Source organism: Shewanella sp. 10N.286.51.B8 (assembly GCF_041469325.1).
Lineage (GTDB): Bacteria > Pseudomonadota > Gammaproteobacteria > Enterobacterales > Shewanellaceae > Shewanella.
Window position 1 is genome coordinate 1 of record NZ_JBFRKG010000002.1, and the last position, 52,431, is coordinate 52,431.

At 41.4% G+C, this 52,431-nt stretch carries 39 protein-coding genes and 1 pseudogene; 22 read left to right on the forward strand and 18 right to left on the reverse strand.

Annotation, left to right across the window (positions count from 1 at the left end; all coding sequences use genetic code 11):
• Positions 1 to 751 precede the first annotated feature (751 nt).
• Positions 752 to 3,814 (forward strand): cellulose-binding domain-containing protein, encoded by a 3,063-nt coding sequence (locus AB4160_RS00495; protein ID WP_372003183.1) that lies wholly within the window; start codon positions 752 to 754, stop codon positions 3,812 to 3,814.
• 612 nt (positions 3,815 to 4,426) lie between these two features.
• On the opposite strand, the pseudogene AB4160_RS00500 reads toward AB4160_RS00495, so the two are convergent.
• Positions 4,427 to 4,660: pseudogene (locus AB4160_RS00500) on the reverse strand (transposase); the annotation flags it as partial.
• Between the two features lie 186 nt (positions 4,661 to 4,846).
• Positions 4,847 to 5,389: a DUF924 family protein gene (locus tag AB4160_RS00505; RefSeq protein WP_076537417.1), complete on the reverse strand. Its 543-nt coding sequence runs from the start codon at positions 5,387 to 5,389 to the stop codon at positions 4,847 to 4,849.
• A gap of 168 nt (positions 5,390 to 5,557) precedes the next feature.
• Between AB4160_RS00505 and AB4160_RS00510 the strand changes: the two genes are divergently transcribed.
• Positions 5,558 to 6,049 carry a hypothetical protein gene (locus tag AB4160_RS00510; RefSeq protein WP_241900997.1) on the forward strand — a complete coding sequence of 164 codons (492 nt, stop codon included), beginning with the start codon at positions 5,558 to 5,560 and terminating at the stop codon, positions 6,047 to 6,049.
• A 207-nt stretch (positions 6,050 to 6,256) separates the two neighbouring features.
• On the opposite strand, the gene lolE is transcribed toward AB4160_RS00510, so the two are convergent.
• Genes lolE through AB4160_RS00525 form a run of 3 tightly spaced genes read right to left on the reverse strand, consistent with a single transcriptional unit; the run spans position 6,257 to position 9,434 of the window.
• Positions 6,257 to 7,504, reverse strand: coding sequence for a lipoprotein-releasing ABC transporter permease subunit LolE (gene lolE / locus AB4160_RS00515; protein ID WP_303414224.1), 1,248 nt, complete (start codon positions 7,502 to 7,504; stop codon positions 6,257 to 6,259).
• Positions 7,504 to 8,202, reverse strand: coding sequence for a lipoprotein-releasing ABC transporter ATP-binding protein LolD (gene lolD / locus AB4160_RS00520; protein WP_102436866.1), 699 nt, complete (start codon positions 8,200 to 8,202; stop codon positions 7,504 to 7,506). Before lolD ends, lolE begins: the two co-directional genes overlap by 1 nt.
• The gene (locus AB4160_RS00525; RefSeq protein WP_102519639.1) at positions 8,202 to 9,434 is read right to left on the reverse strand and encodes a lipoprotein-releasing ABC transporter permease subunit; all 1,233 of its coding nucleotides are present in this window, start codon (positions 9,432 to 9,434) and stop codon (positions 8,202 to 8,204) included. The genes lolD and AB4160_RS00525 overlap by 1 nt, the downstream gene beginning before the upstream one ends.
• 134 nt (positions 9,435 to 9,568) lie before the next feature.
• Here AB4160_RS00525 and AB4160_RS00530 point away from each other — a divergent pair, with 134 nt between their 5' ends.
• The 3 genes from AB4160_RS00530 to AB4160_RS00540 all read left to right on the forward strand — a co-directional run bounded on the left by AB4160_RS00530 (position 9,569) and on the right by AB4160_RS00540 (position 14,958).
• On the forward strand, positions 9,569 to 10,186 hold the full coding sequence (locus AB4160_RS00530; protein ID WP_372003189.1) for a hypothetical protein: 618 nt from the start codon (positions 9,569 to 9,571) through the stop codon (positions 10,184 to 10,186).
• A gap of 165 nt (positions 10,187 to 10,351) precedes the next feature.
• Positions 10,352 to 13,867 (forward strand): transcription-repair coupling factor, encoded by a 3,516-nt coding sequence (gene mfd, locus AB4160_RS00535; RefSeq protein WP_102436860.1) that lies wholly within the window; start codon positions 10,352 to 10,354, stop codon positions 13,865 to 13,867.
• Positions 13,867 to 14,958 carry a peptidoglycan binding protein CsiV gene (locus tag AB4160_RS00540; protein ID WP_372003192.1) on the forward strand — a complete coding sequence of 364 codons (1,092 nt, stop codon included), beginning with the start codon at positions 13,867 to 13,869 and terminating at the stop codon, positions 14,956 to 14,958. The genes mfd and AB4160_RS00540 overlap by 1 nt, the downstream gene beginning before the upstream one ends.
• A gap of 308 nt (positions 14,959 to 15,266) precedes the next feature.
• Here AB4160_RS00540 and nagZ read toward each other — a convergent pair whose 3' ends face one another.
• Positions 15,267 to 16,289, reverse strand: a complete 1,023-nt coding sequence (nagZ, locus tag AB4160_RS00545; protein WP_372003195.1) for a beta-N-acetylhexosaminidase — start codon at positions 16,287 to 16,289, stop codon at positions 15,267 to 15,269.
• A gap of 434 nt (positions 16,290 to 16,723) precedes the next feature.
• On the opposite strand from nagZ, the gene AB4160_RS00550 reads away from it, so the two are divergent.
• From AB4160_RS00550 to AB4160_RS00560, 3 genes are all read left to right on the forward strand, one after another.
• Positions 16,724 to 18,100, forward strand: a complete 1,377-nt coding sequence (locus AB4160_RS00550) for an L-serine ammonia-lyase (protein ID WP_102477137.1) — start codon at positions 16,724 to 16,726, stop codon at positions 18,098 to 18,100.
• A gap of 644 nt (positions 18,101 to 18,744) precedes the next feature.
• Positions 18,745 to 19,638, forward strand: a complete 894-nt coding sequence (locus tag AB4160_RS00555) for a LysR family transcriptional regulator (protein ID WP_102436851.1) — start codon at positions 18,745 to 18,747, stop codon at positions 19,636 to 19,638.
• Between the two features lie 117 nt (positions 19,639 to 19,755).
• On the forward strand, positions 19,756 to 20,265 hold the full coding sequence (locus tag AB4160_RS00560) for a hypothetical protein (protein ID WP_102436849.1): 510 nt from the start codon (positions 19,756 to 19,758) through the stop codon (positions 20,263 to 20,265).
• Positions 20,266 to 20,573: 308 nt separating this feature from the next.
• Here the strand turns inward: AB4160_RS00560 and AB4160_RS00565 are convergent, their stop codons facing one another.
• Positions 20,574 to 22,178: a hypothetical protein gene (locus tag AB4160_RS00565; protein ID WP_372003197.1), complete on the reverse strand. Its 1,605-nt coding sequence runs from the start codon at positions 22,176 to 22,178 to the stop codon at positions 20,574 to 20,576.
• A gap of 696 nt (positions 22,179 to 22,874) precedes the next feature.
• Here AB4160_RS00565 and AB4160_RS00570 point away from each other — a divergent pair.
• The 6 genes from AB4160_RS00570 (at position 22,875) to AB4160_RS00595 (ending at position 32,973) form a co-directional block, all read left to right on the forward strand.
• On the forward strand, positions 22,875 to 24,527 hold the full coding sequence (locus AB4160_RS00570; RefSeq protein WP_372003199.1) for an L-lactate permease: 1,653 nt from the start codon (positions 22,875 to 22,877) through the stop codon (positions 24,525 to 24,527).
• Positions 24,528 to 24,598: 71 nt separating this feature from the next.
• Positions 24,599 to 27,409 carry an FAD-binding and (Fe-S)-binding domain-containing protein gene (locus tag AB4160_RS00575; protein WP_372003202.1) on the forward strand — a complete coding sequence of 937 codons (2,811 nt, stop codon included), beginning with the start codon at positions 24,599 to 24,601 and terminating at the stop codon, positions 27,407 to 27,409.
• A gap of 184 nt (positions 27,410 to 27,593) precedes the next feature.
• The gene (locus AB4160_RS00580; protein WP_102436842.1) at positions 27,594 to 28,340 is read left to right on the forward strand and encodes an HAD-IIA family hydrolase; all 747 of its coding nucleotides are present in this window, start codon (positions 27,594 to 27,596) and stop codon (positions 28,338 to 28,340) included.
• Between the two features lie 202 nt (positions 28,341 to 28,542).
• The gene (locus AB4160_RS00585; RefSeq protein WP_102436840.1) at positions 28,543 to 30,225 is read left to right on the forward strand and encodes a M28 family metallopeptidase; all 1,683 of its coding nucleotides are present in this window, start codon (positions 28,543 to 28,545) and stop codon (positions 30,223 to 30,225) included.
• A 438-nt stretch (positions 30,226 to 30,663) separates the two neighbouring features.
• On the forward strand, positions 30,664 to 32,328 hold the full coding sequence (gene asnB / locus AB4160_RS00590; RefSeq protein ID WP_102476607.1) for an asparagine synthase B: 1,665 nt from the start codon (positions 30,664 to 30,666) through the stop codon (positions 32,326 to 32,328).
• Positions 32,329 to 32,481: 153 nt separating this feature from the next.
• On the forward strand, positions 32,482 to 32,973 hold the full coding sequence (locus AB4160_RS00595; protein ID WP_303414242.1) for a GNAT family N-acetyltransferase: 492 nt from the start codon (positions 32,482 to 32,484) through the stop codon (positions 32,971 to 32,973).
• Positions 32,974 to 33,076: 103 nt separating this feature from the next.
• On the opposite strand, the gene AB4160_RS00600 is transcribed toward AB4160_RS00595, so the two are convergent.
• The 4 genes from AB4160_RS00600 to AB4160_RS00615 all read right to left on the reverse strand — a co-directional run bounded on the left by AB4160_RS00600 (position 33,077) and on the right by AB4160_RS00615 (position 34,932).
• Complete coding sequence (locus tag AB4160_RS00600) at positions 33,077 to 33,271, reverse strand: DUF1289 domain-containing protein (RefSeq protein ID WP_102436834.1); 195 nt, start codon at positions 33,269 to 33,271, stop codon at positions 33,077 to 33,079.
• Complete coding sequence (locus tag AB4160_RS00605) at positions 33,271 to 33,621, reverse strand: VOC family protein (protein ID WP_372003205.1); 351 nt, start codon at positions 33,619 to 33,621, stop codon at positions 33,271 to 33,273. Before AB4160_RS00605 ends, AB4160_RS00600 begins: the two co-directional genes overlap by 1 nt.
• Before the next feature lie 88 nt (positions 33,622 to 33,709).
• Entirely contained in the window at positions 33,710 to 34,411 is a 702-nt protein-coding gene (locus tag AB4160_RS00610) for a DUF445 family protein (RefSeq protein ID WP_102436830.1), read from the reverse strand.
• Positions 34,412 to 34,500: 89 nt separating this feature from the next.
• Positions 34,501 to 34,932 (reverse strand): N-acetyltransferase family protein, encoded by a 432-nt coding sequence (locus AB4160_RS00615; protein WP_372003208.1) that lies wholly within the window; start codon positions 34,930 to 34,932, stop codon positions 34,501 to 34,503.
• A 331-nt stretch (positions 34,933 to 35,263) separates the two neighbouring features.
• On the opposite strand from AB4160_RS00615, the gene AB4160_RS00620 reads away from it, so the two are divergent.
• The 4 genes from AB4160_RS00620 to AB4160_RS00635 all read left to right on the forward strand — a co-directional run bounded on the left by AB4160_RS00620 (position 35,264) and on the right by AB4160_RS00635 (position 40,013).
• The gene (locus AB4160_RS00620) at positions 35,264 to 38,425 is read left to right on the forward strand and encodes a DUF748 domain-containing protein (RefSeq protein WP_372003211.1); all 3,162 of its coding nucleotides are present in this window, start codon (positions 35,264 to 35,266) and stop codon (positions 38,423 to 38,425) included.
• A 199-nt stretch (positions 38,426 to 38,624) separates the two neighbouring features.
• Complete coding sequence (locus AB4160_RS00625) at positions 38,625 to 38,981, forward strand: glutathione S-transferase N-terminal domain-containing protein (RefSeq protein ID WP_372003214.1); 357 nt, start codon at positions 38,625 to 38,627, stop codon at positions 38,979 to 38,981.
• Between the two features lie 152 nt (positions 38,982 to 39,133).
• The gene (locus tag AB4160_RS00630; RefSeq protein ID WP_102436822.1) at positions 39,134 to 39,589 is read left to right on the forward strand and encodes a hypothetical protein; all 456 of its coding nucleotides are present in this window, start codon (positions 39,134 to 39,136) and stop codon (positions 39,587 to 39,589) included.
• A 223-nt stretch (positions 39,590 to 39,812) separates the two neighbouring features.
• Positions 39,813 to 40,013, forward strand: coding sequence for a DUF2986 domain-containing protein (locus AB4160_RS00635; RefSeq protein WP_372000778.1), 201 nt, complete (start codon positions 39,813 to 39,815; stop codon positions 40,011 to 40,013).
• 149 nt (positions 40,014 to 40,162) lie between these two features.
• On the opposite strand, the gene AB4160_RS00640 is transcribed toward AB4160_RS00635, so the two are convergent.
• A complete protein-coding gene (locus AB4160_RS00640; RefSeq protein ID WP_102436818.1) occupies positions 40,163 to 41,671 on the reverse strand; it encodes an MATE family efflux transporter in 1,509 nt (502 codons plus the stop codon).
• Entirely contained in the window at positions 41,668 to 42,528 is an 861-nt protein-coding gene (locus AB4160_RS00645) for an ion transporter (RefSeq protein WP_102436816.1), read from the reverse strand. Before AB4160_RS00645 ends, AB4160_RS00640 begins: the two co-directional genes overlap by 4 nt.
• Positions 42,529 to 42,700: 172 nt before the next feature.
• On the opposite strand from AB4160_RS00645, the gene AB4160_RS00650 reads away from it, so the two are divergent.
• Together AB4160_RS00650 and AB4160_RS00655 are read left to right on the forward strand one after the other, a co-directional pair.
• Complete coding sequence (locus tag AB4160_RS00650; protein ID WP_102436814.1) at positions 42,701 to 43,207, forward strand: murein L,D-transpeptidase family protein; 507 nt, start codon at positions 42,701 to 42,703, stop codon at positions 43,205 to 43,207.
• Positions 43,208 to 43,291: 84 nt separating this feature from the next.
• A complete protein-coding gene (locus tag AB4160_RS00655) occupies positions 43,292 to 43,852 on the forward strand; it encodes a VOC family protein (RefSeq protein WP_102476610.1) in 561 nt (186 codons plus the stop codon).
• A gap of 82 nt (positions 43,853 to 43,934) precedes the next feature.
• On the opposite strand, the gene AB4160_RS00660 is transcribed toward AB4160_RS00655, so the two are convergent.
• From AB4160_RS00660 to AB4160_RS00675, 4 genes are all read right to left on the reverse strand, one after another.
• Positions 43,935 to 44,798 carry a M23 family metallopeptidase gene (locus AB4160_RS00660; RefSeq protein ID WP_102436811.1) on the reverse strand — a complete coding sequence of 288 codons (864 nt, stop codon included), beginning with the start codon at positions 44,796 to 44,798 and terminating at the stop codon, positions 43,935 to 43,937.
• A 50-nt stretch (positions 44,799 to 44,848) separates the two neighbouring features.
• A complete protein-coding gene (locus tag AB4160_RS00665) occupies positions 44,849 to 45,718 on the reverse strand; it encodes a 6-carboxytetrahydropterin synthase (RefSeq protein WP_102436809.1) in 870 nt (289 codons plus the stop codon).
• Between the two features lie 174 nt (positions 45,719 to 45,892).
• Positions 45,893 to 46,588, reverse strand: a complete 696-nt coding sequence (locus AB4160_RS00670) for a response regulator (RefSeq protein ID WP_102436807.1) — start codon at positions 46,586 to 46,588, stop codon at positions 45,893 to 45,895.
• A 41-nt stretch (positions 46,589 to 46,629) separates the two neighbouring features.
• Positions 46,630 to 48,147 (reverse strand): ATP-binding protein, encoded by a 1,518-nt coding sequence (locus AB4160_RS00675; RefSeq protein ID WP_303503422.1) that lies wholly within the window; start codon positions 48,145 to 48,147, stop codon positions 46,630 to 46,632.
• Positions 48,148 to 48,314: 167 nt separating this feature from the next.
• Between AB4160_RS00675 and AB4160_RS00680 the strand changes: the two genes are divergently transcribed.
• The gene (locus AB4160_RS00680) at positions 48,315 to 48,584 is read left to right on the forward strand and encodes a hypothetical protein (RefSeq protein WP_102436803.1); all 270 of its coding nucleotides are present in this window, start codon (positions 48,315 to 48,317) and stop codon (positions 48,582 to 48,584) included.
• A 13-nt stretch (positions 48,585 to 48,597) separates the two neighbouring features.
• Entirely contained in the window at positions 48,598 to 48,951 is a 354-nt protein-coding gene (locus AB4160_RS00685) for a hypothetical protein (protein WP_372003219.1), read from the forward strand.
• Positions 48,952 to 49,025: 74 nt separating this feature from the next.
• On the opposite strand, the gene AB4160_RS00690 is transcribed toward AB4160_RS00685, so the two are convergent.
• Positions 49,026 to 51,485 carry an EAL domain-containing protein gene (locus AB4160_RS00690; protein WP_372003222.1) on the reverse strand — a complete coding sequence of 820 codons (2,460 nt, stop codon included), beginning with the start codon at positions 51,483 to 51,485 and terminating at the stop codon, positions 49,026 to 49,028.
• Positions 51,486 to 52,431: the final 946 nt, after the last annotated feature.

Below are 52,431 nucleotides of genomic sequence, written 5' to 3' on the forward strand. Positions count from 1 at the left end.
CTCACGAGTGTTTTTCTAGGTCTGGCCATCTTCAATCACCAAGTAATGAGCAATAACTAAAGCCTAGTAGGGTGTTTAACATTTAGCCAACTAGAATGGGTGGCCATGTTAATTCTTAATTATGTTAATTCTTTATTCCGAGAGCTTGGCGAGGATGCCAAGCTCGCTGTCGTTCAGCCTGATTTACTCTTGGTCTCCCCTATCAAATCACAACAACCATGTAAACCAAATGTGGTCACATTTTGATCGCAACATATTGAATTGTTAGTTAAAAGTTTTGGGTTTGGTGTTGGTTGCTTTGTGTGTTTCCACAAGAAATGTACAGAAAGGGTTAAACCATTGCCTCGAAATAGCGGCATGTCCCATTAAGTCATTGAACCGGTATTTGACTTTTGTTATACCAACAAAATAAATCCTTTATATTTATAAGCTTACATTAATTAAAGCCATCGAAAGTACACTCGCGCAGCGAAGGTGGTATGCATGGGAGGTAACAAACGCCCCCGCATTATTGCCGATATACGGCAGAAGGGGTTTACAACCATAAAGAGTCAGCTAGGAGGTACACAAATCATCAGGTAAGCAATACTGAGTGACTTGAGGGCTAATCAAGAGCAAATGTAATAATTCGTGGTGATGAATTATCACAACTAAATAATTGCAAATTGAGGTGCTGTTTGAACGTCGAATCTTCATATTCGCCAACGTTATTCAACAAGATAAATCCATAATAATTAATAGGTATAAGTATATGTTTAAAAGAAGTAAATTAGCCGGGGTATTAGCCAGTGTGCTATTTAGCAGTTACCTCTACGCCGCAGAGCCTTATGACAGCAGTAAGTCATATTCTGGTGGTTCTCAGGTCACTGTAAACGATAAATTGTATGAAGCTAAGTGGTGGGCCAATCCTGGTCAGAGTCCAGCAGCTGACTACCCCAATGAATGGGATTCACCATGGAAACTCATTGGTGATACAGATCCAACGCCAGGACCAGGGCCTAGCCCAGAGCCAAGCGACGTGACGCCATTTATTCCGGGACAAACCAAAGTAAATAATGGTGATATGGTCTCATATAAAGGTGAGTGTTTTATCGCTAAAAATAATCCTGGCGTTTGGGAAACACCGTCTGCAAATAGTACATGGTTCTGGGATTTAACCGATTGTCCAGATGATGGTAATCCACCTATCGTATTACCACCTAGCGAAGGCAATCCTATTCTTCCGCCAGATGAGTCAGTAGGTACCCCTGCCAAACCACAAGATCCTGATTCGCCATTGGAGCCAGGAATACCAGGTGGACCAATTGTATTACCGCCGAGCGAGGGGACCCCAATCCTTGCACCAAGCGAGCCTGAAGATCCTACTACGCAGCCACAAGATCCTGATTCCCCACTGGAGCCAGGTATACCAGGTGGACCTATTGTATTACCGCCGAGCGAGGGGACCCCAATCCTTGAACCAAGCGAGCCTGAAGATCCTACTACGCAGCCACAAGAACCTGATTCGCCATTGGAGCCAGGAATACCAGGAGAGCCGATAACGCCACCTGTTGGTGAGTTATGTGATGATTTTAATGTTTACCCAGACTGGACCCGTGGCGATCATGCTGGTGGTGGTGACATCATGGTAAACAATAACATCGCGTATGAAGCGATTTATTGGACTCAATCAACACCAGGTAGCGATAGTTCATGGGGCCATCATTTAAACTGTGATGGCACTGCACCAGGAACAGCTCCGCTGCTTTCATTACCGAATCCATTAGATCCGATTAACTTGGAAGTGGCTGGTTGGCCAAATCATTTAGTTGTAGCAAGTCCATCAACATCAGCACCTAGCTCAATAGTTATTGAAACGGTAACGAGTGATGAGATTGCCGATCTTACTCAATTAACTAGCAGCTTTATCGCTTTGATTGAAGCAAGTGAAAATGCTGAAACATCATCGATTATTATCAAAGGTGATGTGCTTGATAAAGCCACAATGGACAAAGGAAAAGGCCTAGGTTCTATTGCAGTAAAACAAGCCTTAATTCAAGCGATTGATTTCACTGGTGCTGATCTTGACATCGATGACGTTAATGCACTGACAAATGATGCAAAAGGCTGGGCTCAAGCATATAACTTAGTGATCTCAACCCTTGCGCCACAAGCGACATTCGGTTGGACAGTAAGTATTGGTGACTTCGCTTATAACAAACATTCTGGTCGTCAGTCTGTTTGGGATTCTGCATCGCAATACTCTGCAGATATGCTAAAAGATTTCGAACTTTACGAGCCAGAATCAAGCAATAAGGCGGATTTCATTGTTTACACTAAATCGAGTGCAACCCCAGCGCTAGATAGTGACCAATGGCATAACGCTCTTGAGTACGTTAAGCAAGTCAGTGACTACGTTAAAGCGCCAGTAATGTTAGCTGATATCCCAACAGCCCAAGCTGCGCAGTACTTTATGGGCCAAACAACAGCAGAACGTCAACTGCGTAAAGCTGCCTTTAGTAACGTTTTTGCTATCAAGTTTGACCAAGATAGTTCTGAGCTAACCAGCAAAATCGAAGACTACCAACATGCGCAAGTTCCGCTTTATTATGCTGGTGATGACTCTCATGAAGGGCCATTAACCGCAATCGAAGAGTTGAATCGCCAACTCTTGGCGGCTAAAGATGCGATGAACAATGAAGCCTTCTTATTTCAAACTCCACAATCACAGTGGATCCCATCGACAGTATATAAATGGGAAGACTTCCTTGATGGGTTAAGTGCAATGCATAACATCGGTGTTGCTGGCAATAAGTTCTGGCTGATTGATGAGAATGCTGATGACGAGACGAATATCAAATATGCGAAAATCGCCATCGCCGCATTCTTAGCACAAAGTATGCAAGAAACGATTCGCTACAATGCTTGTGATGAAAACAACTGGTCTGAAACAAAGTGGGGGGCTCCTGCGGACTACCCGATGTCAGCAAGTTGTGGTCAGCTAGGTCAGCAATATGCCGATTACGGTGTGAACCCGATCTCTGGTTTAGATCATGCTTATTCTTGTCCACGTGACAACAAGATGGAAGTGAGCGCTTTCACTCATGCTCAGTGGTATGGCGCTCCAGCTCCAGTATTTGCAACACCTGATGCTGTACTGGAAGAGCGTGGCCTACTAGTCAATGGCGCTGTTGGTCGTTGGAGTAACAATGGCCATTGTAATGAAGTGCCAGAAACTATCGATGGTTCGAAGCAAGTATGGGAACGTGAAGAGTGTAAAGTTTACGAAGGCCAAAAAGCCGGTAAATTTATCTGGGACGGCAGTAGCCAAGAAAGTGTTCAAGGCTGTGGCTGGTGGGGCCGTGGTGTGATTCAAACTACGGGTCGTCAAAACTTCGGTACGCTGAACCACTACATGGGCCGTTCGCATGTAGACCCCGATACCATTGGTACAACGATTGATGGCGTAGTTGTAGAAGCTCCACCAGAAAACCCGTTGTATGCCGAATTAGATCTCTGTTCAAATCCAGGGCTGATCTGTAGCTCTGAAGAAAACCGAGAAATAAAATGGATAGCAGGTCTATTTTATTGGGTAACCTCAGTACAAGCTTATCCTGATGAAAGCGGTTTGTATCAAAACTGGAATTACCACAATGAACTTAAAAAGTATGTTGATGGTGGTATGCAGGGTACTCAATTTATTGATGACGTATCAGGCATCGTTAACCGAGGTTGTCCTGGTTTAACCTGTGATACTGGTGATGTACACAACGTTGAAGAGCGTCGTGATAACTTCATTAAGGTATTGAAAATTTTAGGTTTGAATCCACAGTAAAAACCGCTAAGAGCAACTAAGATGCAACCAACCAGTGTTATGATTGGTTGCATCTTTTTTTTGTTTTTTCATCCATATTACTGACTTTTTGTATGTGCTTAATTGTCAACATCTGCCGAGCCAGTTTGGGGCATTTTACTTTGGTCGAAAAGATAATTTATTCAGGTGGTTATGCCCTAAAGTGATCCAAAATGCCAATGTATTGATGGATGCCATTAACAATACAAATACAGTAAAAAATTACAAAAGTTTACAAGTAAAAACTCAGATTACTTATAGGTAATTTGAGAGCAATTAATCTAAAAGGATATACCATGAAAAAGACATTGGGAGCAGCAATGCTTATTGCTGCTTGCTTTAGTTTTAGCCCAATTGCAGCCGCTGTTGCAGAGAATTAAAAAGCCACCCATCATTTAGAAGTTATAACATCACGCCTTTCGTTTTAAGTTGCTAACACCTACATTCATTAACTGATGGGATTATTCCAGCCAAAGGACTGAATATTTCATCATTAATCACCAAAATTAACTCATAAACTAAATTCAATCCAGCAGAAAAGCTTGATATCTATCAAGTGGGAAATGCTGTTATTTGAGATTAAGAAATGATTTATTAAGCGCACAACCAGCGCTGACAGTTAGCTGCACCTTGTCGTCGTTTACGGTCTAAATGCTCACAATAGTCAGTTAATGCAGGTAACGCCCCTACTGCACCTTTGAATAAAGCGCCAAACTCAGTGGTGATTTTAAGCCAATTCTCTGCGGGAATGTTCAGCCTATTGAGGATATCCTGACTACTCGCGCTAATGACGCCGCGTTTATCTTCTCGAATAATTAGCCCTGTATCTTAAACCAGCACACTTGTTCAACTAATTAGGGGCAAATATGATTCCCAAAAACTTAAAATTTAGATTAGGTAGTACAAATAATGAAAAGAAAATCCTCTAAAGAATTATTAAAAAATTTTTATGGTTTGTGCTGCGTGACTAAAGTCTTTTAAACAAACCTTCGCACTCGTCGATACACCATAAAACTAAAAAGACGAACCAGGCTGTGCTAAAAAAGCTAATTCTTCTATGGTTGATGTTCGACCAAGCAACTCATTTCGATGGGGGTAACGGCCAAAACGTTCAATAATTTTTAAGTGTTTTAATTCAAATTGATAATTAGATTCAAGCCCATTACTTTTAAATAGCGCTAACCCTTGTTGATGCACTTTTAACGACTCACTGTGCATATAGGGCATATACAAAAAAGTTCGCTCGATTGCGGTTAATTGTTGATCAAGCCCCTGTAAAATGGCCTCTTGGGCTAAGGCTAATGCCATGGGATCAGCGCTAAATGCTCGAGCATCATCACGGTAAATATTGCGGGAGAACTGATCCAATATGATAATTTCAGCTAAGCGCCCTTGCAGATGCTGACGCCATAACCATAATTCCCCCGCTATGGCTTGAGTATGTAACTTACCAAAGCGTGTGCGAATTAATTCATCAAAGCTAACATCTTTTTTAAACCATTGGGCAGGCTCAATTTCAGTAAACCAAAAGTTAATAACCTGCTTTACCTCATCCATTCAAACTCCTCGTGGTAAAAATAAATTTTTGGGGCGTATTCTAGGGTTTATTCTATGCTAGATTAAAATCAGGTTTAGCTTAGTCATAATAAAGCCGACCTTACGCTCATAACTGGCTGATACCAAAATACAATGACTGCTATTTTGTTTGATAATTATGGAAAATATATGCCACAAAGCAATACGGATGTAGCTAAAAAAACCGCTAAAACTGACATTAACAATGAAGTTCAACCTAAAGTGACAGCGGCTTCGCCTAAGTCTATTAGGCAAGATCCTCTCATTGCAAAAATGCTTAAGCGTTCGCCGTCAGATATTGCTGATAGTTTTACTGATGCGCAGCTCAATGCGATTAAGCAAGCCTTGGGTCCATCGACTTGGGGTGGTCACTTTCTTGATAGCCGTGGCACCTTTAAGTTTCCTTTTATTAAATGGCGTTTTTATTACGTCTTATTATTAGGTAAAAACAAACGCGCCTATACTCGCCGCGAAAAACGAATATCGCTAGTGATGATGATTACCACTGTCACCGGTTTTATACTTTTCAGCATGTTATTTGGTTTGTTAGCTCTGTATTTATTAAAGTCTGCCTTAGGTATCGACTTGTTTCCTGATACCTCGTTAGGGATTTGGCATTACTTTAAAAGCTTGTTTAACTGATGTGTTTAGACTGAGTTTGGAACGCTGTTTTAATTGATGTTATCAATAGCGATTGTCATAGCCTATTCTCATAGCCAATTGTCAGTGCTTGTTGTAAGCGCCTAGTTACGCAATTGAAAATAAATTTTAACCAATAAAAAACGCGCTAGAGCGCGTTTTTATCTCTGCTTTTCAAGGCAGTGATTCAACACCTAACACCTAGTCAATTCATCGCCCTGCTAATGCCGTTGCTGGCGCTATTTTGGTTGCTTTATAGGCCGGATAAATAGTCGCCAGTAAACTCATCACAAAGCCCATACCAACAACCACTAACACATCTTGTTGCTGTAGCTGTGACGGCAAGAAGTCGATAAAGTAAATATCAGATTCTAGTAATTTAATCCCAAAAAATTGCTCAACAGCATTGGCAAACGCACTCAGATTAAGTGCCAATGTCACGCCTATAGCAGCGCCAATAGTGCAACCTAAAGCACCATTGAGTGCACCTTGCATAATAAATATCGCCATCACTTGGGCACGCTTTAATCCCATTGTCATCAAAATAGCGATTTCGGCGCTTTTATCTCGCACTGCCATCACCAAAGTAGAAACAATATTAAAACAAGCCACGGCAATCACCAGTGCAAGTACCAAATACATCACCATTCTAACCAGCTGAATATCTTGATATAAATGCCCTTGTGAACGAGTCCAGTTATTTAAATGCAAATACTGATTTTGTGCATAACCCAAATCGCGAGTAATGCGCGGCGCACTGAAAACTTTATTAACCGTAATGCGCAGGCCTGTCACTGAGCCCACAGGCAGTTTCAGTACTTCAGCAAGATACGGCAAAGACACATAGGCTTGAGTTGATTCTATTTCTCCACCCAAGTCATACACACCAGCAACCACAAAGCGATGACTTTTCGCCGCAGTTAACTTATTGGTTTGCCCCATATCTGGGGTGTACATTGATAAGGTGTCACCGACCTTTAAACCAAGTTTGTCTAATAAGCTGCGACCAACGACAATGTTGTTGGAGTGAGTACTTAAAGAGGCCCACGCCTGTGCTGGCATAAATTCATCAATGGTTGAAACCTCTTTTTCAAGTTCTGGCTCAATACCATTAAGCTCTAGCCCTTGAAAGCCGCCCGGCTTTTGTACCAAGCCCTGCATTTTAATAAACGGCGCGGTAGCAACAATTTCTGGCATGCTTTTAGCCGTTTCTGCAATGCCTTGCCAGTCATGTAATGGCTCGTTAACGCTCAGCAGTTCACCATGTGCAACAACGCCTAATAACCTCTGCTCTAATTCACGTTCAAAGCCATTCATGGCTGATAACACTAAAATTAACACTGCCACACCCAGCGCAATACCTGCGGTGGAGGCAAATGAAATAAAGCCAATAAAGCCGTTAGATTGTCTTGCGCGATAAAAACGCCAACCGATAACCAGTGGCAGTAATGACTTCATTATTTCTCTTCCGCTACTTGCTGTAAAACGCCGTCTTTCATGGTTAATTGACGATCCATTTTCGCTGCTAATTTATAATCATGGGTTACCACTACAAAGGCTGTGCCCAGTTGCTGAGCAAGCTCACGAATCAGTTCGTACACACTATCGCCGCTGCTGGCATCTAAGTTACCGGTTGGCTCATCGGCCAATACTAACTTGGGTTTATTAATCAGCGCCCGTGCAATGGCGACACGTTGGCGCTCGCCGCCTGAAAGCTGCGCAGGAATATGCTCTAAACGATGCCCTAGTCCAACTCTCTCTAATAAGGCTGTAGCTTCAGCTAACGATTGCTTTTTATCTCGACCTTGAATAAACGCTGGCATGGCGACATTTTCAAGCGCAGAAAACTCAGGTAATAGGTGATGGAATTGATAAATAAAGCCTAAGTCTTTATTTCTGACTTCAGCTTGTCTAGCTGCGCTTAGCTGATAAAGGTCTTCACCATCTAGCTTCACGGTGCCAGATGTTGGGATATCTAAGGTGCCCATAATATGCAGTAAGGTACTTTTACCTGAGCCAGAGGTGCCGACAATGGCCAATTGCTCACCTTGATAAACCGTTAAATCAACGCTCGAAAGCACCTTGGTGGTGGTTTCACCGTCATGAAATTGCTTAGTGACCTTGTTAACTTCTAATACTACTGGTTGTTTATTCATTATTCATATCTCAAGGCTGTTGCAGGTTGCACTCGCGCAGCCGTTAATGCGGGATAAATGGTGGCAAGTAATGTCATGATAAGAGTGCCAACAACAATGACCATAATTTGTTGACTTGCTATGATCACCGGTAAATTTTGCCCTACTCCAAGTACTGATATACCCAAGACATTAAGCATACTATTTAAATTTAAAGTAATTGTGACCCCAGCTAAGGTGCCTAATGCCAAACCAATAATGGCATTCAGTGAGCCCTGAACAATAAAGATGTTCATCACCGATTGCGTCGTTAAGCCTTGGGTTTTTAGCACTGCTACATCGGTGGTTTTATCTATTACCATCATCACTAATGCCGACACAATATTAAACGCCGCCACGGCAACGATTAAACTGAGCATCAATGACATCATGTTTTTTTCCATTTTTACCGCAGCAAATAAATGGCCAAAATCATCGCGCCAATCGCGGGTTTCAATAGCTATGCCTTGCTGAGCTAATTTATCTGTCAATGTAACGCCCATTTCAGGGGCGATGAAGGGATCGGTTAAGTAAACCCGTAATTCATTAATTTCACTGGGGCTTACACGCATTAACCGTCTTGCATCTTGATAATGCACATAGGCTAATACTCCATCCACTTGCGAGCCCATTTCAAATAAACCTGCCACGGTAAATTTACGCTGGCTTGGCACGGGGCCTAATGGTGAGTACACCACCCCATCGCCACTTAAAATGCGGATTTTGTCACCAACATTGATGGATAATTTTCTGGCAAGGTCGCTGCCTAGCACCACGTTGTAACTACCTGGAGTGAGCTGCTCAAAAGCGCTGGAATAGGTATTGGCAACGATGGCTGAAAGGTTTTGCTCATACTCAGGAAACACACCATACACTTGTACAGCGCTGATATTTTTACTTGATTGCACCATAGCTTGAGTGGTCACCGTGGGTGCGAGCCCTTGTACTTGCGGCAATGTTGTTAACGACTTAGCTTGGGTTTGCCAATCACTAAAGCCTGCATCATTAATGAGGGTTAGTTGTGGCACTGCGCCTAAAATTCGCTGTTTGAGCTGACCTTCTAGCCCGTTCATCACTGAGCTGACAATAATCAGCGCGGCTACCCCTAAAAAAATGCCCGATACCGCAAAAAAAGTAATGAAAGATGCAAAAGCATTGGCTTTACGCGTCCGCCAATAGCGGTAGCCCATGAATAATGAAAACCGAAAGTTCATAAAGAAAAGTGCATCCTTGGTGTTTATTGGAATAAAAAACAGCAGTTTAATTTAACACAAAGGCTAAAACTTGCTAAATCATTAAGATGGGCATGATAATAGGGGTATTAGTTTGATAAATAAAGAGACAAACCTTGTTAACTGAATCCAATGCATATTTTACCGTGCCCCATGACTTTGCTGTTTATCTTGAAAACTGGTCAGATTCTCAAGGCATTCCGTCTGAACAAGACTTACGATCGATGCAATCGGTAGGGCTTAAATTACTATCAGAAGTCAAAGAGTTAGAAGCAAGCTGTTTACTGCAATTAAGAAGTATTGATAACGATGCTAAAGCTGTGGTCGACTTTCTTAAGCTGCAATCACGTAAAGTGGATTTAGTATTGCACCATGTGCTAGAAAAAGAAGTCCAAAGCGGTGAAAAATTCCAAGGCAGCCATTTTGGTGGTAGCGGCATCAGTTTAATCACCCCTAAGCCACTGACCATTGGTGAATATTTTAAAACCTCGATTTATATCAGCAGCGAGTTAGTGGCCATATTGTGTCTTTGTCAGGTGAGCCAATGCCAAGCCATCAGCCTTGATAATAATGCACAACAAAATCATGAAAATAATCAGCCACAATATGCCGTTAGCTTAGATTTTAGTCAGATTTTAGATGCCGATGTGGAGCAACTGGTTAAAGCCAGCTTAGCTGTGCAGCAAAAAATGCTTCAGCAGCGCAAACAAATTCGCCAACAAGCAGCCAAATAACACATATTGCCTGCATATTGTTTTAAGCTTGCTTATAATAGCTATCATAATCTGGTGTTAATCAACTATCACCAATACAAATTTAGCCAAGCCGTGATTGGTTTCATGATAACAATCAGCAGGTTAAATTTATCACTTTTATAAAAGAAGTTAGTTAGATACTCAATGAAGAATTTTAGCGTTCTAACACCGCCAAGTGTAAAAAAAGGCCAACAGTTTCAAACCTTAACAACACTGGGGGGCGTCTCACAAGCTATTACGCTTTCAAGCCTAATTTCCCAGCATTCGGGTACCAGTCTGGTTGTTACCAATGACACCCCAAGCGCATTACAGCTCGAGGTTGAACTGGGTTACCTTCTGGCAGAATCTGACATCAATGTGTGTTTATTCCCAGATAGAGAAACCCTGCCTTACGACAGCTTCTCGCCCCATCAAGACTTGATTTCACAGCGCTTAGAAACCTTGGCAAAAATGAGCCAGTCACATCACAATGTGATAATCGTGCCGGTTAACACCTTGATGGTGAAGTTACCGCCAAAATCGTTTTTAACCTCCAATGTCATGCTACTTAAAAAAGGTGACATTTACGGCTTACAACAGGTTAGGCAGCACCTAACCGACACCGGCTACTACTTGGTTGATCAAGTTTATGAGCATGGTGAGTTTGCGATCCGTGGCTCGATTTTAGATATTTTCCCTACGGGCTCTTCCCAGCCATTGCGCATTGAATTATTTGACGATGAAGTAGAAACCATTCGCTATTTTGATGTGGACTCTCAGCGCTCAAAAGAAGAAATTGATTCAATACGCATGTTGCCCGCAAAAGAGTTCCCTACCGATACAGCGGGTATTGAAGGCTTTAGACAACGTTACCGTCGCCGCTTTGAAGTGATTTCAAAAGAAGCGGAATCGGTTTATCAGCAAGTGAGCCGTAATTTAATGCCCGCGGGTATTGAAAACTATTTACCGCTATTTTTTGAAGAGTGCGCCACTTTATTTGACTATATTCCTCAGGATACTCAACTGATCACCCTTGGGGATATTGAACAAGCCAGTGAGCATCATTTAACTGAAATTAAAACTCGCTATGAAGATCGCCGCGTTGACCCGTTAAGACCGTTACTGGCGCCCCAAGAGCTATACATACTCACCGATGAGTTATTTGCAGCCTTTAAAAAATACACCCGCTCGCAAATTAGCACGCCTAACAAAAATGCCGAGGGCGAGCTTGAGCTTATTGTAAAAGCCAAGCAGGCAAATGTAGCCAGGCTGCCTGATGTTAATGCCAACCATAAGCTCAAACAGCCGTTAATTAACCTGCAAGCGTACACCAAGGCCCAAGGTCAGACTAAAGGACAATTATTATTCAGCGCTGAATCTGAAGGGCGACGTGAAGCCTTAATTGAATTGCTTGGCAAAATTGACATCAAACCTAAGTTATTTAGCCATTTAAATGCCTTTATAACCGCTAAAGACAACATAGGTTTAATCGTCTCGCCGTTATCACAAGGTTGCATGTTACTTGATACCCCTAAAGGTGATATCAGCGTAATTTGTGAAACAGAGTTATTTGGCCAACGAATTTCTCAGCGTCGTCGCCGTGAAAAGCAAAAACAAGTTAGCTCAGATGTACTGGTAAAAAACTTAGCAGAGCTTAAAGTCGGCGAGCCTATTGTGCATTTAGAGCATGGTGTTGCGCTTTATCAGGGGCTTGTCACCTTAGATACGGGCGGCTTAGTGGCCGAGTACCTGCAACTTGAATATACCGCAGGCGATAAGCTGTATGTCCCAGTGTCATCGCTGCACCTTATTAGCCGTTACAGCATTGGCGCCGATGAAAAGCCGACATTAAATAAACTGGGTAATGAAACCTGGTCAAAAGCCAAGAAAAAAGCCATTGAAAAAATCCGCGATGTGGCGGCTGAATTACTGGATGTTTACGCTAGACGCCAAGCTCGCCCGGGTGATGCGCTAAAAATTGATGCAGAAGAATATGCCCAATTTTCACAAGGTTTCCCCTTTGAAGAAACCGTCGATCAAGAAACTGCAATTGAAGCCGTACTAAGCGATATGCAAACCCCAATGGCCATGGACCGCCTTGTGTGTGGTGACGTTGGTTTTGGTAAAACCGAAGTTGCGATGCGCGCAGCATTTGTGGCGGTCAATGCCGGTAAACAGGTGGTGGTGTTAGTGCCAACTACCCTACTTGCACAGCAACACTATGAAAACTTTAAAGATCGTTTTGCCGATTGGCCAATGGTAATTGAAGTGATGTCGCGGTTTCGCTCAGCTAAAGAGCAAACTCAAGTGCTGCAGTCATTATCAGATGGCAAAGTCGACATTGTCATTGGTACCCATAAGTTACTGCAGGCTGAAGCAAACTTTGAAAACTTAGGCTTATTGGTTATTGATGAAGAACACCGCTTTGGGGTGCGCCAAAAAGAAAAGATAAAAGCCCTGCGGGCTAATGTCGATATCTTAACCCTTACTGCCACGCCGATTCCACGTACCCTAAATATGGCCATGTCGGGTATGCGTGATTTATCCATTATTGCCACCCCACCGGCTAAGCGCTTAGCAGTAAAAACCTTTGTACGTGAGTACGATATAGCCACGGTAAGAGAAGCTATTTTGCGTGAAATTTTGCGTGGTGGGCAAGTTTATTTCTTACACAATAATGTCGAAACCATTGAAAAATGCGCTGAAAACATTCGCCAATTACTGCCTGAAGCTCGAGTGGTTACCGCCCACGGCCAAATGCGCGAACGTGAACTTGAAAAAGTCATGTCAGAATTTTATCACCAACGTTTTAATGTGCTGGTGTGTACCACCATTATTGAAACCGGAATTGATGTTCCCAGTGCTAACACCATTATTATCGACAGAGCGGATAAGTTTGGTTTAGCACAATTGCATCAATTACGTGGTCGTGTGGGCCGTTCACATCACCAAGCATATGCTTATTTGATGACGCCGCACCCTAAATTAATGAGCGCAGATGCCCGTAAGCGATTAACCGCCATTGATGCCTTAGAAGACTTAGGTGCAGGCTTTATGCTCGCCACTCAAGATTTAGAAATTCGCGGCGCCGGTGAATTACTGGGCGATGAACAAAGCGGCCATATTTCTAAAATTGGTTTTAGCTTGTACATGGAAATGCTTGAATCAGCAGTAAAAGCATTAAAAGAAGGTAAAGAGCCTTCACTAGATTATATGCTTAAATCCCAGTGTGAAGTTGAATTACGCATTCCAGCGCTACTGCCTGATGATTATGTTTCTGATGTTAATATGCGCTTATCGCTTTATAAACGCATTGCTAACTGCGAAACTGAACGCATGCTTGATGAGTTAAAAGTTGAGTTTATTGACCGTTTTGGCATGTTGCCAGAACCGACTAAAAACTTAATGGAATTAACCTTATATAAGCATCAGGCAACAGCTTTAGGTGCAACAAAGATTGAAATGCATGCCAAAGGTGGCAGCATTGAATTTAGTGACGACCATAAAATTGACCCAATGTTTATCATTGGCTTATTACAAAGTCAGCCACAAATTTATCGAATGGAAGGCCCAAATAAGTTAAAGTTCACCTTGCCTGCTGAAACCAGCAAGCAACGACTAGACTTAATTAAGACCTTGCTCGAGCAACTTGATAAACATCGTACTGGAGAAACTAAATAGTGCTGCGTAACATTGCTTTTTCTATTGCCGCTATATCGGCACTATCGACAACAATGCAAGCCCAAGCTAAAACATGGTTTGAGGTTGAAGTATATGTGTTTGAAAGACAAACCAACAGTGTCGAAAAGTGGCAAGACGATAATGCAGCGGCGCCAAACCGAAAGAATATCGATTTGATCACCCCAATGATCAGTAACGATATTACCGGGGTTGCACTAGGTTTAAACGGCTGCACCTCAACTGACTGGAGTAGCAGCGAAATCGACTGCCAAGATCCGTTAGTGAGCGCCAACAAAACCGCCTTTCCAAGCCAAGTGCCATTTTCTATTGCTGCTGCGAGTGAGCAGCAAGCCTATTTAGGTGATGGTCCTGTATTACTGGCTGAGTCTCAAAGTGAATTTGGTGAAATCATCCAAGCGGTGCGCCGCGAGTCAAACGTGCGCAGTTTACTTCACCTGACTTGGCAACAAGATATGCAATCTCGTAATCGTGCCAAACCGATACGTATTTTTGCAGGTAAAGATTACTCTGAAGACTTTGAATATTCTGGCAATGCTATTTCTGAGCAAGTAGAGGATGAATTTTCAGGCTTTGATTTTAATTCAAGTTTTGCCAGTTTAGCGCCAGAGCCTCAAACCACTCCAGTGTGGGAATTAGACGGTAATATTAATATTTACCTAAGTCATTATTTGTTTATTGAAACCAACTTAGCACTGCGCCAGCCAATCCAAAAGCAAACAGCGTCCAGTGAATACTTTCAATACACTGAGCAAGCTGATATAGACAAGGTAATGAGTCCATTTTTACAATCGATTCCTATGGTGCAAAACCGCCGCGTGAGAAGTGGTGAAATCCATTATTTTGATCATCCAAGGCTCGGCATTGTGATGCAAATCCGTAAAATGGAACAACCGACGGAAACTCGTCCTGTGGCGTTATTGCTTGATGACACTGAGGTAAATACCGCGGTTACTGATACCAATCTTGATGCTATTGTTGATGCTATTGTTGATACTGAGGCAGAAAGCGGCCCTGAATCCATGGTTGAAAACGCAGTCGCAACTGAAGAGCGGACGCTGAAAAGCTTTTAACTCAAACCACTATAAACCTCTAGAAAAAAAACAGCTAATCATAGGATTAGCTGTTATCACAAGTCTCTAGTAAAACTTAAAAAAGCCCTAGAAATAAAGTTTTTAAAATAATATGACAGTGAGCTTGGGTCGCATGCCAAACTCACTGTATCAATATGTAACATAGGCGCTGCGGTTTTACTATTGTCTCACGTGTGACTGGCCGTTAATTAACCAGCCATAATTTATCGTGCAACTGCAAACAAACTCTGTCGTTTAACAGCAAGCCAAACTTAACCGCTCAAAAATCATCTAAGGCTCAATTTCTATTATTTTTTTGCCGCTAATATTTGCTTTGCCAATTGCTGCGCATGTTGCCAGCGCTCAGACTGTTCAAGGGCATTAATCACCTGCTTAGCATTCGCTCTTAATGCGAGTGCAGATTTAAATTCAGACAATTGCTCAGGCCAAGTAAACTCGGTTAATAAGGTTTTAACCCCTTCAGGATCATTACAAACCAAAATCATATTACAACCTGCTGATAATGCTGCTTGGGCTCTGCCAATATAATCGCCAGCAAAACTTGCGCCTTTCATGCCTAAATCATCTGAGAAAATCACCCCGTCAAATTTAAGCTCTTTACGCAGCACCTGTTGCAGCCAATAGTTTGAAAAACCTGCCGGATTTGGATCTACTTGCGAATAAACCACATGGGCAGGCATAACGCCATTTAGCTGCTGCTGGCCTATTAACTGCTTAAAAGGCTGCATATCATGATTAAAAATAGTCTCTTTAGTGCGCGTATCTACAGCCATCGCCACATGGGTATCTGCTTTTACACTGCCGTGACCGGGAAAGTGTTTACCCACTGTCGCCATACCCGCTTGAGTCATGCCTTGAATAAAGCTGTGAGCTAAACTGGTCACTTGCTCAGGTTCGGTGCTAAAGCTGCGAGTGCCAATAACATCACTGATACCATTAACATCTAATACTGGCGCAAAGCTTAAGTCGATATCACAAGCTAAAAGCTCAATCGCCATTAAAAAGCCTAACTCTTGGCTCCAACGTTTCGCAAGCGCCATATCGCCCTTGGCGGCAGGAAAAATATCCCCCATGGCTGGTAGCAGAGTAAACTCTTCACGAAAGCGTTGTACCCTGCCACCTTCATGATCAACCGCAATCAATAAATCACGGCGAATATGTCGAACAGATTTAATCAAAGCCTGTAATTGTGCTTTATTAGAAAAATTGCGTGTAAATAATATAATGCCGCCCACTTTATCGTGGCTTAATAGCTCGGCTTCTTCTTCGCTGACCGTAACGCCAGCCAAATCCATCATTAGATAACTCACGCTTACTCCTAAAATATCCTGTTAAATGTTAATTACCACTGTCATTGTTGATAAATTTAAAAACAACACCTTGATAACTGACGCTGCAATAAACTCACCTAATCTGAACCACTATGCATAAGAAAATCTAATGAAGTATCTCGTAAAAAGTATGGGATACTGCAGTTAAATGGCGCCATTGCTCTAGATAAAAATACCAGCTACTTAGGCTATATTGCTTGGTATAATCGCAGTTAATTGCAAACTTAGTCTGCCCAATTAACGCCATTATGCCGCTAAATTTTAATTTCCCTAAGGAAATTCCCAATAAAATGACCCGTTACAGGGAGATAACTAACATTGCCGCACAATTTTTACTCACTGCGAGCGCTAGAATAAAACGCCAAAAAATTTAAACGACTAAAATAATAAAAACTGATTAAAGGTTAATAACAATGATTAGTGTATTTGATATGTTCAAAATCGGTATTGGGCCTTCAAGCTCCCATACTGTTGGCCCGATGAAAGCGGGTAAATTATTTATGCAGCACTTAAGCGATCAAGGCTTGCTGGCACAAACTGACGAACTACAATCGCAACTGTTTGGCTCTTTAGGCCAAACAGGTAAAGGCCATGGAACTGGTAAAGCGGTCATTTTGGGCTTAATGGGTGAAGATCCTGATACCGTAGATACCGATGCGATTGATGCCATACTGGAAAAAGTTTCAGCCGAACAAACCCTTAAAATTGCCGATGGCCGCCTAGTCAAGTTCACTCGAGACAACGGTATTACCTATCATCGCCGTAAAAGCCTGCCTGCCCATGCCAACGCCATGACCCTATATGCGTTTAGCAAAGGTGAATGCATTTATGAGCGCACATATTACTCAGTCGGCGGCGGATTTATTCTAGATGAAGATGAAATTACCCAGCGTGATGCCTCGCCTGCGACCCCGATAAAATCCGCCCCTTATGATTTTAATTCTGCCGCGCAGTTACTGGATTTGTGTTGTGAAAATGGTTTAAGTATTTCTTCACTCATGATGTCAAATGAGCTAAGTATTGCCAGCGAAGAGGACGTTAAACAAGGCTTGTGGAATATCTGGCAAACCATGAAAACCTGTATTGAACGTGGTTACCAAAAAGAAGGCATGTTACCCGGAGGTTTAAAGCTGCGCCGCCGCGCGCCAGCTTTATATCGCCGTTTGCAAGCAGAAGGCCGTAATAACAATGACCCATTAACCGCCATGGACTGGGTTGATTTATTCGCATTATCTGTCAATGAGCAAAACGCCGCTGGCGATCGGGTCGTCACTGCACCAACCAATGGCGCTGCTGGCATTATTCCGGCAGTATTATGCTACTACCACACCTTCGTTCAAGAAGTTGATGAGGAAGTCTGTTGCCGCTTCTTATTAACCGCAGCCGCTATTGGTATTTTGTATAAGAAGAACGCCTCTATCTCGGGAGCTGAAGTAGGCTGTCAGGGTGAAGTGGGCGTGGCTTGCTCAATGGCAGCAGGTGCACTCACTGAAATAATGGGCGGCACTGTCGAACATGTGGAGAATGCAGCTGAAATTGGTATGGAACATAACTTAGGTTTAACTTGCGACCCTGTTGGCGGCTTAGTACAAGTGCCTTGTATTGAACGTAATGCCATGGGCGCAGTAAAAGCCATCAACGCTTCACGTATGGCATTGCGCGGCGATGGCAACCATAAAGTCACCCTAGACAAAGTCATCAAAACTATGATGGATACCGGTAAAGATATGCGCAGCAAATACAAAGAAACCGCCAAAGGTGGTTTAGCAGTAAATATTGTTGAGTGTTAAGCGCTTAATCTTAATCACTAAAGGTTAACTCAATCTCATATCTTGGTCTTTAATCTGTTCATAGATTAAAGACGTGATTTAAAAGAGGCTGCCAAGCCTCTTTTTTGTGGCTATTACAAGAACCAAGTGAAAACGGTGGATTTCAAACCATTGTTGCCGTCAAGAAAGTCACAGCCGAACATGAACGTTAACAAGGGGTGGTAGTACACATCATCATAAATAATCCAAAAACAAAAAGTCCGTTGGTGGTTAGCCAACGGACTTTTTGTTTGTGAAACGTGATGATATTTAATATAAATGCCATTCATATTTCACTATCTGGCAAGCTATTAATTTTACACAACTGATGCGGGCAGTAAATGTAATGAATCAATATCTTCAATCAATTTGTAAGCCATTAGTGGGGAGGCTAACAACTCAAATTGATTACGCTTCTTTAGCATCAGCTGGCATTTCTTTAGCTTCAGCTTCAGCTACTTCAGGAAGTGCAGCAAGAAAAAGTGCACTAGCAAATAAATTTTTGAATGCTGTCATGTCATATTCCTTCAATTTAAACGGTTAACTGGTTTCTATGGAATAGACTATATTCTTAGGCTATAAATAAGTAAAATGACAAAAAATTACTTATTGGATTCCATATTGGCATGAACATATCAATTAAAAACTTACAATGTTTTTTAACTGTGATTGAGGTTGGTCACTTTACCCTCGCCGCTGAGCAACTTTATATGACGCAGCCGACCTTGAGTAAAACCATTAAAAAAATGGAACAAACCCTTGATCAGACATTGTTGATCCGTAACAACCAAAAAGTGGAAGTCACTGAAGCGGGTTTATTGCTGGCTAAAAGCGCTCAGCAAATCGTTGGTCAGTGGAATCGAATGTATGAAGATATGAATGCATTAACCGGTTTAAGAATTGGTCGTCTGCGCTTAGGTTTAAGCCCTATGACTGGCGGGATGTTTATTAATATGCTGGCATCTTTTACTCGCACTTATCCCGGCATTGATGTCAATGTGTTGGAGGTTGGCGGCGTTGCGGTCGAAAAAGCCCTACTCAATGACAGTTTAGATATTGGCGTAACCGCTTTGCCATGCAGTAACACTGACGAATTTAATATCTTACAGCTGCAAAGTTACCCACTCAATGTATGCGTGCATGTTGAGCATGAACTGGCAAATCACAGCTGTATTCATTGGCAAGATCTCACCGGACTGCCTTTTGTGCAATACAACGACCAATTCTCTATCGGTAAAGTGATCAGTCAAAGTTGCCAAGATGCCGGTTTCAAGCTCAATGTGGTGTCTCAAACTGGGCAGTGGGAATTTATGGCGGCAATGGCCAAGGCCAAAATGGCTTTTGCCATCTTACCGGCACCGATTTGTAAGCGAGTTACCTCAAAAAAATTAATTTTTATTCCCTTAGCTGAACAGGTCGCTTGGGAGTTAGCCTTTATTTGGCGTAAAAATTTACCCTTAACCGCTGCGGCCGCGGCTTTTATTGCTCAAGCAAAACCATCTTATAAAGAAGATAGTTAACTTGCTCTGTAAATCATCGCACTAATAAGGGTCATGACGCTAAGTAAGGTTAACTTTGCAGCTTAAATTCGCCAGCTATACTTATTAGGTTATTTGAATTTAAGCTGAGTACACCCTATGGGCTCTGAATATGAAAAAGGTAAGATCGAAAAAAGCATTTTTGTTCGCTTTGCAGCAGCTGCAGGGCTAAATTTTCAATCGGTTGAAAAACAGTCCCCTGAAGAAGGAAAGCCTGATTTAAAATGCATGACCGATGGCAAGGTTATTTACTTTGAATTAACTGAGGCTTGCTCTGAAGATGTGGCCAAAGCCATCTCGCACCCTAAAAGCATTAATTGCAATGACTTAAGCGCAGAAAAAAGCACAGACAAAAGCACTGCCACATCAAGCAGTACAACTAATTACCCTAGCGACACAGACATTAAAGATTACACCTCTGAAACCTATAAAAAGAAGATCAATAAACGCTACTCGGTATCAGAGCCCATTGATTTACTGATTTATAATGTCGGCAGAACCTTACTTACCGATGATGTATTAGTTAACAATGTCAAAGCCTTAGCCAAAGATAATAAAGGCCCTTTTCGAAAGGTGTGGTATTTTGGCGAACATGTCACTGAGCTATAGTACTTAATTTTAGTACTGAGTATTAGTACTGAGTATTAGTACTGAGTATTAGTACTGAGTATTAGTACTGCGTTTTGTTTTTGTGCAGTAACATGCTCAGGATTGATGACCGTAGTCACTCATATACTATGATGACTCGTCCGGTCGATTTAGCCCTAATCAATAAGGGCAAGATGAACACAAACAGTGTTAATCATGCCCGTAATAAATCATTGCTTTAATTAAGTCATTATTAATTAGACTTTAGCTACTTAAGCCTTATTTATACCTTAGTTTTCCAAACGCTTTCAATAAACAGTTAAAACGCTTCATAGGCATTGGCGGCGATAGGCTTGACTGCCTTCATCGCTGATACTCAATACTGCACTAGCATCTTTGATAATACAGCGACCATCCTCTACTTTGACCGTTATATTGGTGCCATTATATTCAAAGGCTTTAACGCTACATTGCTCAAAATTTAATGCATCGGTTACGGTTTGACTACCATGATCCCAGTTAGAAAACAGTGTATTACCTTCACTCCAAAAAGTATTTTCAGCTTCAATGCTAAAATCACATGCTTGAAACCTTAAGGCATATATTGCCCCTGTCACACCTGCGCCGCCGCCCATGTTGACAGTAATAGTGCCCTGCTCTCTATTAGTATCAACCAATGACATTGAGCGGCTAAAACGTTCCTCTGAAGCTAAAGATAAATCAAAGCCGCCCTCGGTTTCATTAATGCGGCTATAAGATTTAACGCTTTTATCGGGGTTTAAATACAATACATAGCCCACCCCTGCGCCATATTGATTCGCGCCAGTGATTAAATCGGCCACGCCATCACCATTTAAATCACCAGCTGCCACTAAGGCATGGCCAAAGTGTCCACCAGCAGTGCCATTAGGGTTTGAATCTAAGGGAATGGTTTCATCAAAGCCTGCTAGACCTGGAGCAATTTTCAGTTTATCTACAACTTCATAAGTGTCGCTATCAAGAGACAAAACCCAAATAGCACCCATACCACTGTCTGACTCAAATGCACCGACTGCGAGCTCTTGAGTACCATTATTATCAAGATCCCCAAGCAACGCTGACTCTCGACCGCCAAAACTATCATTGGCAGTTAACCCATCACCAAAGCCACCCTTATTACTGCCTATGGTGACGATATCATCATCAATAACCTCTGCATTTTCATCAAAAAATAACAGTTGAATGCTGCCACCATCAACACTACTGGGTTGGGCGGCCACTAAATCGATTTTACCGTCTTCATTTATATCCCCAATAGCGCTCAGACCTTGAGCCACAATACCGCCATTTTTAACCATGGATTTGACTGTGCCATCGCGATTAAGGTGCAGAATGTACACAGCCGGTATACTGGCTGCGGGCGCCGATACGGCAATATCGGGAATAGTATCGCCGTTGTAATCACCAATGCCAGCAACGCCATAACCAAAAAAATCGCCCTCATCTAGGCTATCTGAAAACCGGCCTTGCACCATGGAGATTTTTTGATTTGCCTTGACGGTACCGTCTTGATTCATAAATAAAATATACACAGCACCGGCATCCGTTGCGCCGTCATCATCCGAGCGAGCACCGACGACCAAATCATCAATACCATCACCATTAATATCACCGGCATTGTCATGATCGCGGCCAAAACGATCGCCACTGTCCAAATCTGCTAAAAAACCAGACTCACCTTCGGCAATACGAACAACCTCACTTGGGCCAAATGCTACAAAGTCGCCTAAACTGGGTTCAGTGGGAGTGGTCTGCGGCGGTGTGCTGGTTGGTGGATTGACTATCTCGTCTGTGGGTAAGCCAGTACTATCATCTGAACCGCCGCAAGCTTGCAGCGCCAGTGTTATTGTTACGAGAAGTGTGAATAAGTTTGGTCGCGATTTATTGTAATCCATCAGTATTCCCTATTGCTGAAGTTGTTATTGTTAATTTGGATATCTCGAGGCTGTTTAGGTCGCTATCAAAATGTGACCTTGCGCACTTTTATAATGATTTTTTAATCAACACATTGTTTTTAAATCATCATATATGAAAAGCTAGCCAAACTACGTCAAGACAAGTTAAAGAAATGTAAAGCGGGTAGTCGCGATAAAATAAAGGTGTCAGCGGATTTGACCACAAGGCGGATTCTGAAGAGATAAAATAGCTAACGTTAAATAATCACCTTGAATTATACCTCTTTGGGGCTAACTCAAAAATTGAGTTCTTAGATATTGATGACGTCAGTTAGGCAGTAAAAAGAGCCTTGGGGGGCTTATCAAAAGCCATAAAATACTTGAGCAGCAAACAATCACAACAGACAATTTAACTTCTTTAACACAAAATTACAGAATAATCGCATTGTAACCATGCTAAAAAATGAGATCTTCATCACTATAAGTAATACCCGCTACAATTACAGCTCACACTTTGAGCTAGAGTATTAAACAATGTTCATCTAGATGATCTCGATCAAAAAGCAACATCCCTAAATGCAGTTTATTGTAGCCACTTTAGCAAAAGCGAATAATGGGTTTACGCTTTCGTTAACAAAGTCACTTAAACTAGTAAAAATCTAAAATATTATAATATGCACTCCAATAGAGGTACGCATGACCATATTACAACTGCTCGCAAGTCTGACACCAATCATCAGTGTCATGGTGTTTTTAGTTTTATTACGTATGCCCGCATCGAAAGCGATGCCGATATCTATGGTAGCTACCGGCTTAGCTGCTTTATTTATTTGGCAAATGGATACCACTTTAATCGCCGCCTCAGTGGTAGAGGGACTGTTATCCGCACTCACTCCTCTCACCATCATTTTTGGTGCTGTATTTTTACTTAACACCCTTAAATATTCTGGTGCAATGGATACTATCCGCGCTGGTTTTACCAATATTAGTGCTGATGCTCGTGTTCAGGTCATTATTATCTGTTGGTTGTTTGGCTCATTCATTGAAGGCTCAGCTGGTTTTGGTACCCCTGCAGCGATTGGTGCGCCACTATTAGTGTTACTGGGTGTTCCGCCGATTGCATCTGCCGTTGTGGCATTGATCGCTGACTCAACCTCTGTGTCATTTGGTGCTATTGGTTTGCCTGTGCTATTTGGTATCGAGCAAGGATTAACTGAAGGCGGCGTGAACATGGCTGCTGTTCAAATCGCCCAACATGGCGGTAATTTTGCTGACTACGCTCAGTATATTGCAATGCACATGATCACCATTGACTTAATCACTGGTAGTTTATTGCCTTTGGTCATGGTGTGCGTACTAACCGGGTTCTTTGGTAGAAACAAGTCTTTCCTTGAAGGTCTTCAAGTTTGGAAGTTCGCTATTTTTGCCGGCCTAGCATTCACTATACCCGCTTGGTTAATTAACTATTTTGCAGGTCCTGAATTCCCATCAGTGATTGGTGCATTAGTCGGCATGGCTGTGGTTATTCCTGTAGCTAAAAAAGGTTGGTTACTGCCATCAACACCTTGGCATGATTTTGCTGAATCTGACTTTGATAATGCCGCGGTAACAGAGCAGTCTGCTACCCCTGCTAAATTCAGCCAAATGGCAGCATGGTCTCCTTACCTCATCATGGCTGCGTTATTGGTCTTGTCACGTGTTGTTGAACCATTCAAAGCCTTCTTAAACAGCTTCAATATCAGCTGGACTGGCTTACTCGGTACTGAATTAAAAGCAGGTTTTGCGACCTTCTATGCCCCTGGTATTTTCTTTATCGTGGTATGTTTAATTGGTTTTGTATTATTCAAAATGAATAGCAAATCTATTAAGCAATCATTCACCACATCTTGTTCTTCAATGCTGCCTACGATTATTTCTTTAGGTGCTTCAGTACCTATGGTGAAAATTTTCCTTAACTCAGGTGAAAACAGCGCAAACTTAGCATCAATGCCTGTAGCACTAGCTGACTTACTGGCTAACACTATGGGCGCGGTATGGGCATGGACAGCACCGGTTGTGGGTATCTTCGGTTCGTTCTTATCTGGCTCTGCCACTTTCTCTAATATGATGTTCTCTGGACTACAATATTCTGTTGCAGACAACATTGGAATGAACCATGCGCTAGTTTTAGCACTCCAAGGTATTGGCGCTAACGCAGGTAACATGATGTGTGTCATGAATGTTGTTGCTGCTGCTACTGTTGTTGGCATGGCAGGTCGCGAATCAGAAATCATTCGTAAGACCATGCCTATCGCACTAGTTTATGCCTTTGTTGCTGGTACTATCGCAGTCGCTTGGGGCGGTTTCTAAGATTGAATTAATTGCAAGCAATCATCAGGTTGCTTGCTCTCATTGTAGATAACAAAATATGAGTACAAAATATGACTATTAATTATCAAACAGTCATGGATGAGTTATTGGTTAAGTTAGGCAAAGATGCCGTTAGTAACGACCCTGTACGTCGTTTCGCTTGGTCAACAGATGCAAGTTATTTCAGAATTGTCCCTGAAATTGTTGTTCATGCAGATGACGTCGAGCAAGTTAAAGCCACGCTAGAAATTGCCAATAAACATCAAGTCCCTGTGACTTATCGCGCTGCTGGTACCAGTTTATCAGGCCAAGCCATTGGTGAAGGTATTTTGCTTATCTTAGGTCATGATGGCTTCAGAAAAATTGAAATCACTGAAGACAGCCAAAAAATCACTTTAGGCTCAGCAGTTATCGGCTCTGATGCTAACGCAGCCTTAAAGCCATTAAACAAGAAAATCGGCCCAGATCCAGCAACCTTAACCTCTGCCAAAATTGGCGGTATTGTCGCTAACAATGCCTCGGGTATGTGCTGTGGTACTGCGCAGAACTCTTATCAGACCATTGCATCAGCTAAGTTAATCTTTGCCGATGGTACTGAACTTGATACTGGCTGTGATCAGTCTAAAGCCGCATTTAAAGCAACACATGGTGAGTTACTGCAGTCGTTAATGGACTTAGCAGAAATGACGCAAAATAACCCTACCCTTGCGGCGCGAATTAAGAAAAAGTTCTCTATCAAAAATACCACGGGTTACAGTATCAATGCGTTAATTGACTATAGCGACCCATTTGACATCATTAACCACTTGATTGTGGGCTCAGAAGGCACACTGGCTTTCGTTAATGAAGTGACCTACCACACTGTGGAAGAAGCGAAATTTAAAGCTTCTGCCATGGCAGTATTTTTCAGTATGGAAGATGCCGCTAGCGCCGTACCACCATTAAACATTGATGCGGTAGCAGCAGTAGAATTACTTGACTGGGCATCGATTAAAGCCGTAACAGGTAAACCTGGCATGCCAGAGTGGTTGTCACATTTGCCTGAAGGTTCGGCGATTTTACTTATCGAATGTCGCGCAAATGACTCAGAAACCTTAGCGCAATACACTGAAACAGTAACCGCTAAAATAGCTCATATTAAAACTGAGCGCCCAATTACCTTCAGTGCCGACCCTGCGGTATTTAGTAAATACTGGGCAATGCGCTCGGGGTTATTCCCAATTATTGGCGGCGCGCGCCCAAAAGGTACTTCAGTTATCATTGAAGATGTGGCATTTGAATTACCACACCTTGCACAAGCTGCGGCTGATTTAACCGCACTATTCCATAAGCACGGCTACCCTGAAGGGGTTATTTACGGCCATGCATTGGCAGGTAACTTCCACTTTATTATCACCCCAACTTTTGCCAGCGACGCTGATATCAAGCGCTTCCATGCCTTTATGGAAGATGTGGCTGAAATGGTGATTAATAAGTACGATGGCTCAATGAAAGCTGAGCATGGTACCGGCCGTGCTGTCGCGCCATTTGTAGAAATGGAATGGGGTGCTGATGCTTATACGTTAATGAAACAAATTAAGCATATTTTCGACCCAACCACGTTATTGAACCCAGGTGTGTTATTAAACGATGACGCCGAAGTTCATGTTAAAAATATTAAACCTTGCCCAGTTGTGGATGACTTTGTCGATCGTTGTATTGAGTGTGGTTTTTGTGAAAAAACCTGCCCAACTTCAGCGCTAAACTTTTCCCCTCGTCAACGTATCGCAACCTTGCGTGAAATTGAGCGTTTAGAGCAATCGGGTGAAAAAGAAGCCGCCGAAGCAATGCGCGTCAGCTCAAAGTATGACGTGATTGATACTTGTGCAGCTTGTCAGCTTTGTACTATTGCTTGTCCAGTTGACAACAGCATGGGTAATTTGGTGCGTAAATTGCGTACTCCGCACATTACTACGACAGAGCAAAAAGTACTCGACTTTCAAGCTAATCACTTTGGTTTAGTTAACCAAGCGATCAGTACAGGCTTTGACGCCTTAGGTGTTATTCATAAAATCACTGGTGATGGTGTCACCAACTCAATTATGAATGTCGGCCGTATGATCACTAAAGAAGTGCCATATTGGAATCCTGACTTTCCTAAGGGCGGCAAAGTCGCTAAACCATCGGCTCATATTCCTGGTCAGCAGACGGTATTGTACTTCCCTGCATGTGGCGGTCGTACTTTTGGCCCGACACCAAAAGACCCTAACAAGGTAACGCTGCCAGAAGTAGTTGTGACTTTGCTAGAACGTGCAGGCTACAACGTGATCACCCCAGACAATACTCGTGAGCTGTGTTGTGGACAATTGTGGGAGTCAAAAGGTGATTTCAAAAATGCGGATGCTAAGCGTGATGAACTGATTGATACCCTGAGTGAGCTAAGCGAAAACGGTAAAGTCCCTGTGCTTGTTGACGCATTGTCTTGTACTTATCGCACTCTAACCGGTAATCCTAAAGTAGCGATTACAGATTTAGTTGAGTTCATGCACGACAATATTTTGCCGAACATTAAACCAAGTATCACCAAGAAATCTAGCGTGGCCCTGCACCAAGGTTGTAGTGCCCGCAAGATGAAACTTGAGCCAAAACTTCAAGCCATTGCTGATGCCTGTTCTGAAACAGTGGTATTGCCAGATGGTATTGCTTGTTGTGGTTATGCCGGTGAAAAAGGTCTTTATAAACCAGAAATTAATGCCAGCGCCCTGCGTAATATTAAAAAGCTGATCCCAGCTGAAACCAAAGAAGGTTACTACGCTAACAGAACCTGTGAAGTGGGCTTGACCCAGCACAGTGGCATTTCGTATCGCCATTTAGCATACCTACTGGAAGAATGTACTCGCTAGGCATTTAAGCTAAGCAAGTATAAAAAGCACTGAAGTTGATATTATCAATTCAGTGCTTTTTTTTGTGCCAATTAAAACGACCTCCTCGATTGATTTAGATGATTTATCGCGCAAATTATGTTTGTATGAATGGGCAAAAAACCTTTTATGGATAGCATTAAAGATTAAGACTCGAGGCGAGTGAATGAAAAATATTATCTGCGACATTGATGGCGTTTTACTGCACGACAACAAGCTCATACCAGGAAGTGACAAGTTTATTCATCGGGTACTTGAACAAGGCAACCCACTGGTTATTCTCACCAATTACCCTGTGCAAACCGGAAAAGACTTACAAAATCGCCTTGGCGCTGCAGGCATTAACGTTCCTGAAACCTGTTTTTATACCTCAGCCATGGCCACCGCTGACTTTTTAAAGCATCAACAAGGCAGTAAAGCCTATGTGATTGGTGAAGGCGCCCTCACCCATGAACTTTACAATGCAGGCTTTACCATCACAGATATTAATCCTGATTTTGTAATTGTCGGTGAAACCCGTTCATTTAACTGGGACATGATCCATAAAGCATCAAAATTTATAGCTGCAGGAGCGCGTTTTATTGCCACCAATCCTGATACTCACGGGCCAGCTTATAGTCCTGCATGCGGCGCATTATGCTCACCCATTGAGCGTATCACTGGCAAAATGCCTTTTTATGTGGGCAAACCCAGTTCGTGGATTATTCGCTCAGCACTTAATCACATAAAAGGTCATTCAGATAACACCATCATTATTGGCGATAACATGCGCACGGATATTTTAGCTGGATTTCAAGCGGGACTAGAAACCATCTTGGTTACCAGTGGCGTTAGTCAATTTACCGACATTGATAAAGAGCCATTTAGACCTAACCATGTGTTCAAATGCGCAGGCGATATTGATGTGGTTTAAGCCATTATTTCCTGTTGATTAACATTAGGTAACATAATTTCAAGCCTATGCTCTTGTGTGATGCATAGGCTTGATTCATTATGCGGCTACAATAATCTTTATTGCCTTTATGCCGCTGTAGTTTTGTCTGAAATATCGTCTACAAATATAGCCTGTAAACCTGCAATAACACATAAACACGATAACAATAGGAATAAGACCTATGAAGAAAATACTCCCCTTATGCGCACTTACCCTTTTAAGCGCCTGCAGCCAACAAAGTACTGATACCAATCAAAGTTTACAAAGTCAGCAATTAGCAGCAGAAACCAGCACCATCACTTTTGATGAAGCGCGTTTTAGACAAGATATTAAAACCTTATCCTCAGATGAATTTGAAGGCCGAGCGCCAACAACTCACGGCGAAAAATTAACCTTAGATTACCTAACAGCAGCTTTTGAAGAAATGGGCTTACAAGGGGCTTATCAAGGCAGTTATCTACAACCAGTGCCCATGGTCAGTTACACCGCCAGTGAGCAACAAGCGGTCAGTTTAGCCGGCATTGAGCTTAAATATCGCAAAGACATCGTCCTAAGCACCCGCCATGATAAAGGCGGAGTCAATATTAGCAATGCCCCATTAGTGTTTGTTGGCTACGGTATTAACGCTCCAGAATACCAATGGAATGATTATGACGGTCTTGATATGACGGGTAAAATTGCCGTTATATTAGTTAATGATCCAGGCTTTGCTAACCCAGAATCGAAAAAGTTTAACGGTAAAGCAATGACCTACTACGGTCGCTGGACATACAAGTACGAAGAAGCCAGCCGCCAAGGCGCCTTAGGCGCTATCATCATTCACGATACTGCACCTGCGGCATATCCATGGTCAGTTGTTGAAAATAGCTGGACAGGTCCACAGCAAGACTTGGTATTCAGTAAAGCGGTACAAGATGAGCGCATTGCGGTTGAAGGTTGGATAACCATGGACAGCGCTACTGCCTTATTCAAAAAATCAGGCTTTGAGCTTGATACTTTAATGGCCAGAGCCGCTAACAGCGCCATAAACATCGATCTTAAGCAAAGCGCAGATATCGCCTTTAGCAGCAAGGCAGAGTATGCCGACAGTTACAATGTTGTGGCCACCTTACCAGGTAGCGATGCCGCAGATGAACATGTGTTATTTACAGCTCACTGGGATCACCTTGGGGTTGACCCAACTAAAGACGGCGACAATATTTACAATGGCGCACTTGATAATGCCACTGGCACCGCGGGTATTATGGAAATTGCCCGCCAGTTTGCCAAACAGGCAAAAGCAGGAAACCCCTTACAACGTTCAGTTACCTTTATTGCCACCACAGGTGAAGAGCAAGGCTTATTAGGTTCACGCTATTATGCCGCGAACCCTATCTATCCTATTGATAAATCGGTGGCGGTATTTAATTTAGACAGCACCAATGTTTATGGTAAAACCCAAGATTACACCATAGTGGGTAAAGGCCAATCTGAACTTGAACGCTATTTAACAGAAATAGCGACATCGCAAAATAGAACGGTCACCCGTGAACGCAATCCTGCATCAGGTGGTTTTTTCCGCTCAGATCATTTCAGTTTTGCAAAACTCGGTGTCCCAGCTGTATTTGCCGGTGGTGGTAGTGTGCCGTTAGATGAGCAAACTGCCCAATACAAACAGCAAATGCAAAAGTTAATGAAAGGCTGCTACCACAACGTCTGTGATCATTACCGTGAAGAGTGGGACTTATCAGGCGCGCTGCAAGATATTAGCGTGTACTACCAAGCGGCAGAAACATTAGCCAACAGCCAAGATTGGCCTGGTTACTATGAAGCTTCTGAGTTTAATCGCCTTCGACCAGCGAAAACTGAGTCAATAACCAACTAGGGCCAAATAAATTTTCGTGAACTTGGCGCTTAATTTGAGCATGCCAATAAAAAGATAAAATCAGCAATGCCGTTTTGTGTTAATCATAAAGCGGCATTTTTGTACAAATAACACCCAAAATAACAATGTTTTTATTGGTTTTTTATTTATTAATTTTGATTCCATAATCATAAAATCTGAGTCTATATCCACACCGTTAAATATAGATACCTCAACAAAAACTCACTATATTTAAACGATCCTCAAAATTGATAGCTTCAAAGTTAGATTTTGCCGCACCAAAAGGCTAATTTAACAAGAATAATTCAACAAAAGAGTTTGTACACTGATAAAAATGCTGTCAAAGTAGATTTCAGATACAGATCCTTAAGTTTGTAATCATCAATTTTAAGTGACCTTTTAAATTAGATTTAACCTGATATTTGCTGGAGCCACATTATGTGTTCAATTTTTTCGATTTTAGATATCCAATCAGACGCTAAAGAATTGCGTCAAGTGGCTTTAGAAATGTCTAAGCTATTGCGTCACCGTGGACCAGACTGGTCTGGTGTCTATGCCGATGATAAAGTCATTCTTGCCCATGAAAGACTTGCCATTGTCGATGTCGATCATGGCGCTCAGCCATTAATCAGTGAAGACGAAACCATTGTGCTGGCGGTTAACGGTGAAATTTATAACCACAAACAACTGAAAGCTGAGTTAGGCGACAAATACCGCTACAAAACCAACTCTGATTGTGAAGTTATCTTGGCCTTATACCAAGAATACGGTGTCGATTTTTTAGATAAATTAAACGGTATTTTTGCGTTTGTGCTTTACGATAAAACTCAAGATGCCTTCTTAATTGGCCGTGATCACATGGGGATTATTCCATTGTATTCAGGCCGCGATAGCTTAGGTAACTACTATATTGCATCAGAAATGAAAGCTCTAATGCCAGTATGTAAAACCGTTGAAGAATTTAAACCAGGCCATTACCATTTCTCAAAAGATGGCGATTTAACCCAGTATTATCACCGTGACTGGTGCGATTATGACGCAGTAAAAGATAACCCAGCCAGCAAAGAAGAATTACGTGATGCGCTAGAAGCCGCTGTAAAACGTCAATTAATGTCTGATGTCCCTTATGGGGTATTGTTATCTGGCGGCCTAGATTCATCGGTAATTTCAGCGATTACTCAAACTTATGCTAAGCATCGTATCGAAAACGACGGTGAAACCGATGCTTGGTGGCCGCAACTGCATTCATTTGCAGTGGGACTTGAAGGCGCACCAGATTTAATCGCTGCCAAAAAAGTTGCTGATTCAATTGGCACTATTCACCATGAAATTCATTTCACCTTCCAGGAAGGTTTAGATGCGATTAAAGAAGTGATTTACCACTTAGAAACTTATGATGTCACCACCATTCGTGCGGCGACACCTATGTATTTAATGGCCCGTAAAATTAAAGCTATGGGTATTAAAATGGTACTGTCAGGCGAAGGGGCTGATGAATTATTTGGTGGTTACTTGTATTTTCATAAAGCGCCAAATGCACAGGCATTCCATGAAGAATTAGTCAGAAAGCTGGATAAATTACATTTATTTGATTGCTTGCGTGCTAACAAAGCCATGGCAGCTTGGGGACTAGAAGCCCGTGTACCATTCTTAGATAAAGAGTTTATGGATGTGGCAATGCGCATTAACCCCGAAGCCAAGATGTCTAAAGATGGCCGCATTGAAAAGAACATTTTACGTGAAGCCTTTGAACACGCTCTTCCCCATGAAGTGGTATGGCGTCAAAAAGAGCAATTTAGTGATGGTGTTGGTTATTCATGGATTGACGGCCTAAAAGATATTGCCGCAGAACAAGTTGATGACTTGCAGCTCGCAAATGCTAAATTTAGATTCCCATACAACACCCCAGAATCTAAAGAAGCTTATTACTACCGCTGTTTCTTTGAAGAGTTCTTCCCCCTAGAAACCGCAGCCGAAACAGTGCCAGGAGGCAAAACGGTAGCCTGCTCAACCCCTGAAGCCTTACTTTGGGATGCAAGCTTACAAGGCATTAACGACCCATCAGGCCGTGCCGTTAAAAATGTGCATGACAGTGCTTATTAAGCATAATCTAGTGTCATAAGTCATTTAACAGCCATCTAAATTATAGGTGGCTGTTTTAGTTACTGTTCACCAATTTTCATTAATGATTCAATTCAAACTTTATTCGTTTCCAGTTAAACTGCAGCTACAACTTCCACCATATAAAAAGCCACTATGACTGCCGTTTCCATTTTTCATCTTGAAATGCTTTGCCTTGAACAATTCAATCCCAAATTAGATGCTAAAGATCTCACCGTCATCAAAGCTGAAAAACAACAATTTGAATTTAATAAATTTTTATATCAGTTTGTGGGGAGTGCTTGGCAATGGACCGACAAGTTGTCTTGGACTGATGAGCAATGGCAAGCTTACAGCGAGGCTGACAACTTGCATCTGTATGTGGCTTATTTTCAAGGCTCACCAGCGGGCTACTTTGAGCTGCAACAACAAGCACAGGGTAACGTTGAAATCATGTATTTTGGTTTAGGCAATCGTTTTATCGGCCAAGGAATGGGCGGTTATTTACTAAGCCAAGCCATTGAGAATGCATGGGCACTTTCAGGCACCCAACGCGTCTGGGTTCATACCTGCTCTTTAGATCATCCTAGTGCCTTACTCAATTATCAAGCTCGCGGCTTCAAACTGTTCAAAACTGAGATCGAATAATAACTCTAAACCCATGATGATTTAAAAGCCCCATTATCCAAAAAGCGCTGCTAAACATGTCGTTTAGCAGCGCTTTTTAATCAGCATAAATTTAATCGCTCGATTAATAGGGCTTTCTTTGCTCTGCCCTAATTTTTAAACTATCAACTAAAGCCAATTTTTCAGCATCATTCATAGTATGCCAAGCAAGAATTTCATCATAGCTTCGGTGGCAACCAAGACAAATATCAGCTTCATCTAAGCAGCAATTTGCCATACAAGGATTACGTGGGCCATTCGGGCCACTGGAGGCGATCATTATTCTGACCAAACGGCATATTCATTGCCGTTAACATCGTCAAAATGAAATCGTTTTCCGCCAGGAAAGTTAAATATCCCTTTAACAATACTGCCACCAGCAGCAATAATGTTCCGCTGGCTAGTTTCTAAACATTGGCTGTATAACACGATAAGTGGGCTACCACGGCTCACCTTGAAGTTTTCATCAGCAACATAAAAGCCGCCTTCAATACCTACATCTAAAAAGCAGCTGTATTCAGGGCCGTAATCTTTAAATTGCCAACCAAATGCTTCGGTAAAGAATGCCTTTGTCTTGATCAAGTCTTTAACCGGTAATTCGATATAGTTAATCTTATGATGCTGGGACATTGGCACTCCTTCAATTTAAACTCACTCGCTTATAAAGTAGTGGAGATTAGGACTATTGTCGATTATTAATCGAGCAAAGCAAGAAAACTTACGCTTGTACTAACGCCGCTACAGCACCAATGATACCGCCAAATACGCCGCCCCAAACAACCAGCCAGCCTAAATGTTTACGGATCATTTCTTGAATAATATCTTTAACCATTTCTGGGGTTAATTCATTTAAACGTTGCTCAACAATATTTGCGACTTTCGCTTGTAAGTCCGCCATCACGTTGGGCTGTTCTAACTCGTTTATAAGGATTTGATTAAACGCTTCACTTTGAGCAAGGTCAGTCAGCGATAGCTTCATTTTTTCGATAAAAGGCTCTTTTAACGGTATTAAAGCTTCTGTACCGCCAAACATTGCTAGCATTCCACCAAATGAGGATTGCTCTACTGTAGTGATTAACGCATCAAATGATGGCTCTAAATCCACTTTTTCAATAACGGGTGTTAAGTCTATTGCTGAAGCATTATTTTCCGTCAGTAATCTATCAATATTTTCTTGAGTAAAAAACTGCTCCATCATCAGATGCTTAATGCCACCTTTAAACTCTTCAAAGCGAGATGGGATCACACCTGAGCCATATAAGCCTGGTACTTTTTCAAATAACATATGCACTGCCAGCCAGTTTGTCACTGCGCCTGACAAGGCAAATAAACCAATAGTAAAAACCACTGGTAAAGCTAAAAAATGCCCCGCAACAACTAATGCAGCGGCGATGACATTGACTATTAAACTCTTGTTCAATCTAAAATCCTCGGACATAAAAAAACCTTTGGCATTTTATCAATTTCCAAAGGTTATACTAGGGGCTGACTCAATAATAAAATTTATAACTAAGGTTCACTGTGGTAAAGGTACATTCCCTCAACTTCAGTCATATTCGTCAAGCTTGAGCTTAGCTCATTATTATTGACCTGAGTTCGTTTTACAAAAAGGACCTCTGTGCCTAGTGCTAACGTTTTAGCTTTATCGAGCAGAGCAGTCGCGATCCCCTTGCCTCGAAACTCTTCAGCAACGAACACATCATCAAAATACCAAACCGATTTTAATAATAAAGAAGAATAGGATGGGTATAACTGAACAAAGCCTAATGCTTGTTCATCTTCTAACGCCACGAATATCATCGAATCATTTTCAGCTAAACGGGAGGTAACAAAGTGGCGACATTTTTGCGGTTCAGCATTAAAGCCTAAACTTTGCCTATAATCATCAAATAATGTGACTAGAACATTGAGATCAAGTTCAGAAGCGAGTCTAATTTGCATCCTTGCATCCTTTTTTTAAAAGAATCAAACCATACAGTTGCTACATCTGAGTAAGAAATTACCCTTGGCTATTACACCACGAGATAAAGCATTGATTAATCTATATAGCTAACCAAGACAGGTAATTTGATACCACAGCAGCCCAAAAATCTAAATGAAGAAATTATTCATTAATACATAAGCTTAATTTGTAACCTCGCAATTGTCTATTTAAAAAGCAAATGAAGATAAATTGTAAAAAAGTTTTAAAACCGACGAGTAACTGAACCTTAATTTGGTTAAAATGTCTAAATTCAACTATAGCCATTATTCAGCAATAGGCTCGATGTTTATGAAGTCATCTTTAAAAGCGTTAACATTAGCATTCAAACAGCGCCCTCGTTACCAAAAAATCGTCATTTACACTGCGATGTTGTATCTGATTTTTGTCATGATATTAGGATTATTAATCCCTTTTATCGCAACAAAACAACTGCCTAAAAGCCTATCAGCTTTACTCGGTAGAGATGTCAGCATTGAAGCCATCAAGATTAACCCTTTCAGCTTTGAATTGAGTGTCGATAACATCAATATCGCAGAAGATGACACAGCTAACACCTTCATGCACATTAACCATATTGCCACCGATATTATGGTGTGGAAGTCTCTTTTTAACTTAGATGTATCACTAGACTACCTGACTATTGATGGTACTGATGTCGCCTTAGCAAGATTTGCGTCAAGCGCTAACGGTTCTAATAGTGCTTACCAATATAATTTTTCAGATATTGTCACCACCTTAGCCAACAATTCGATTGATGAAGAAGTTAAACCAGAGCCCAATGACAGTGACCCTATCTCCTTCAACATCAACAATTTCACTTTTGCCAATGCAAATATTAAGATTACCGATGCCATTACCGATTCAGCTTTAAGCTATAACGAGATATCAATATTACTAAAGCAATTTAGCACCACGGCGCTATTAGATAGCAGCACTAACGCCAATCAATTTTCATTGAAGCTTGATGATAATCAAACCGGTAAAATTACCCTCAATGGCCAAGTGCAACTTAGCCCACTGATAGTTAGTGGCCAATTGGATGTCAATTCACTGTCAGTAACGCCTTATTGGCGTTTGGTCGATAGCTTATTTGAGGCTAGCCTGACATCAGCTGATATCAAGCTCAATAGCACCTTTTTAATCACGCAAAAAAGCCCTGACACCCCAATAGAAGTTTCACTAACAAACACTGATTTTGCCCTAAAAAATTTAACCGCCAAAGATGCTAACAGAAACGTCGCCAGTATTGGTTTACTTGCTCTTAATGGGATAACCGTATCAACGGCCAAGCGCAGCATTGATATCAATGAGCTGCAAACAAACAATGCTGACTTCTGGCTTACTGCAGCGCCAGAGAATATCAATTTCGTGAATTTATTCTCACCAAAACTTGAACAGCTTGAGCACATTTTAGGCACCTCAGAGCCTGCAGCTAATTCAACGATTAATGCACCTAAAAACGCTAACACTGACGTCATTGAGCCAAACTCAAATACTGAAAGTGAACCACAATGGCTAGTCACGTTAAATAAACTGAACCTAAGTGACTATAAAATTGAAGTCACTGAAAGTGTTGCCACTGAGCTTGAAAATTATTGGCTGTTTAGTGGCTTATCACTGTCAACAGAGCAATTTAAATCTGATCTATCATTACCCCTAAGCTACCAGTTGGGCGTTGATATCAATAATCAAAGCCGCATTGATTCTAGCGGCCAATTTGATGCTAAAAATATCAATTTAGAAGCCGAACTTGATTATCAAAATGCCAGCTTAGCCAAGTTACAGCCCTATATATCGCCATTTATGAACATCACCCTTGAATCCGGTTTTTTCAGTACCAAAGGTCATATCAGTGCCGATACTAAGGATAAATTAATCTATCAAGGCCAAGCTTCAATCATTGATTTAAAGATAAAAGATAATTTGCTTAAACAGCCACTGCTAAACTGGCAAGCGATGACTGTTAGTGAGCTTAAGTTTGATCAACACGCTAAATCCCTGTCCATTGATGAAATCTTGTTTGATACCCTATTTAGCCGTTTGATCATTGCTGAAGATAGAAGCACTAACATTGCCGATTTAGTCGTTAGCCAAGTTCAGCCCGCTGATAGTACGATCGTCACCGAAGCAGCACCTGCAACAGCACCTGCAGAGGCCGCATTATCTTCAAACAATGAGGCAAAAGCGCAAATCAACGCCCAAGTCGCCACCTCAGATACCACTGAAGCAGCATTTAACTTATCGATTAATAGAGTTGCTTTTAAAGATAGCTCCGCCTTCTTTGCCGATAATTCATTAACACCAAACTTTGCCTCAGGAATTGAGCAACTTAATGGTGAGATCACCCAATTATCTTCCAATCCAGACACTAGAGCTTCAGTTGATTTAGCCGGTAAAATCGATAAATATGCCCCTGTGACGTTAAAAGGCGATGTAAACCCGCTATTAGCTAACCCATACCTTGATTTAAACTTAGCCTTTAATAAGGTGGAGCTCACTTCAGTTAACCCCTATTCTGGTACTTACGCGGGCTATTACATCGACAAGGGCCAATTGTCGCTAGCGCTTAATTATCAGCTAGAAAATAATCAATTAGTGGGTAGTAATCATTTGGTTATTGATCAATTACAACTGGGTAAACCCACGGATAGCTCCCTCGCCACTTCTTTGCCTATCACCTTAGCCATTGCCCTATTACAAGACCGACATGGTGTGATAGACCTCGGGGTTGATGTTGATGGTGATTTAGACTCGCCAAGTTTCAGCATTGGCGGCATTGTGATGACCGCTATCACTAACGTCATTACCAAAGCCATCACAGCGCCGTTTTCACTGTTGGCAGGTTTAGTTGGCGGTGATGATGACGAGATGGATAAAATTGCATTTGATTATGGTCAATTTGATATTACTGATAAGCAGCAAAGCACATTAACATCACTGGCAAAGGCCCTTAACGATAGACCGCTACTGAAGCTTAATGTTAGAGGTGACGTTGATTTAGTTAACGACCAACAAGCCTTGCAAGTACAGCAGTTACATCAAAAGCTGGCGCAATTAGCACAAATACCCGCAGAGGAATTACCGGCGGATTTATCTGCTAGCCAATACCCTCAGCAAGGGCCATTAACTGACGCATTAATAGCTTTATATCAATCAGATTTACAACTAGATCCGCAGTTAATTAAACAAGCCATTAGTGAAGAGCACCCACAAATTGACAGTGTCGAGCTTCAAACTCGCTGGCACATCGCTTTATATAACTTTACTCTTAATCAGCAAGATATCTCAGAAGACGAACTCGGCGAATTAGCTCAGCAACGTGCTAACGCGGTTAAAACCTTTTTGGTAGAGCAGGCTCAAATCGACCCAAGTCGAGTGTTTATTTTAGAAAGCAGAGTCAATACCGACAAAAATGCGGCCTTAGCGACCTTAAGTCTGGATGCTAACTAAGTAAAATTCGATTCAAAACAGAGCGTCACTAACATTTTAGAACAGCACTGTAATAGATACAGTGCTGTTCTCTGTGATAAACATCACGTAAACTGTGACAAAATGGATTGCGGTAAAAATGGATTATCGCAAAAGCTGTTTAATCCATTACATAAAATAACAAGATCAATTATTAAAACTGAATATTTAAGGAAGCAGTATGTTTGCCATTCGTTGGATCCTTGGCCGTATCATCTTATTACTTAACTTTGTTTTCCCTCCTAAAAAGCGTCAGCGACCTATCATTGAACAAGCTAAAATTGATGAGCAAACAAAGTCGTTAGCCCTTTATCAATATGCCGCTTGTCCTTTTTGCGTTAAGGTGCGCCGTTCAATTCGCCGCCAAGGCCTTAATATTGCTACAGTTGATGCCAAACAAGACGTTCATAAACAGCAACTGGTTAATGAAGGCGGTCACTTAAAAGTGCCATGTTTAAAAATACAACAAGATGGTCAAACTCAGTGGATGTATGAGTCTAAGGACATTATTGCTTATTTATCGAAACAATACGCTTAAGCGCTTTTATTGAGATAACTGCTGGCTTGAATTGATTTAAGCCAGTACATTTGTTTTACGCCCTTGATAACAAGCAGCCTCAAGCCCCCAATCATCCATCGCCAATATCTGACAGCTATTTTTTACAGATAAAATCCAGAAGGATTAATTTAGTGTTCAAGTTTTTATTTACGCTTACCAGTACATTACTCCTCAGTGCATGTGCAACCCAAGCACCCGATCCCGAATTATTCGCAGGTAAATATAGAGATACCTTTAGCTCATCAATAAAAGGGGAAGGCATCAAACTATTTACTTATAAAGCTAAGGTCGCTAATGCAACAGACCGCGGTATAGAAGATCCACTGCCACATCAGCAGCGTGTTGATCGCCGTAAGCAAGATGCCCGCAGTTATGCAAGAGAACAGGAGCGTCGAGCCGACTTTTTGGCGCTATGGAGTGCTCAGGTGGATTTAGGTCTAGAGAAAACCCTCGATATGAATGGCTACTGTAAAGAAGGCTATATTGTACTTCATCGCAATGTCAGTGAAGGCAGAGGTGAGATTCGAGGCGAATGCAATGATGGTGCAACTGCAGCCGACATTCAGAAATTTAGCCGTAAGTATTAACCTTCGGTGCCTAAATGTTAATTACATTAACATTCAAACTGCCTAACTAGCACAAGATCAATAAATAACGCAGTTATACTGTATACCCATAGTAGATTGCGCTAAACTTAGCGCTATTCAAGACATTTAGCTTAGCGCACCACTAGCTAATTTTATTTTCCAAATCGTGCCCAGCTGGCACTTTTTAAAAGAGTTACCAAGTATCATGAACAGAAAACAGCTAATGATAAAAAAGACCGCCAAGCGGGCTAAAGCAAAAAAAAATAAAATTACGCCGGATAATCCGCAAAAAAATCCAAAGGTTGGCTATATTTCAAAAGCTGAGCGAGCGCGAATTGCTTTAGAAGAAGAGCAACAATTGTTAGCAGCAGACAACAACTCTGCAGCTGAAGTGCTTGAAGCCAAGGAAAATACCCAAGCTTAATCGCCACAAAGGTTTTTATAAAAAGACCTTTATAAAAAGATTATTAAAAAAGCCCTCAACATACTATGTTGAGGGCTTTTTACATCTTGTTGCCCATTGAGTTTTACAAGGCAGCATTCAGACAGCGACTTGAGTCAATCTGTGATGCACTAGCTTTTCGGCGTTCGCGGGTTATCTAAATCCCCATCACGGACAATCTCTTCACACAATGGCTCTTCGTTTAATTGCGCTAACTGAATATATGATGACGACTGCGGTGAGCTGGTCGGGCTCATTTCTAATTCAATCTCATCATCAATGGTCTGTGGCTTAATTAGCTGCTGAGGCCCTTGTGAAGCCGCTTGAAGCTTATCAACCAAACGATAACCCAACCACACTCCGCCAACACCAAATAAAATAGACCCAATCGCTTGACCAATTAATACGCCGTATACGCCGCCCATTTGCGCGCCAAAATAAACAAAAGGAATGGTGCCTAAGGTCGCTTTACCTACGTTAAAAAAAGTTGAGTATTTGGGTTTACCAAGATTATTAAATGCGGCATTAGCGACAAATAACACCCCTGAAAACACGAAAAATATTGCAATGTATTTACAGAAAAACAAAATAATATCTGCCGCGTCACCTTTCATATCAAAGGCTGACACAATCACATTTCTGGATAAAAACAGCAATAACGACACCACTAACACGTAAACAAAACAAAATTGAATCGCCTTAGTTAAGCTTTCTTTTACTCGTTCAAATTCTTGCGCGCCATAGTTTTGCCCGATAATAGGCCCTACTGCGCCGCTTAAAGCAAAAATCATCCCAAAGCTTACGGGGATTAACCTACCAAGCACCGCCCAACCAGCAACATAACTGTCACCAAAATCAGCAACCGCTTTAGTGACCACCGCGTTACCAATTGGTGTCGCCACATTGGTAATCATCGCAGGCAGAGCAATGGAATAAACAATGCTAATATCTTCAACAAAATGCTGACGGTTAAACTGACCTAACATCTTATGCTTCACAATGACCCCTCTGGCAGAGACCACAAATACCGCAATTCGGGCAATAACTGAGGCAATTGCTGCGCCTTCAATGCCCATCCCTAAGGCAAAAATGAATATCGGATCTAGTACCAGATTTACACCGCCACCCGCTAAGGTAGACAACATGGACAATTTCGCATCGCCAATGGCTCTTAAAGCGCCACCTAACGCCATAGCTAAACAAATAAAAGGTAAAGAAGGCACCAAAATTTGCAGATAACTTTGCGCCAACACCGCTGTTTTCCCCGTTGCGCCAATGAGAGCCAGTAACTCGGGAATAAATATAAACACCACAATCGCAACAAAAATACTGGTTAGCAGAGAGATCAACGCGCTGTTAAGCAACATTCTTTTAGCTAGCACCATATTTTTAGCGCCAACAGCACGGGAGACAAGCGCCCCAAGCGCAATGGATAAACCAATCCCAATTGAAGTCGTAAAAAAAGAAATCGCCCCGGCATAACCCACGGCGGCAGCTAATTCCAACTCACCGAGCAAACTGAGGAAAAAGATATCTAATAAATCCACCACAAACAGCGCAGAAATTCCCACTGCGGCGGTGGAGCTCATAACCAATATATGACGAAATATTGGCCCTTGAACAAATTTAGCTTCGGTCATGACTCCCCTTCAAGGTTGCTGATTTCTAACTCACTGCCACAGTGATGGCAAAACAATGCATGTAATTGATGACCACGAGCGCCGCAGTTACTGCATTTTCTTAAATCTTTATTCAGTTCTCTTTCTGCGCCCATTTCATGGGAAATTTCAGCAGTTAATATTCCAGTTGGTATCGCAATAATAGAATAACCTATCAACATGGTCAGCGATGCAATGGCTTGGCCTAAATTGGTTTGCGGAGTGATATCACCATATCCAACCGTGGTTATGGTAACGATAGTCCAATACATGGACTTAGGGATCGAAGTAAACCCGTTACTTGGCCCCTCAACCACATACATCACCACACTCAGCGCCATAATAATCAGACTCACTGAAAAGAAGAAGATGAAGACTTTGCGTCTAGCGTGGATCATCGCCTTAAGTAAAATATTGCCTTCACTTAAATAGCGTAATAACTTTAACACTCTGAAAATTCTGAATAACCGTAATACTCTAAAGGCCAATGAAATATTGGCTCCTGGGATAATCAGCGCTAAAAAGCTTGGCAGAATTGACATTAAATCCACAATGCCATAAAAGCTACGCATATAGGACCAGCGATTAAGTGAGCCGTATATTCTCAGCAAATACTCAAAGGTAAATAACCAAGTAAACCCCCATTCAGCGTAATAAATCGCTTGGCCATACTGAGCATGAACGCTATCTATCGTGTCTAAGACAATCAGCGTTACACTGAGTAAAATACAAATAATCAGTGTTATATCAAAGCCTTTACCCAAAGGGGTGTCGGTACCAAATATAATGGTTCGGATTTGCTTTTTATAATGGTTATCGTGTTTATCTTCTAACGTCATGGGTTACTCTACAATCCACTTAAATTTAATACCGCCCTAAGGAAAAAGTAAGGTATTATCACTAACGATATCTGCTCTAATCATTTTTATGCGAAGCATATTTTGAACTGATACTCATGTTAACATTATTAACATAAAACAAATTAGAAAATCCTGCTTTTTTGGAGTCTGCATGCGCTTGGTTAAATCCCTTATTTTTATCGTCATTTTACAGTCTAGTACGGTTCTTGCGTCTGTTGATAAATTAACTCAAGCAAAAGTTGATTTAGTTGTTGTGAACAAGTCAGAAGCTAAAATGTCTATCTACCAGCAAGGCAAGGTATTAAAAACCTATCAAATTGCCATGGGCGATGCCCCACAAGGCCATAAATTTAAAGAAGGCGATCAACGCACTCCCCAAGGCCGCTATGTTTTAGACTATAAAAAGTCAGACAGTGCATTTTATAAATCAATTCATATTTCTTACCCTAATGAAGAAGATAAATTACGTGCCAATGCCCTAGGTGTTAGTCCTGGCGGCATGATTATGATCCACGGTCAAAACCCCAACTCAGAATTACCCCCTGAACAAGCTCAGCAATACAATTGGACTAACGGCTGTATTGCGGTGACTAATAAAGAAATGGATGAGTTGTGGCGAGTCATCGAAGAAGGCACCCCAATCGAAATTTGGCCTTAACCTTCACAGCTTAATAATATTAACAATATCGTGATAGCGGTTGAGTGCGACTAATACTCCAGCCTATACAAACGGATACTACCGATGAATTACCCTTATTTAATAGAAACTTGGCCAGAATTTAGCGCACGCATTGAGGCCTTCATTAGCCAACTTGGTTTAGATAAACTGTCTCTTGAATGTGATCACTGCGCTTTAAGAGTCAATGACGCAGATAAAGCAAAATTACTCACAGAGCAATTCAGTGAGCACGGTGAAGTGATTTCGAATAATATGATTAACGGCCGACCGATATTGATCATTAAACTGACCCAGCCACTGACACTGGCAGATAAAAACGTTACTTGTGTTGAGCTGCCCTACCCATCAGATAAAAGCTATCCCGTTGAAGGCTGGGAACATGTTGAGCTAGTCATGCCTTCTACTGCACAAACCTGCGAGCAATTAGTTACCGAGTTAGTTGAAAAAGTACCGACACTCGCCCCTATCATCGCTGGTGAAACAGCCATTAAAGTTAAGCAAAGCTCGCCTAAAGGGGATAATGAACGCTTAGCCAATCCCACAATTGCCTTTAAAGCCGAGGGCATTTGCGTCAAAGTGCATCCATTAGGGATCGAAGCCATTATTGCGAGCGAGCTAAATTAAAACGGCATAAAAAAGCCGTTATTAACATAACGGCTTTAAGTACCAGCCCTGTTTAAGAAGGGTTATTTGTCGTAATATTGGCTTATTGCTTTTCTGCGGTTTTAGCCTTGTTTTCAGCCGCAAGCACACTCTCCATTGACGGCACAATTGACACGGGATCCAGACGCTTTTGGAACCAGTTCAAACGCCAATCGAGATGCGGTCCAGTCACCCGCCCTGTTGCACCTATTTCAGCTAGTGGTTGGCCTTGAGTGACCACATCACCTTCTTTGGCATATAACTTACTCAGATGTAAAAAAGTCGAGTTAATACCATATCCATGGTCAATGATTAACGTGCCACCTGAATAGAACATATCTGGCACTGATAAGGTAATAACCCCATCAGCCGGAGACACGACAACCGTTCCCGTAGGACGGGCAACATCTACACCATAATGCGGGTTACCCGGCTTACCATTGTAAACTCGCTGACTACCATAAACCCCTGAAATCCTGCCAGTTACCGGCCAGATAAACGCTTGCATAAAGGCATCTTGCTCACTGAACACATTACGTGCGGCGCGAGTTTGCTTTGAGTCCTTTGCAGCTCTAGCTTGCGCCACAGGATCTGGCTGCATGATTTTTTTACTAATGCCGGTTAAGCGATCAATTTTATATTCACGGCTCGCAATTGTCAGTGGTTTAAGTTGTGTTAACCCATCAGGATAAGTCACTTCTAGCAGCTGCTCTGTTTTTGCTTCGCGCTCAAAACCAATAGCAAATTGGCCTTTTGGAGTCACTTTTACCACTTCGCCATTAAGCTTGACTGCGCTACCAGCAGGAACAGTGCCACGCACTAACGCGCCTTGCTCTAACTTGCCTTGTAAATTAATACTGCCATAACTGGCAACAGAAAACAGCGTAACCATAACCAATGAAGATAGTTTTAATCCCTTCAAAAACATATAAATAACCTTAATCCTTGCTAATTCAGCTCACACTCAAAATGCTAAGTTTACTTAACGGCGATGGCGCCTTTACCCACACCTTCAAAGGCAATGACTTTGAACACAGAATCTGGAGATTTAGCAGCCATAGTGTCAGCAATAAATTGTGCTAACAACTCAACGGTGGTGTCGTGGGGAATGATGTCACAATTCGCTTTGGGCATTGCCAATTGAAAGTCACCTTGTGGGGCTTGATAATGAAAGCCCAAATGGCTGTCATCAGAGATACGGGTTTGCGGTGATAATGCTAAGGCGTGCACAGAGACAACATCTTCTTCACTGCCCAAGTAAATATCTTGCCAGCGATCGGCCCAGTATTTATCCCATTTAGGCGCAGCAATGCCGTTTTCAAACACAGTTATAGGGCTACGGTGACCGTGAGCAATACGCTGGCAGTTACCGTCATGCTTTCGTAAACCATGGGTGTAGTGGTAATAAGGGCTTTCAAGCACTTCGGTGCGCAAAGTTAAGCTAATGCCTTGAACATTATCAGGCAGTGCCTGACGTAATGCTTTAATTAAAAAGGCATTAACGCTTTCAAAATCGATAACTTCAGTAGGTATAAGCGCAAAGGCTTGTGATGGGCATGCCAGATGAATATCACCTTGCTGACTGGTGAAATCCATCCATACTCTGTCGCCCTGCTGCTGCCAACGAACGTCACTGCATGCGGTAGGTATTAATAGTCGGTGATCTGCTACATCATCAATGGTGCTTTTGATGGTCTTTTTAACTTTAGAAAAATCGAGCACCATATTTTGCTCATCTAAACCACCATCAAGCAATACATCAACAATCCAGCTTTCGCCCACCATGCCCCGAATTGGACATAAATAAGAAAAGTCGATTACGGTTAAATCTTTTACAAACAGTTGCATTCAAGCTCCTAGACAGAAAAACAGTCCGTCTCAGTTTAAAAGTGTCCCAAATAGCGATGGCTAAGGGGATCCTAAAATTAAAGCTATTCTAAACAAAAGCAGACCAAGGCGCGAGAAACATCAGCAAATATAGTAAAAAACTCATAAGCACAATTAATAGGGGTAAAAGGAAAACTACTCAATTTTATAACCCACACCGTAAATAGAGTGCAGTAAATCAGCTTGTTTATTATTGAGTAATAATTTTGAACGTAAGTTTTTGATATGACTGTCAATGGTGCGAGAGCTCACAACGCGGTCATCGACATAGCAAACTTGCATTAAACTATCACGGGAATGCACCACGCCCGGTCTTTTAAGCATAGTATGCAAAAGCCTAAACTCAACGGGGGTTAAATCGACCTCTACGCTAGCAGCGTGGCATTTAAAACGCTCAAGATTTATCACTAGATGCTTATAGGCTATTTCATCTTCAGCAAGTTGAGCGCTAGGCTCCATTCGTCTAATAATTGCTTTAACCCTTGCTACCACTTCCCTTGCTGAAAAAGGTTTACAGACATAATCATCAGCGCCAATTTCTAAGCCAATTAAACGATCAATCTCTTCAACGCGCGCAGTTAACATCAAAATAGGCACGTTTGAAAATGACCGCACTTCTTTACAGATAGTCAAGCCATCTTTGTGCGGTAACATTAAATCTAAAATGACAAAATCAATAGCGTCATTTTGGATCCTTGCGACAGCATCAAGCCCATCGTGTAAAACCGTAGTGACAAAGCCTTCAAGGGTTAAAAAATCCACAAGCACTTGGGCTATTTTGGGCTCATCCTCTACAATCAATACGCGTTTATTTTGATAATGATTATTCATGGTCTATGAATACTCCGTTACTTGTAACAACAGCCAAGTAGCTAGGCCAATGGCAATACAATCTCAATACATAAACCGCCAAGATTAGAAGGCCTTGCGGTAATTGTCCCTTTATGGGCTTCTACAATATTTCGGCAAATCGTGAGTCCAAGGCCTGCGCCATTACTGCGGCGCACCCGAGAGCTATCTTGTCGATGAAGCGCCTCAAATAGTAGCTCGCAATCGTCTGTCGCTACTGAAGGTTTAGTATCATTAATTAATATCAGCACCTTGGTATTTTGCTGAATTAAATCGACATCAATACTACCTGGAGAGTCTGTATAAGCGACTGAATTTAATAAAACATTAGAAATTAGTTGCTGAATTCTCATTTTATCAGCATTGATTAATACCGGCTCAATATGGTTAAAACGGTAGCCTAACCCTTTAGCAGAAATTTTATTGCCTAATGAGGCTATTGTTTCTGAAATGCACTCAGTGAGATCCATCGGTTGGATATTGTATTTAAGTCCACCGACATCAGATAAAGACAGCTGATACAAATCATCGACTAGATGTTTGATGCGCATGACTTCTTGCTCTAGTGACTCAAGTTGTTGTTGATCAAATTGACGAATTCCCGCTTTAATGGCGTCAATTTCACCACACAAAATACTTAAGGGGGTTCGAAGCTCATGTGATATATCGGCAAACCATCTATTTTTTGCAGTACGGTTTTTATCTAAAATCATCGCTAAATGGTCAATGTCATTCATTAATTGACCTAATTCATCTTGACGTTGCTGAGTAAAACGTTCGTTGTAATTCCCCTTTGAAAGAAAGGAAATACCTTTCACCACCTCTTTCACTGGCACTAATAAGAACCGAGCTAACAGCCATGAAATAATACTTGCCAATAACAAGCAGCCCAAACCTATCCAGAGTGTGGTCCAAAGCTGTTGTTGCGAAAAAATAGCTGCAGATTCACTATTAACCTTAACGATTGGTGAGCTATATAACTTAGCAATAAGCTCTCCTTTATAGGTAACAGGAACATAAGTTGCCTTATTACGGTCATCGATAGCCACGCCGGCAAGTAACTTATTCTCTAAGTTGTAAATTGCTGTAGGAGGTCCAAAGCGCACCTGAGGCTTCACCTCTCTATCCCTTCTTTTGCTGTCGGGTCTTTTATGAGGCGGCGGTTGCCGGTGTTCTGGCTCAAAGCCTTTAGCGGGTTTTCGATGTTCAGATAAGTGTGGCGGTCTTCGATCTGGGTGTGGTATACCTTGCCTATTCGACAATGAATCATTTCGCCCCAAATGCCTTGGAGCCGGCCCTGGTGAATGTAGTCTGAGTAATTGCTTATATTGGTCTAAGCTAATGTTACTCCAATTAAAAGCTGACTGCTGATACAAATCAGCCACTGCAGTTGATAAACGAGCTAAACGTTCTTGTTCTAGGGTATTAATATAATTTAGAAAGCCTTGATCAAAGCTCCACCTTGCTAACGATAACGTCGCAAGTAACACTATGCTAGTTAAGCCCACAAAGGCTAAAAATAATTTCTTTGATATTTTCATAAACTAAGTATATCGACCTACAAGGCTGCAAACTAGCAACAACAATGACTTGGCTGTAATCTCCATGAAATCTGCACAATTACTGCATATTTAATTGCTAACCTAATGATGAATCAAACAAAGGCTTTAATAAAAAGTCATATCGTTATCACTAGGATGGATTAAAAATGAAAAGAATAGCCTCTTTACTTGCCCTTATTCCTTTACTGACATTGATGTCAGCCAATATCATCGCACAAGAAAAAAACCGTCAAATGCGTAAACCACCACAAGAAGCTTATGCAATCTGTGAAAATAAAAACGCTGAAGATCAAGTTAGCTTCACGACGCCAAAAGGCGATGAAATCGAAGCCACCTGTATTTTAATCGATGAAGAACTCGTTGCTGTACCTAATAACCACACACCGCCAGAACATAAACAAAAACGTGGTCAATAAATAGGAGCCTGATATGCAAGTCTTAATGAGCAATAACATCTCGGCACAACAAAGTCAGCTAAACACGCAATCAAGCAGCAAGCCTGAAAGACCACAAGGTCCACCGCCACCTGGAAGCACTCCACCAGGACTAGAAAAAGCAGTATCGACCTTAACTGAAGAACAACAAGCTGATATTTCATCAATGTTAAGTGCATTAACCCCAGAGCAGCATGAGTCTTTGAAATTAGCGTTAGATGAGCTAAAACCTATGGCTGAAACCTTATCAAAAGATGATATGGGAGACGTATTTCTAATAACGTTAACTGAAATAGCAAACACTTCAACCGAAAATGATATCAGCAACACAATAGATATATACGCATAAATCAGTTTAAAAGTGGACTTTTCTATTACAGTAAAGTCCTTAAATAATCGCCTATAAACAAAATTTAAGGACTTTTATTTACTGTTTGTTAAGAGAGGCGTGAGTGTTGATGCTAATTGCGGACGACTAAAATAATAACCTTGTGCTTGATCGCAGCCATTTTCCAATAAAAAAGCCGCTTGCTCTTTAGTTTCTACCCCTTCAGCAATGATGTCGAGATTAAGTGCATGACCTAACACAATAATAGCTTTGGCTATTGCGGTATTATGACTATCAAATGGAATATCGCAGACAAAAGACTGATCGATTTTAAGCACATTAATAGGTAACTTTTTAAGGTAACTTAACGATGAATAACCGGTTCCAAAATCATCAACAGATAATTGAATTCCCATGTCCCCCAAGCGTTTTAAATCACTGATCACTTTTTCAGGTTCATACATCATGCAGCTTTCAGTCATCTCTAACTCAAGACAACTAGCAGGCATTCCAGTTTCTTGCAAAATCATTGCGACATTGTCGATAAAATTACTGCGCTGAAATTGTATACTGGCAACGTTAACGGCAATCCGACCAAAATGATAGCCATTATCAAGCCATTGCTTGCCTTGAAGACAAGCCATTCGAAGTACTACTAAACCAATTTCGTGAATTAAACCGGTTTTTTCAGCAATAGGAATAAACTCAGCTGGTGAAATAAAACCATACTCCCGATGCTCCCATCGGATCAACGCCTCTAGTCCCACCAATTGACCACTACTCAACGATAATTTAGGTTGATAAACTAAATGAAAATGCTGCTCTTGAATGGCTTCGTGTAAAGCATTTTGGATTTTCAAATGCGCTACTGAGTTCATTGTCATAGCTGAATCGTAAAAGGTTACTGTATTACGACCACTTTGTTTTGCTATATGTAACGCTGTATCGGCATTTTGTAATAAGTTTTCGCTATTTACAGAATCATGGGGGAAAACTGAAACGCCCATACTCACGGTAATTCGAATTAAAGAACTGTCATCAAATCTAAATGGCTGCTCTATTAGAGACTTAATATGATTTACACGGGATGCCACCATATCACTCTGAGTATTATCATTTAAAACAAGCACAAACTCGTCACTGCTTAGGCGGCCAACAGTACAATGATCATGACTGATATTGGATAATCTGCGGCCGACTTCAACTAATAGTTTATCACCCACCTCGTGACCTAAACTGTCGTTAATATGTTTGAAAAAATCAATATCGAACATTATAACAGCAAGTTGAGATTGTTTAGTTGCCGCATGCTCAACTTGAACTTGTAAATTAGACCGTAATAAAATTCGATTAGGTAATTGGGTTAAGTTGTCGTAATAAGCTAAATTCTCGAGCTTTTCTTCGTTAATTTTCTGCTTTGATATATCTGAAAATACAGCTACGAAAAAATTAATAGTATCATCTTGGCCATAAACCGCATTAATGGTAGCTCCTTGGAGGAATATGTTACCGTTTTTTCTTTTATTCCAAATTTCGCCACGCCACTTACCTTTTACTAGCAAAGTATTCCACATTTTGGCAAAAAACTCAGCATCATGTTTGCCGGAATTTAAAATACGTGGATTTTGACCTATAGCCTCTTCACGTTCAAAGCCGGTAATATTGGAAAATGCACTATTAACTTCAGTTATATTGCCATCTCTGTCGGTAACTAATACACCATCAATCGTGTTCTCAACCACACTTTCGGCCAGTAACAATTGTTTTTCATTTTGTCTATGCCGACCAATATTTCGGGTAATACCGATAACGCCTTGGATAGTATTTGTATTATCGATTAATGGCGCTTTAACCGTTTCTAACCAGTGACGGTTATTGTTTGGATCTGTGCCTTCACACTCAGACACTACAATCGGTTTTCTTGCCAAAATCGCACTGTTATCGGTCTCGATAAAAAGCTTTGTTGTTTCAACATCAAATAGATCATGGTCCATTTTACCGACTATTTGACCCGTCTTTTTATTCCAAGCTTTTTCTATACTCTGATTACAAACAATATACTTACCGTCAAGATCCTTTACCCAAATATGTTCACTAAAAGCATCAATGAAATTCTGTAAGTTAATGGATTGATATTGTTCCTGTTGGGAGTGAAGCTTAGATAAAGAGTGTTCCAGGCTATCAACAGTGAGATTAATTAAAGCTAAGTTAAAATCTTTAGATAACAATTTAGAATAAATCGCACAAAAGCAGCCCAGTTGTTTACCGTAATCATCAACAAGAGGTTGCAGATGGATACTATATTGTTTTTGTTTATGGGTTATTGATATGACTTGATTAGTGGCTAATTCCGATAAAGGAATATTATTGATGACTGGAGTGGTAATTTGCTGTAATTCGCGTAAATCTCTATCGATGATTTCTTCATTACATGCCACATAACGCATCATCTGCTGAGCATCTAACAAAAAGGCACACACATCAGTACTCAGTGCTTTTGCCGTTATATCTAAGGTTTTTTGCCAATAAGCTTTGATATTTTGAGTTGTATGCATTGCTAAAAAGAACCTACTTATTGGACTTTACACTTATATATACATTTGATTATATAGCCACACAGAAAGTTAATAAATCAGTAAACCGCGGATCTGCTAGCTAGATCATTTAACTGATAAAAAACCACTTAAATATTTGTATGATTTTATAAGATACTGATATTGGCATGCTGTTTTAAGGGAGGGTTACAGTTGAGGGTACTGTTCTTTACTTAAAACAGTGCAAACGGTTGAAATAGGCTTGATAAACTGATCGAGATACTGTAACTACTATTGGCTTACGATGATAAAACTTCATAGAAACATAATTTCAATAATATAGTTCTACTCAGCGGCAGATATTTAATTGAATTCGACAACGAAAAAGTCATATTCTAAAGGCACAGACAACTCAGCTAACATTCTTTTTCTTTATCAATATAAAGCTGAAAATAATTAAATTACAAAACGAAAAAAACCTCTACATTGCTGTATAGGCTTTCGTCTTTACGTTGGCGGAGCGGACTTACTCTTATCAAGAGACGAACCCTCGCCCACGGCGTGACAGGCCGTTGATCTCTAATCAAGCGTCTAAGCAACTGAATTACCGCTGCTTTAGCAAACTACTTTTGCATGTCACTATTATTCATTCTTTAAATAACAGATACGAAAAAGCCCTGCTATTGCTAGCAGGGCTTATCGTAATGTTGGCGGAGCGGACTTACTCTTATCAAGAGACGAACCCTCGCCCCCGGCGTGACAGGCCGTTGATCTCTAATCAAGCGTCTAAGCAACTGAATTACCGCTGCTTTAGCAAACTACTTTAGCAGGTCACTATTATTCATTCTTTAAATAACAGATACGAAAAAGCCCTGCTATTGCTAGCAGGGCTTATCGTAATGTTGGCGGAGCGGACTTACTCTTATCAAGAGACGAACCCTCGCCCCCGGCGTGACAGGCCGTTGAT

Bases quoted from the DNA above. Each gene is read 5' to 3' on its own strand.
- AB4160_RS00495 (WP_372003183.1), top strand. From the start codon at position 752: ATGTTTAAAAGAAGTAAATTAGCCGGGGTATTAGCCAGTGTGCTATTT.
- AB4160_RS00505 (WP_076537417.1), bottom strand. From the start codon at position 5,389: ATGGATGAGGTAAAGCAGGTTATTAACTTTTGGTTTACTGAAATTGAG.
- AB4160_RS00510 (WP_241900997.1), top strand. From the start codon at position 5,558: ATGCCACAAAGCAATACGGATGTAGCTAAAAAAACCGCTAAAACTGAC.
- lolE (WP_303414224.1), bottom strand. From the start codon at position 7,504: ATGAAGTCATTACTGCCACTGGTTATCGGTTGGCGTTTTTATCGCGCA.
- lolD (WP_102436866.1), bottom strand. From the start codon at position 8,202: ATGAATAAACAACCAGTAGTATTAGAAGTTAACAAGGTCACTAAGCAA.
- AB4160_RS00525 (WP_102519639.1), bottom strand. From the start codon at position 9,434: ATGAACTTTCGGTTTTCATTATTCATGGGCTACCGCTATTGGCGGACG.
- mfd (WP_102436860.1), top strand. From the start codon at position 10,352: ATGAAGAATTTTAGCGTTCTAACACCGCCAAGTGTAAAAAAAGGCCAA.
- AB4160_RS00550 (WP_102477137.1), top strand. From the start codon at position 16,724: ATGATTAGTGTATTTGATATGTTCAAAATCGGTATTGGGCCTTCAAGC.
- AB4160_RS00555 (WP_102436851.1), top strand. From the start codon at position 18,745: ATGAACATATCAATTAAAAACTTACAATGTTTTTTAACTGTGATTGAG.
- AB4160_RS00560 (WP_102436849.1), top strand. From the start codon at position 19,756: ATGGGCTCTGAATATGAAAAAGGTAAGATCGAAAAAAGCATTTTTGTT.
- AB4160_RS00565 (WP_372003197.1), bottom strand. From the start codon at position 22,178: ATGGATTACAATAAATCGCGACCAAACTTATTCACACTTCTCGTAACA.
- AB4160_RS00570 (WP_372003199.1), top strand. From the start codon at position 22,875: ATGACCATATTACAACTGCTCGCAAGTCTGACACCAATCATCAGTGTC.
- AB4160_RS00575 (WP_372003202.1), top strand. From the start codon at position 24,599: ATGACTATTAATTATCAAACAGTCATGGATGAGTTATTGGTTAAGTTA.
- AB4160_RS00580 (WP_102436842.1), top strand. From the start codon at position 27,594: ATGAAAAATATTATCTGCGACATTGATGGCGTTTTACTGCACGACAAC.
- AB4160_RS00585 (WP_102436840.1), top strand. From the start codon at position 28,543: ATGAAGAAAATACTCCCCTTATGCGCACTTACCCTTTTAAGCGCCTGC.
- asnB (WP_102476607.1), top strand. From the start codon at position 30,664: ATGTGTTCAATTTTTTCGATTTTAGATATCCAATCAGACGCTAAAGAA.
- AB4160_RS00595 (WP_303414242.1), top strand. From the start codon at position 32,482: ATGACTGCCGTTTCCATTTTTCATCTTGAAATGCTTTGCCTTGAACAA.
- AB4160_RS00600 (WP_102436834.1), bottom strand. From the start codon at position 33,271: ATGATCGCCTCCAGTGGCCCGAATGGCCCACGTAATCCTTGTATGGCA.
- AB4160_RS00605 (WP_372003205.1), bottom strand. From the start codon at position 33,621: ATGTCCCAGCATCATAAGATTAACTATATCGAATTACCGGTTAAAGAC.
- AB4160_RS00615 (WP_372003208.1), bottom strand. From the start codon at position 34,932: ATGCAAATTAGACTCGCTTCTGAACTTGATCTCAATGTTCTAGTCACA.
- AB4160_RS00620 (WP_372003211.1), top strand. From the start codon at position 35,264: ATGAAGTCATCTTTAAAAGCGTTAACATTAGCATTCAAACAGCGCCCT.
- AB4160_RS00625 (WP_372003214.1), top strand. From the start codon at position 38,625: ATGTTTGCCATTCGTTGGATCCTTGGCCGTATCATCTTATTACTTAAC.
- AB4160_RS00635 (WP_372000778.1), top strand. From the start codon at position 39,813: ATGATAAAAAAGACCGCCAAGCGGGCTAAAGCAAAAAAAAATAAAATT.
- AB4160_RS00640 (WP_102436818.1), bottom strand. From the start codon at position 41,671: ATGACCGAAGCTAAATTTGTTCAAGGGCCAATATTTCGTCATATATTG.
- AB4160_RS00645 (WP_102436816.1), bottom strand. From the start codon at position 42,528: ATGACGTTAGAAGATAAACACGATAACCATTATAAAAAGCAAATCCGA.
- AB4160_RS00650 (WP_102436814.1), top strand. From the start codon at position 42,701: ATGCGCTTGGTTAAATCCCTTATTTTTATCGTCATTTTACAGTCTAGT.
- AB4160_RS00655 (WP_102476610.1), top strand. From the start codon at position 43,292: ATGAATTACCCTTATTTAATAGAAACTTGGCCAGAATTTAGCGCACGC.
- AB4160_RS00660 (WP_102436811.1), bottom strand. From the start codon at position 44,798: ATGTTTTTGAAGGGATTAAAACTATCTTCATTGGTTATGGTTACGCTG.
- AB4160_RS00665 (WP_102436809.1), bottom strand. From the start codon at position 45,718: ATGCAACTGTTTGTAAAAGATTTAACCGTAATCGACTTTTCTTATTTA.
- AB4160_RS00670 (WP_102436807.1), bottom strand. From the start codon at position 46,588: ATGAATAATCATTATCAAAATAAACGCGTATTGATTGTAGAGGATGAG.
- AB4160_RS00675 (WP_303503422.1), bottom strand. From the start codon at position 48,147: ATGAAAATATCAAAGAAATTATTTTTAGCCTTTGTGGGCTTAACTAGC.
- AB4160_RS00680 (WP_102436803.1), top strand. From the start codon at position 48,315: ATGAAAAGAATAGCCTCTTTACTTGCCCTTATTCCTTTACTGACATTG.
- AB4160_RS00685 (WP_372003219.1), top strand. From the start codon at position 48,598: ATGCAAGTCTTAATGAGCAATAACATCTCGGCACAACAAAGTCAGCTA.
- AB4160_RS00690 (WP_372003222.1), bottom strand. From the start codon at position 51,485: ATGCATACAACTCAAAATATCAAAGCTTATTGGCAAAAAACCTTAGAT.